Here is a 57,671-nt window from a genome sequence, read left to right on the forward strand (position 1 = left end):
GGTATTTAAAACCAACCATATTAATCAGATATTTATTATTATATTCAGAGTATATTACTCAGGTTTAATATAAAGTATATTTTAAATATATTTTATATTATAAAATTGAAATATAAAATATATTAACCCGAATCCTGCTTAAGCCGATATTTCCATAATACGAATCATCGGTTTATTTTGATGACATATTTGATAAGCACATAAAGATGCATAAATACCAGCTAAATAGCCTGCAACACTTCTAGCTCTAGTTGTCACTAGATTGTACGTCCCTTTCAGCAAACTGAATAAAGTTTCTATTTTATTGCGTTGTTTTAGATGGTATTCATCTGCTTTTAATAACTGTATAGATTTCATGTTCTTTCGGTGATAAGTAATTAAATCAACACCTTGTACTCTTAATCTACTCTTTAATTCTTGACTAATATAGCCACGATCAGCATACAATTTTGCAGTCATTCCTTTGACTAGTTGTTCCACCATTTTGATATCTGCTGTATGTCCATTGGATAAAACCGTATTTACTATTCCACCTGATTGATTCATCAACAAATGCAGCTTACAGCCAAAGAACCATCCCATTGAGCTTTTACCTCGTGTTGCAATCGTAGACAGGGCTTTATGCCGTTGTATTCTCTGGTTTTTACAGACAGGTAATATGGTTGAATCAATCCATAAATAATTGCTTTGCTGATCTTTCATCAAAGCAAAATGTAGGGCATGTAAAGCCAGTTGATGTGTATTCATCAGATGAATCATGCGTTGATAACATGGTAGATGTTTAAATAGATGGCTATTGTTATATTTTAACGCTGTGAAGAATGCTTTGAAATTATTGAAATGAGAGCACTTATACCAAATTGCAATAAAGGTAATTTCAGAAATACTGAGCTGAGCAGGGCGAACTCTTGAGCATCGAAGGTTCTGCTTTAAGAAATTCCAATAGATTGATTCAAATTTTAGAAAGAAATCATCAATTATGCAGAATAATTCGGTACTATTGAACATCAGGACTAGAGCTTTAAGTTTGGTGTGGTAACTCAACTGATGGCTCTAGTCCTTCTCTTTTTCAAGTCAATTTCTTATCCGCGATTCAGGTTATATTAAAACACTCAAAATTATATTAAAGGACCATGGCCGCAATCCAACCAAAGACCAATAAGGGAATATTAAAATGAATAAATGTTGGTACAACCGTATCCCATATATGATCGTGCTGTCCATCTACACCCAAACCAGCAGTTGGACCCAAAGTTGAATCTGATGCAGGTGAACCTGCGTCACCAAGTGCAGCAGCCGTACCAATTAAAGCCACTGTCGCCAAAGGAGAAAAGCCGAACTGTACACAAAGCGGAACATAAATAACGGCCAAAACAGGCACACTTGAAAAAGATGAACCAATTCCAATCGTTACAAATAGACCAATAAACAACATCAAGAATGCTGCCAATGCGCGGTTGTCACCGATCAGATGCACTACACCATTCACTAACTGATTAATATCACCTGTATGTGTCATCACCGAAGCAAAACCTGCCGCCGAAATCATAATGAATCCAACTAAAGCCATCATGCGCATGCCTTGTACAAAAACATCATCTGCTTCTTGCCATTTGAAAATACCTGCTGCGGATAACACGGAGAAACCAACCAAACCACCCAAGATCATCGAACCCGAATATAATTGTGCAATGAGGGTCAAAATAATCGCTAAAAGTGCCATAAAGATAGTCTTTTTCGCAATTACAGGTACATTCTCCGCTTCACGTTTCAGCTCTTCGGCATCTTGCTCGAAATTCACTTCACCTGCACGAATTGGTTTATCCAAATCAATCGTGGTGACACGTACCACTTCACGATCAACATAATGACGTGGCTTGCGGTAGCTGACAAAGACGGCTACTAATGTCCCAAGCACCATCCCTACCACTGGAATAGCCATACCGACTGGCATCATCCAACGATCAACATGTAAATGATATGCAGCACCAATCTTGTTGATATTACCCATCAAAATTTGTTCTAAGAAAATTGCACCAAAACCCACAGGCAAGAAAATATATGTTCCCACCAAACCTAAAGTTAGGACACAAGCCGCAGCACGGCGGTCCAAATTTAAGTGATTCATGACTTTTAATAAAGGTGGAACCAAAACAGGAATAAATGCGATATGAACTGGAATTAGGTTTTGTGAACAAATTGCCGCGACCAGTAAAATACTCAACAGCAAATATTTCACCTTACGTGCTCGCTGATGTGAAACTTCGGCTCCTAATAAACCAATCAGTTTATGTGCCAATAGGTCTGGTAAACCGGACTTAGACAGTGCTAATGCAAAAGCTCCCAACACCGCATAGGCTAAGGCAACTTCAGCCCCATCCCCTAAACCTGCATTAAATGCACTTACGGTATCGGACAAACTGAGCCCTGCAACCAAGCCACCAATAATTGCTGAAATGACCAAAGTCAGAACAACAGAAACTCGTGCCAGTGACAAAAGAAACATCACGGCAATCGCAATTACTACTGCATTCATGAAAAACTGAAGATGATAAAAAAAGCGCTATCTTAGCAGATTCGATACATTGAAACTGTAATTTGATCGGGTTTCTCAGGACTCAATTCTCGATTGAAAGGAACTACAAACATCGAACTCGTTGTCTGTCTTCTTGTCACAACCAACGAGTTCTCTAGCCTGTTCTATGTGCGAGCAAAATTCGCGATTAACTGCGCAATGGCCTCAGGCTGACTTAATATTGCCCAATGGTTTGCTTCTAAATCGACCCGCTGAAAATCAGGACTCCATTTTGGTATTTCATCAATCAATGCAGGACTGACAAAATTATCTTTCTTCAACACAATGGCTTGTACTGCACATTGGGCAAAACGTTGTCGTGGCTGAGTCAGTCTAGGCAGAAAGTTCGCCCGATACAGCCCCACACCATACTGACCATCTTTAGCAATATGCGTATTTAAAGGTAAATCTTGCGCCTGTTCCAACTTTTGTAGCACGCGTCCCCAATACTGAGGCTTAAAGAAACGCCAAACCGTAGGCGCCACGAGTGGTAGATGAAATGCCATGATGTACCATGACTTACCAAGCTGTTTCAAAAACTGTTGTGGTTGTGTCTTAAATTGCTCACGCATCCAAAATGCAGCGTGATCTAAACACGGACCAGAAATGGTGGTATAGGACAAAATCCGCTGCCCAAAGTGCTGATCCGTAACCGACTCCCAAGATTGTATAGATCCCCAATCATGCGCAGCCAGATGAAATTCACGTTCTGGAAGTACCGCATCGACCACCGCCTGCAAATCTGCTGAAAGTTGTGACAATGCGTAAGCTTGAATGGATTTCGGTACAGAAGATTGACCTGCTCCACGGACATCATAGGTAATGATATAAAACTGGTTGGCTAATAAACGAATTACAGGTTCCCAGACTTCCTGATTATCTGGATAACCATGCACCAAGACTAAGGCAGGATTCTGCACCTCTCCCCACACTTTGACATAAAGGTGCTGCTGATCGGTGGTGGTCACCCATTGAGTTTGGACTTGCATATTATGTTTCCTTTTTGTTTTATCGTATTTTTTCTACAATCAGACGAACTACCGTCGCTTGATTTGCATTTTTTGAGTGTCAGGTTAAGATGAGATCAAGCTCTTATAAAAATATTTTGCATCATGAGTATTCTCAAAAGATTACAAAGCGTTCCTACCATTACCAAATTTATTCTAAATCGTTATGCTCCATACCGTGGTGCAGGCATTCAGGTCGAAAAGATTGACTTTCCCAACTACCATATTCGGGTCAAAATGCCCCTGACACGCAAGAACCAAAATATTGTTGGAGTACATTTTGGCGGCAGTCTCTATTCGATGATCGATCCATTCTACATGTTATTACTGATGCATCACCTTGGCTCAAAATACATCGTCTGGGACAAAGCTGCCAAGATTCAGTTTTTATCTCCTGGGCGTGGCACTGTCTATGCAGATATTCGAATTGATGCAGCAGAAATTAAACAAATTAAAACCTTGGCAGAGGACTATTCTCCAGTAAATCGTATTTATCAGTTAAGTATTTATGATGAGGCTGGGGTGCGCATTGCTGAAGTAGAAAAAACAGTCTACATTCGACGTAAAAAAGCCAAACCCGATTTAAAATAAAAAAGGCGCTATATTCAGCGCCTTTTTCCAATCTTTAAATCTCAGATGTGATACAACAGAGATTTAACGATTATTGTTTTCTATTGCAGCCCCAGCACCACCACCAATTGCCCCACCAATTGCAGCACCTGCATCGCCACCAAATACCGACTTACCAATAACAGCACCTACACCTGCACCTACACCACTATACGTTGCATTCTTGGTCGAACCACTTTGAGATTTACTTCCTACCGCGGCACCTGCACCTGCACCAAGAGCAGCACCCGTACTGCCACCTACACGGCTACCAACGCTACCACCGACTGCACCACCCAAGGCTGCTGCGCCCACACGCTGCTCTGATGCAGACATATTGCTACATCCAGTGAAAACGAGTGCAGAAACTGTCGCAATAATGGCTAAATTCATTAACTTTTTCATGAGTGTATCTCCATTTCCCATTGTCCCAGTAGCAACTCTATAAAAGTATTAAGGAGCGAAGATGAAGTTTTATGTAAAAATCCCAATAAAATTACGAGGATTTTGTAACCTGAAAGACTACATTAACTAACTACATCTCACTCATCTTTAATCACCACCACATCTTTAGTTGTTTTACCATCATTTTGAATGACAGCATGGGTTGCACTTTTACTATGTTCATGATTTTGAATTTGATTAATCTTCAAATTTTTCTGTACAGGATCCTGCCCTTTCTTAAACTCAACTCCAGAAGCGTCTAATTGCTTTCCTTCAGCAACGACTTCACCATCTCTGGTCACTTTTGAATTTACTTCAATTTTTGAAGTCGGCACAATTACACTACCCTTTTGCACCATAGGTGCTTTCATTTTTTCATCAGAAAATTGGGCTTTGTCATCCACAACCACGACATCACGTGCAACGACATCCTTACCTTTGTTGGTCATTTCAAAAATGGTGGCATTCACGGTGCGAACAGGCTCTCTACCCGGCATAGTTCGAATCACTTGAGTTTTTACAATAGGTACCACTGCTTTATCTTCAATCACGATAGCATTGGGCATGGGCGCTGCGAATACAGAACCTGCTGCCAGCATCCCCAATACACTTAAAATTAATTTATTGTTAAAATTCATATTCTTAATACCTTATATTTAATTATGGATTTACGTTTAAGCATAGAACTTTATCCATTTAATTATGTGATTTTTTTTAGTCGTTCTGCTTCAGAATGTAAAAAAGCCACCCGAAGGTGGCTTTTCATCATGATTTAAGGACTAATTAAAGACCATTAAACTCATCGCTAAATGCTTGGCTAAGCGCTTGGTCTACATCAGAGAAGTCATTGTGAAGCTCAAGCTCTGCAGCTTCTGCTTCTTGACGACGACGTTCTAAATGGTAAGCCAAACCTGTACCTGCAGGAATCAAACGACCTACTACTACGTTCTCTTTCAAGCCACGTAAATCATCTTCTTTACCTGTTACAGCCGCTTCAGTTAACACACGTGTTGTTTCCTGGAACGATGCAGCAGAGATGAACGAGTCAGTAGAAAGTGACGCTTTGGTAATACCCATCAACTGGCGTTCAAACTTCGCAGGGAACTTGTTCTGAGCAAGTACGGCTTGGTTTTCACCTACAACGCGGATGTAGTCCACTTGTTCGCCTTTGATGAAGCTGGTATCACCACCATCAGTAATGTCTACTTTACGTAGCATCTGACGTACAATCACTTCAATGTGTTTGTCGTTGATTTTTACACCTTGGAGACGGTAAACGTCTTGAACTTCGTTCACGATGTAGTTGGTTAATGCAACTTCACCTTTCAAGCGTAAAATGTCATGTGGGTTTTGTGGACCATCAGAAATGGTTTCACCACGGTTCACATGTTCACCTTCAAACACGTTGATTTGACGCCATTTTGGAATCAATTCTTCGTAAATTTCAGAACCATCATCAGGCGTGATTACCAGACGGTTCTTACCTTTGGTCTCTTTACCGAAGCTCACGATACCTGACACTTCAGCCAAGATTGCATGTTCTTTCGGTTTACGAGCTTCGAACAAGTCCGCAACGCGTGGAAGACCACCGGTAATATCACGAGTACGTGAAGATTCTTGTGGTACACGACCAATAACATCACCCACACCAATTGTTTCGCCATCACGGACAGAAAGAATTGTGTTTTGTGGCAAGAAGTAGAACTGTTCGCCGCCATCAGCTGTATCTAATACCACCGCAGGACGTAAATCTTTACCAGAAGCAGGACGTGCTGTTACAGGTAAGATTTCAACAGTTGTCATCCCTGTTGCATCATCAGTTTTAGAAGTTGCCGTCACACCGTCAGCGATTTGGCTGAAACGGATTTTACCTGCAACTTCGGTAACGAGTGGATGTGTATGCGGATCCCAAGTCGCTACGATACCGCCTGCTTCTACAGCTTCGCCATCTTTCAATAAGATTGACGCACCGTATGGCAGTTTATAACGTTCACGCTCACGACCTAAGTCATCTGCAATACCGATTTCACCTGAACGTGAAACAGAAACTAAGTGACCTTTGGCATGTTGTACAGTTTTCACGTTGTGGAAACGTACAGTACCTTTGTTGCGTACTTGTACACTGTTTGCAGCAGAAGTTCGGCTCGCAGCACCACCCACGTGGAAGGTACGCATCGTTAACTGTGTACCTGGCTCACCAATCGATTGAGCAGCCATTACACCCACAGATTCACCTGGGTTCACCAAGTGACCACGTGCCAAGTCACGGCCGTAACATTTCGCACACACACCAAATGTAGATTCACAGTTTACAACTGAACGAACTTTAACTTCATCGACACCTGCTTCTTCAAGGAAGTTTGCAAGTTTTTCGTCAATTAAAGTGTTACGTGGAAGAATAACTTCGTCAGAACCTGCTTTTTTCACGTCTTCTGCAACTACACGACCCAGTACTCGAGTACCTAAGTTCTCGATTACATCACCGCCTTGAATGAACGGAGTCATGACTAAGCCACCTAAAGTGCCACAATCAGGCTCAGTGATCACCAAGTCTTGTGCTACATCTACCAGACGACGTGTTAAGTAACCAGAGTTCGCTGTTTTCAATGCAGTATCGGCCAAACCTTTACGTGCACCGTGCGTCGAAATAAAGTACTGAAGTACCGTTAAGCCTTCACGGAAGTTCGCCTTAATTGGCGTTTCAATGATCGAGCCATCTGGCTTTGCCATCAAACCACGCATACCTGCAAGCTGACGAATCTGTGCCGCACTACCACGGGCACCAGAGTCAGACATCATGTAGATACTGTTGAATGATTTTTGCTTCTCATCTTCACCCTGTTTGTTTTTCACAGTGGTGTAAGACAAGTTGTCCATCATCGCTTTCGCAACTTGGTCATTGGTACGTGCCCAGATATCGACAACTTTGTTATAACGCTCGCCCGCAGTTACAAAGCCTTGTTCGAACTGTTGTTCAATTTCACGAACTTCAGTTTCTGCTTTGTCAATAATCACTTGCTTAGTCGGCGGAATAACCATGTCTTCCATACCTACCGATACGCCTGAACGTGTCGCTTGACGGAAACCAAGGTACATCAATTGGTCAGCAAAGATAACTGTATCTTTTAGACCTAATTTACGGTAGCAAGAGTTGATTAACTTCGAGATGTTTTTCTTGGTCATCTCAACGTTAATTTGTTGGAAATCCATACCTTCAGGAACAACTTCCCAAAGTAAGCAACGACCTGGTGTTGTATCTACAACGATGGTTTGCTGCTCACGATTACCATTTTCATCAATTACAGTTTGATGTACACGTGCTTTAACGCGAGCGTGTAATGCAACCTGACCTGTCGCCAATGCACGGTTAACTTCATGCGTATCCGCAAATACCATGCCTTCACCTTTGGCATTGATTGCATCACGCGTGATGTAATACAAGCCCAATACAACGTCCTGAGAAGGAACGATGATTGGTTCACCGTTTGCAGGTGACAGGATGTTGTTGGTCGACATCATTAACGCACGAGCTTCTAATTGAGCTTCAAGTGTTAATGGTACGTGAACCGCCATTTGGTCACCGTCGAAGTCGGCGTTAAACGCAGCACAGACGAGCGGGTGTAAACGGATTGCCTTACCTTCAATCAGGATCGGTTCAAATGCTTGAAGACCCAAACGGTGAAGTGTTGGCGCACGGTTCAACATCACTGGATGTTGACGAATTACCGATGCAAGAACGTCCCAAACTTCTGGAGTTTCACGCTCAACCATTTTCTTCGCAGCTTTAATGGTTGTTGCCTGACCAGATGCTTGTAATTTCGCGAAAATAAACGGCTTGAATAATTCAAGTGCCATTTTCTTCGGAAGACCACATTGATGTAAACGTAAGTTAGGACCTACCGTAATTACCGAACGACCCGAGTAGTCAACACGCTTACCAAGTAAGTTTTGACGGAAACGACCTTGTTTACCTTTGATCATGTCTGCCAAAGATTTTAATGGACGTTTGTTCGAACCAGTAATTGCACGACCACGACGACCATTATCAAGCAACGCATCTACAGACTCTTGTAACATACGTTTTTCGTTACGTACGATAATGTCTGGCGCAGCAAGATCAAGAAGACGCTTCAAACGGTTGTTACGGTTGATTACACGACGATAAAGATCGTTCAAGTCAGAAGTCGCGAAACGACCACCTTCAAGTGGAACCAACGGACGAAGATCTGGTGGAAGTACTGGAAGTACATTCATCACCATCCATTCTGGCTTGTTGTTCGACTCTTTGAATGCTTCCATCAATTTCAAACGTTTAGACGCTTTTTTCAACTTCGTTTCAGACGTTGTTTGTGGAATTTCTTCACGAAGTCGAGAAATCTCAGCTTCAAGATCGATATCTTTCAGCAAGTCTTGAACCGCTTCCGCACCCATTTTCGCAGTGAATTCATCACCGTGTTCTTCTAACGCATTGAAGTATTCTTCATCGTTAAGAAGTTGGTATTTCTCAAATGGAGTCATACCTGGGTCAGTTACTACATAAGATTCGAAATACAATACGCGTTCGATATCACGTAGCGTCATATCAAGAAGCAAACCGATACGGCTTGGTAATGATTTCAAAAACCAGATGTGTGCAACTGGAGAAGCCAATTCGATGTGACCCATACGCTCACGACGAACTTTCGCAGTTGTTACTTCAACGCCACATTTTTCACAAATGACGCCTTTGTATTTCATACGCTTGTATTTGCCACACAAGCATTCGTAATCTTTGACTGGACCAAAAATTTTGGCACAGAATAAACCATCACGTTCTGGCTTGAACGTACGATAGTTAATTGTCTCAGGCTTTTTAACTTCACCGTGAGACCATGACTTAATCATTTCTGGTGACGCAAGACCAATACGGATGCGATCAAACTCAACTGGAGCATGACCGTCTGAGTCCGTCTTTTTGCGCATGATATCGAGCAAGTCTTTCAATTTTTTTCTCCGTGTGTCGAGGAGATTTTCACTTCTCGACTGGGTCACAAATATTGTTTTTTCACTGAATAGGGAATCTCAAAAAATCCCCCTAAATCCCCCTTTACTAAGGGGGACTTCTCCCCTCTTTCTTAAAGAGGGATCGGGGGAGATTTCTTAGTCACCATTTTTCAGTTCAATGTTGATACCTAAAGAACGGATCTCTTTGGTCAATACGTTGAACGATTCAGGCATACCTGGGTCCATATAATGGTTACCATCTACAATATTCTTATAGATACGAGTACGACCTTCAACGTCATCCGACTTCACAGTGAGCATTTCTTGAAGTGTATAAGCTGCGCCATAAGCCTCAAGTGCCCAGACCTCCATCTCACCGAAACGCTGACCACCGAACTGAGCTTTACCACCCAATGGTTGTTGCGTTACTAATGAGTAAGAACCTGTAGAACGGGCATGCATCTTGTCGTCAACCAAGTGGTTCAACTTAAGCATGTACATATAGCCTACAGTTACAGGACGGTCGAAACGTTCACCTGTACGTCCATCATACAATACGGTTTGACCCGAACGTGGAATTTCAGCCAGCTCTAGTAACTCTTTGATTTGGCTTTCTTCAGCACCATCAAATACAGGAGTTGCTAAAGGTACACCTGCACGTAAGTTACCTGCCAACACCAAGATTTCATCATCTGTTAAGCTGTCTAAATCTTCTTGCTGACCGCCCACTTTGTTGTAGATTTTGTCTAGGAAAACACGTAGTTCAGCAATTTCACGCTGTTGTTTGAGCATCTTATCAATTTGCTCACCCAAACCTTTCGCAGCCATACCCAAGTGAGTTTCAAGAATCTGCCCCACGTTCATACGTGACGGTACACCCAACGGGTTCAATACGATATCGACTGGAACACCATTGGCATCATGCGGCATGTCTTCGACTGGTAGGATGTTAGACACAACACCTTTGTTACCGTGACGACCCGCCATCTTATCACCAGGCTGGATACGACGTTTAACTGCAAGGTAAACCTTCACAACTTTCAATACGCCAGTTGTTAGTTCATCACCTGTAGAAAGTTTGCGTTTTTTCTCAGCAAATTTCTCGTCAATTTCAAAGCTCTTCTCTTTCAAGAACACTTGAATTTGGGTTAAACGTTCAGCAATCGCTTCATCACTTGGCTGGATTTCAAGTAAATCAACCAACTCTAAGCCAGACAACATATCTTCTGAAAGTTTGTCACCACGCTTCGTGCCGCCACCGCCATTCGATTCTTGACCGCTCAACAAGCGAACAATACGTTCACGTGCTGCTTCTTCGAAGATTTTATATTCTTCTTTCAAGTCTTTACGGTAAGCATCTAATTGCGCTTTTTCAATTGCTTGCGCACGTTCGTCTTTTTCAAGACCATCACGTGTAAACACTTGAACGTCAATTACTGTACCTTTCGTACCAGATGGAACACGTAAAGAAGAATCTTTAACGTCAGCTGCTTTTTCACCAAAAATTGCACGAAGCAGTTTTTCTTCTGGTGTTAATTGCGTTTCACCTTTAGGCGTTACTTTACCAACAAGGATGTCGCCCGCTGCAACTTCAGCACCGATATAAACAATACCTGATTCATCAAGCTTAGAAAGTGCAGCTTCACCCACGTTCGGGATATCCGCAGTAATTTCTTCAGCACCCAATTTAGTATCACGTGCAACACACGATAACTCTTGGATATGGATCGAAGTTAAACGGTCTTCTTGAAGAACACGCTCAGAAAGTAAGATCGAGTCTTCATAGTTATAACCGTTCCAAGTCATGAACGCGACGCGCATGTTTTGACCAAGCGCAAGTTCACCACCATCAGTCGATGGACCATCAGCCAATACATCACCACGAGCAACTTTGTCACCCATGCGAACTACGACGTTTTGGTTGATACATGTATTTTGGTTAGAACGTGTATATTTGATCAGGTTGTAGATATCTACACCCGCTTCACCCGCTACCATCTCTTCTTCGTTTACACGAATCACGATACGAGAAGCGTCTACGTATTCAATCGCACCACCACGGTTTGCAATGACACACACACCAGAATCACGTGCTACATTTGCTTCCATCCCTGTACCAACAAGCGGTTTATCCGCCAATAATGTCGGAACAGCCTGACGTTGCATGTTCGAACCCATTAATGCACGGTTCGCATCATCGTGTTCAAGGAACGGAATCAATGATGCTGCAACAGATACAACCTGTTGAGCAGATACATCCATATGCGTCACTTTTTCAGGTGGCATACGCACGAAATCACCTTGGTGACGTACAGAAACAAACTCTTCCGTCAAGTGATTGTCTGCATCGACTGCAGAGTCGGCTTGTGCAATGACAGTGCCTACTTCTTCAATCGCAGATAAGTATTCAACTTCATCCGTTACACGTCCATCAACAACTTTACGGTATGGAGTTTCCAAGAAACCGAAGTTATTACATTTTGCATAAACAGATAGCGAGTTGATCAAACCAATGTTTGGACCTTCAGGCGTTTCAATCGGACATACACGACCATAGTGAGTTTGATGTACGTCACGTACTTCAAAGCCCGCACGTTCACGTGTTAAACCACCAGGACCAAGTGCAGATACACGACGTTTGTGTGTAATCTCAGACAATGGGTTGTTTTGATCCATGAACTGAGATAACTGGCTTGAACCAAAGAATTCTTTGATTGCCGCTGCAACTGGTTTCGCATTGATTAAATCTTGCGGAGACAAGTTATCTGCTTCTGCTTGGCTTAAACGCTCTTTTACAGCACGCTCAACACGAACCAAACCAACACGGAATTGGTTTTCTGTCATTTCACCAACAGAACGAACACGACGGTTACCCAAGTGGTCAATATCATCCACTTCGCCTTTACCGTTACGAATTTCAACCAATGTTTTTAATACATCAGTGATATCGCTGTTCGAAAGGATACCTTCAACTTCACGTGACTTCTGATCAGTACCGACTTCGTAAGGACGACCCAAACGACGGTTAAACTTCATACGACCAACTGGCGATAAATCGTAACGCTCAGAAGAGAAGAATAAGTTATTAAATAAGTTTTCAGCTGCTTCTTTTGTTGGTGGCTCACCTGGACGCATTACTTTGTAGATTTCAACAAGCGCTTCTTCACGACCTGTTGTTGTATCTGCACGTAGAGAATCCGCAATGAACGAACCACGATCGATGTCATTCGTAAACAGAATATTAAACTGCTTCACGCCACCTTCAGCCAGCTTCACCATCACTTCATGGCTTAGCAAGGTATTCGCAGGAATCACTTCGCCATCACGTAAAGTGATATCTTGGGCAGTAATACGCTCATATAAATATTCGTCTGGAACAGAAAGCTTCGTTAAGCCTGAAGCTTCCATTTGACGTACATGACGCGCGTTAATACGCTTACCTTGTTCAACAATCACTTTACCGTCATTATCGGTAATGTCGAATTGAGCCATTTCGCCACGCAGGCGTTCTGGTACAAGGTCAATTTGGTAGCTACCCATGTCTAAATAGACAGGTACTTTCTCGTAGAATAAATCTAGAATTTGTTCGTTGCTGTAATCCAATGCACGTAAAACCACAGTCGCAAGCAATTTACGACGACGGTCAATACGGACATAGACTAAATCTTTTGCATCAAATTCAAAGTCTAACCATGAACCACGGTAAGGAATAATACGTGCCGAATAAAGCACTTTACCGCTTGAGTGAGTTTTACCCTTATCATGATCAAAGAACACGCCTGGCGAACGGTGTAACTGAGATACGATTACACGCTCAGTACCATTAATAACGAATGTCCCGTTATCCGTCATGAGTGGCATTTCACCCATGTACACTTCTTGCTCACGCACGTCTTTGATTGATTTCGTTTCACGATCTTTAATGATCAAACGAATTTTTACACGCATTGGTGCCGCATAAGTTGAGCCACGAAGAATACATTCGCGAACATCAAACTCCGGCTTACCAAGGCTATACTCAACAAATTCTAGAGCAGCATTGCCAGAATAACTTTCTATAGGAAAAACTGAACGAAATGCGGCTTGGAGACCGATATCTTCGCGGTTTTTTGGTGATTTGCCATCTTGCAAGAACGTTCTGTACGAGTCGACTTGAATCGCGAGCAAGTACGGAGCATCCATAACACTAGGCAATTTACCAAAATTCTTACGGATCCGTTTCTTTTCGGTATATGAGTATGCCATCTGGAGTCCTCGGAAAGTAAACTAAACCCGCCTGCAGAACGGGTTTAGAAGGAATTACGCAGGCCGATATGGCCACCACTGTTTACAAATGCTGCAATTTTTAGTGGTATTAAAACGCTTAACAATATTTTTTGAATAGAAAAATATTGGTAAGCGTTTAAAGTTTGTCTTTATTGTTTAAATTTGATGATTTTTAAATCAGTCAAATTGGAGTCGAGCCGATTATTGTAACGCAAAAAGGCTGATGACCCAAGAGCCATCAGCCATTTTGTGGAGCCGATTATAAAAAATCGACTCCTCTTAAGATTACTTAAGAGTAACTGTAGCACCAGCTTCTTCAAGTTTCTTCTTAAGTTCTTCGCCTTCTTCTTTAGACACGCCTTCTTTAAGAACAGCAGGAGCGCCTTCAACCATATCTTTAGCTTCTTTAAGACCAAGACCAGTAGCTTCACGAACTGCTTTAATTACAGCAACTTTGTTAGCACCAAAAGAAGTCAACTCTACGTTGAATTCAGTTTGTTCTTCAGCAGCAGCAGCAGCGCCAGGAGCAGCAGCAACAGCTACAGCAGCAGCAGATACGTTAAATTTTTCTTCGAAAGCAGAAATTAATTCAACAAGTTCAAGAACTGTTTTTTCAGCAACTGCGTTTAAGATTTCTTCGTTTGTTAAAGCCATGAGAATAACTCCAAATGGATATTGAATGGTGTGGAAATAGGATTAAGCGGCTTCTGACTCGTTTTTCTCTTTGAGCGCTGTAATAAGGCGACCCAATTTCGAAATAGGAGCTTGAAGAACAGACGCAAGCATAGTAAGCGCTTTTTCTTGGTTCGGAAGGTTTGCGATAACGCTAACTTCAGCACCTTGATAAACTTTGCCATCAAAGGCAGCAGCTTTAAGTTCAAATGCTTTGTTAGTTTTTGCAAATTCTTCGAACAAGCGTGCAGCTGCACCCATGTCGTCTTCAGAAGTTGAGAAACCGAGAATGGTTGGGCCAACAAGGTCGTCGTTCAAGATGTCGAATTGAGTGTCTTGAAGAGCGCGTTTAGCCAAAGTATTACGCACGATACGTGTAGTAACACCCAACTTACGAGCTTCAACACGAAGTTGTGTTAATTGCTCTACGCTTGAACCTTGATAGTTAGCCACAACAACAGAAAACGCTTTAGCAGCAACTTCGCTTACTTCAGCAACAATCTGTTTTTTGTCTTCGATAAGAAGAGCCATTGTAAAACCTCCTAACGGTGATTTATGCACCTAACAGGTACACCCCAATTCGTAAGCCCTTTCAAGCTTACACGCGGAGGAGGAAATAAATCACACCACCGCGTCTACTCAGACTGGGTTATTAAGAGAGAAGCATAAAACTCCCCTCGCCTGAGGTCTTTGACGCTGATAAATATACATTTATCAATTCAAAGTTTGCCTAAGTTCGTAAGTAGTCCGAAACCGGTCTCTCTTACGTAATATTTAAAGCAGTGCTTCAAATATTACTCAGGGCTTTAAAATTCTGTCTAAGTAAAACTTAGTTAGAAACGTTGTTTACATCAATAGTAAGACCAGGACCCATAGTTGAGCTCAAAGTGATTTTTTTGATGTATACACCTTTAGAAGTTGCAGGCTTTAACTTTTTCAAGTCTGCAATCAAAGTTTCAACGTTTTGACGAACAGCTTCAGCAGAGAAGTCTACTTGACCGATCGCAGCGTGGATAATACCTGCTTTGTCAACACGGTAACGTGCTTGACCAGCTTTCGCATTTTTAACTGCACCAGCAACGTCTGGAGTTACAGTACCCACTTTCGGGTTTGGCATCAAACCACGTGGACCAAGGATTGTACCTAACTTACCTACAACGCGCATTGCATCTGGAGCAGCAATTACTACGTCAAAGTCAAGGTTACCTTGTTGGATGCTTTCAGCTAAGTCATCAAAACCAACAATGTCAGCGCCTTCAGCTTTAGCAGCTTCAGCAGCCGCGCCTTGAGCAAACACAGCAACACGTACTGTTTTACCAGTACCTGCAGGAAGTGTAGTCGCACCACGAACAACTTGGTCAGATTTACGAGGGTCAACACCTAGGTTTACCGCAACATCCAAAGATTCTTTGAATTTCGCAGCAGGAAGACCAGCTAGAACAGCAACTGCTTCTTCCAAAGTGTAAACTTTGTTAGCTTCAATAGCAGCAGCGATGGCTTTTTGACGTTTAGTTAACTTTGCCATGTCTTATAGCTCCACTTCCAAGCCCATAGAACGTGCAGAACCAGCAATGGTACGAACACGTGCGTCTAAATCAGCACCAGTTAAATCTGGTTCTTTAGTAGTCGCAATTTCTTCTAATTGAGCACGAGTCAACTTACCAACTTTAGTTTTGTTAGGTACAGATGAACCCTTTTGAATACCAGCAGCTTTCTTAAGAAGAATAGATGCAGGTGGAGTTTTCATGATGAATGTGAACGACTTGTCGTTGTACACAGTGATCACTACAGGAATTGGAAGACCTGGTTCAACTTTTTGTGTAGCAGCATTGAATTCTTTACAGAATGCCATGATGTTAACACCACGTTGACCTAGTGCTGGACCAATCGGTGGAGATGGATTCGCTTTACCAGCTGGAACTTGCAGCTTGATATAGCCGTCAATCTTCTTAGCCATTTCAAATTACCTCTGGGTACAAACGCCTTTTACAGCTCCCCAATATTTCATGCAGTGACAATCACTACAACAACAATGCCCGATTGAATAAATCGGGCGTTTTTAACCAATCCAGATTAAATTGTTTTTTCGACTTGGCGAAATTCCAATTCAACTTGAGTTGGTCGATTAAATACATTAATCGTCAACGTTAAACGTGACTTATCGTATAGAACTTCTTCCACCACGCCTTTAAAGTCGGTGAATGGACCGTCAATTACGAGTAATTCTTCGCCTGGTTCAAACATCGTCTTCGGACGAGGTGCTTCACCAGTATTGCGTACACGAGCAAGAATCGCATCTGCTTCTTTTTGCGTAATCGGTGCAGGTTTTTCTGCTGTACCACCGATAAAACCTAAAACTTTAGGACACTCTTTTACAATGTGCCAAGTTTCATCATTCATTTCCATTTCAACTAACACATAGCCAGGAAAGAACTTACGCTCAGACTTACGTTTCTTACCATCCTTCATTTCTACCACTTCTTCGGTAGGAACAAGGACTTCACCAAAGCTATCGGCTACAGCGCTACGCTGGATTCGATCATTAAGTGAACGCATCACCTGTTTTTCATAGCCTGAGTAGGCATGAATAATGTACCAACGTTTCATAGCTCTCTTACCCGATAATAAACTTCATAAACCAGCCTAAAATATAGTCAAAACACCACAATAAAATAGATGCTACAACGACTACAGCAAGAACCTGCCACGAGGTGGTCACAGTCTCTTGCTTGGTTGGCCATGTGACACGACGCAATTCAATACGCGCATCTTTTAGCAAACGAACAAAGCCTTTGCCTTGATGGGTGGCGTATAATAAACCTAAAGCCACAATGATACAAGACAAAATTACACCAACACGCACCCAAATATCATTTGCTGGTGCCCAGTATGCTGGCAAGTGCTGATTTACCATGGTTGCACCAATGATCAAAATCAATGCAATAATCCATAGCACAACATCTAATGGTGAGCCAGAACTGACAACTTCAGCAGAGTTATTTCTTTGAGGGATAGGCGCGTCGCTTAATGCGTCACGCGATTTATCATTCGACATTTTTTTACTCGTCGTAGAATTCGCGATTTATTATATGACTAGTTTAGCCAGCATCAAGCTCTTTTACGAAAAAAGTGGCAGGCCAGGAGGGACTCGAACCCCCAACATTCGGTTTTGGAGACCGACGCTCTACCAATTGAACTACTAGCCTGCAGAGTAAGTCGAGAATCGAAATTCTCGACTTAAATTTTGTATACTTAATTATGCAGTTACTTTCGCAACGACACCAGCACCTACTGTACGACCACCTTCACGGATCGCAAAACGTAGACCTGGGTCCATTGCGATTGGGTGGATTAATTCTACTGACATTTCAACGTTGTCACCTGGCATTACCATTTCAACGCCTTCTTGTAATTGGATTGCGCCAGTTACGTCAGTCGTACGGAAATAGAATTGTGGACGGTAACCGTTAAGGAATGGAGTATGACGACCACCTTCTTCTTTAGAAAGTACGTATACTTCTGCGTCGAATTTAGTGTGCGGCTTGATTGTACCTGGTTTAGCAAGTACTTGACCACGTTGTACGTCTTCACGCTTAGTACCACGTAGAAGAATACCACAGTTCTCGCCCGCACGGCCTTCATCAAGAAGTTTACGGAACATTTCAACGCCAGTTACAGTTGTTTTAACTGTATCTTTGATACCAACGATTTCAACTTCTTCGCCTACTTTCACGATACCAGCTTCTACACGACCTGTTACTACTGTACCACGGCCTGAGATAGAGAATACGTCTTCGATTGGCATCAAGAATGCTTTGTCGATAGCACGTTCTGGTTCTGGAATGTAAGTGTCAAGCGCTTCAACAAGAGCAAGAACTGAAGACTCACCGTACTGACCAGCGTCGCCATTAAGCGCAGCAAGAGCAGAACCACGGATAACTGGAGTGTCATCACCTGGGAAGTCATAAGTAGAAAGAAGTTCACGAACTTCCATTTCTACTAATTCAAGTAATTCTTCGTCGTCAACAAGGTCGCATTTGTTTAAGAATACGATGATGTAAGGTACACCAACCTGACGTGAAAGAAGGATGTGTTCACGAGTTTGTGGCATTGGACCATCAGTCGCAGCACATACAAGGATCGCGCCGTCCATCTGAGCAGCACCAGTAATCATGTTTTTAACATAATCGGCGTGGCCCGGGCAGTCTACGTGAGCGTAGTGACGGATTGGAGAATCGTATTCTACGTGTGAAGTATTAATTGTAATACCACGTGCTTTTTCTTCAGGAGCAGAGTCGATTTGTGAGTAATCTTTCGCTTCACCGCCGTAAGTTTTTGCACAAATAGTTGCAATCGCAGCAGTTAAAGTAGTTTTACCATGGTCAACGTGACCGATTGTGCCCACGTTTACGTGTGGCTTATTACGTTCAAACTTAGCCTTAGCCATGTTTATATTCCTCGTTTACGTCGAACACAATTCTGAGAAAAGCTCAGCATCGACATATCGCCTAAAAAAGCAGACACCCAATACTTGAAAAGCAGACTAATAAGCCTGCTTTTTAAAATCTTTGTAGAACATCTACTAAACTGTATCTGGAGCTCTTATCGAGATTTGAACTCGAGACCTCTCCCTTACCAAGGGAGTGCTCTACCACTGAGCTATAAGAGCAATCATCTTCGATGGAGCGGGAGACGAGGGTCGAACTCGCGACATGTAGCTTGGAAGGCTACCGCTCTACCAACTGAGCTACTCCCGCTTAATGTTGGTAATTAACCACTTCAATCGAAGTTAATGGTGGTGAGAGAAGGATTCGAACCTTCGAAACTTTCGTAGCGGAGTTACAGTCCGCCCCCTTTGACCGCTCGGGAATCTCACCATTTCACACTTATTTCAGTGTTGTTCTTTACTTCACTACTACACACCTTTAAGATGGTGCCGGCACACGGATTCGAACTGTGGACCTACTGATTACAAGTCAGTTGCTCTACCAACTGAGCTATGCCGGCTCTTTCTTAGTGTTTCGTACGTTTCGTATCGGAACGGTGTGCAGTTTAGCAAAACTTGAAATCCATGCAAGTGTTTTTTTCAAAAAAAACGCTAAAAACTCATAAAATCAATCCATTTGATGATAATTCAACCGCTTTGATCACTGCGCGAGCTTTTATTTGGGTTTCATTCCACTCAGATTCAGGATTTGAGTCCACAACGAGACCCGCACCAGCCTGAACAAAGACCTTATTTTCACGAATAACACAGGTTCGAATCGCAATCGACATGTCCATTTCGCCATGCCAGCCTAAATAACCAACAGCACCACCAAAAACACCACGTTTTACAGGCTCTACCTCATCAATAATTTCCATAGCGCGGATTTTTGGGGCTCCAGATAAAGTACCTGCTGGAAAAGTTGCTTTAAAAACATCCAAAGCATCTACATCATCACGAACTTCGCCTTGCACATTGGAGACGATATGCATCACATGCGAATAACGTTCGATCACCATTTGATCAGTCACTTGCACTTTACCAATTTTAGAAACGCGCCCCACATCATTGCGTCCTAAATCAATCAACATTAAATGCTCAGCAATTTCTTTTTCATCTGAAAGTAAATCTTTTTCTAAGGCCAAATCTTCTTCTTTAGTTTTACCACGAGGACGTGTGCCCGCCAAAGGGCGCACCGTAGCAATGCCATTTTCTAAACGCGACAAGATTTCTGGAGATGATCCCACAATATGAAATGGCTTTTGATCTTGCAAAGTTTGACCTTGTACCAAGAATAAATACGGCGATGGATTTAAATGACGTAAGGCACGATAAACCTGTAACGCTTCTCCATCAAAATCAGAAACCATACGATGCCCAGGAACCACCTGCATCACATCCCCTGCACGGATATATTCTTTAACCGTTTCAATTGACTCTAGGAATTTCTGCTTGCCCGTGAGTGACTCAAAATGCGGTGCACTGTGTTTTTTCGCTTGCAGACTCACAGGAGTAGCAAGCAATTGCTCCAAAGCATCTAACTGGAGCTGTGCGTTAAAATACGCCTCTGCATCATTGACATCGGCGTGCACAATCAAGAATAAAGTATCTTTTAAATTGTCAAATACAATCACTGTCTTAGATAACATCATCCAGATATCGGGCAACCCGACTGGATCTGCTTCTGGCACATTATTTAAACGTGGTTCAATATAACGCACAGCATCATAACCAAAATAACCCACCAATCCGCCAGTAAAGCTAGGCAAGTCTGGTAAATCTGCTTGTGTCGGAACTTTAAACTGCGCCAAAAAGGTTCGAATATATTCAAAAGGATCGGCACAATCTTTCTGTTCATACGTGCCATCTACATGCTGAATGGTGAGCTTACCTGCATTACAAGAAAATACGGTAGATTCACCCAAACCAATGATGGAATAGCGCGCCCAATTTTCACCACCTTCTACCGATTCAAATAAATAGGCTTGTTGATGGTCTTTTAATCGTGCAAAAACTGAAAGTGGCGTTTCTGTATCTGCCAGACGTTGTCGATAAACAGGAATCAGGTTATAGCCTTGGGCTTTTAATTGCTCGTATTGCACTTGAGTCGTCATGAGGTTCTCTCTAAATTTTCGATTGGGGTCAATTCAATTTTTCGTTACATCAGACTGAGCGACGCCATCGAAAAGCTTTACAACGACTCATGTGTCATGATTCCTTATCTGCAAATTATGTTTTGATTAATTCTCTTAAATCATCAACCACTTGCTGTGGTTGGCAATCCTGTATGTCTTCACCATGATTATAACCATAGCTAACGACAATACAATCAATACCCGCACGTCGTGCTGCCTCCACATCATTACTCGAATCACCAAACATTAAGGTCTGGGATTTTTCAATCTGATATTCCTCAACACAGTGCAGTAACTGACGCGGATGTGGTTTGCGTTCTTCGAAACGGTCACCTCCAATCACATCAATAAAGTATTTAGACATATCCAAGGCTTCAACAATTAAGCGAGCAGGCTGTTCAGGCTTATTGGTGACACACACCATTTTCTTGTTGTGCTGCAAACCCCATTCTAGAAACTCAAGAATGCCATGAAATGGTCGGGTTTCAATACAAGGTTCCGCATTGTATATTTCTAAAAAAGTATCGAGCAGTTGTTTGTGCTGCGCAGGGTCAACCTCACCTGTAAGATATTGCAAGGTACTATGACAAAAGATAGATGTTCCCTTGCCCACCCAAACACGTACTTGCTGTTCAGTCACCAAAGGGAGTTGCAAGACATTAAGACTCATATTCATGGCACGATATAAATCAGTCGCTGAATCGACCAAAGTTCCATCCAAATCAAACAGCATTAATTCACGGCGATCTAATTGTGCAATATTCATAAGCAACTCGCATTATTCAGATATAAAAAAGGCATGCCAGAGCATGCCCTTATTCTAGGCAACTCCCAGATTATTTAAACATCACCCAAGCAAAGATAGACAAAATAACCAAGACTATAATGGTGATTAAACCCAGTGAAGCATTCTTCTGTTGAGTTCGTTCTTCTTCAACACGAGAAACAGGTTGCTCAACTGGAATCGGGGCTGGGTTTGGCGTAGCTTTAGATACATCTACACCTTCAGGAATTGGCGCGGGCTTGGGAACAGATACATTCTGTGGCATCCCATCACGACTTAACTGAACACTGCTATCACGCTCAGTCAGGCTTGGCATCCCCTGTTCATTCATATGATGCGCTGCCGATTTCTCTGCTTCTGTTTCAGACGGAGCAACGGCTTCAGCAGGCTGTTGAACTTCAACTACATCTTCCTCAACTGTATTTGCCAAAGGAGCTGGAGCAAAGACTGTAAATTTAAAGCTTGCAAACTGAACAATATCGCCATCCTTCAGTTGGCTTTCATCTACAATTTTCAAGTCGTTCACAAAAGTGCCATTCGATGAATTTAAATCTTGCACCCATAACGCTTGCTCTTTTAACAACAGCGCTGCGTGTTTACGTGACACTTCTGCAGATTGCAACAATACATCTGCATCTTGATGGCGCCCAACCAACATATCACGGTCAACACTGATCTCTTGCCCCGTAAATTCGCCTGTAATTGCCTGTATCTTCCAAGTCATCACATTATCTCTTTATGATTTTGCTTCATCATACCATGCAACTTATAGATTTCAATTTGGCTACTTTGGCATTACGAAGCTGGACGCACACGAATGGTGGTTACTGTATTTTTGGTTTTTTCCACTTCTGATTTTGGAAATGGTGTACTGCTGATTGGTGGCTCAATCGCTACAGGCGTAGTCACAACCGCAGCATTGGATGGCTGCGCCGCAGAAGGTACAGCTTGATAAGGGCTAGTCCGTGGCGCACCAGGTTGCACAGGCAACCGCTGCATGTAGACATCATCCACCTGCTCAGGTAATTTAGCAAAACCGCCATCTTTATCGAGCGCCAATTGCAAACTATATAACTGACTATAACGCTGTTGAGATAAACGACGAACATCATCGCCACCACCCACAATCGTTGGATGAATAAAGACCAATAAATTGCGCTTCTGATTCGACTTTGCATCCGATCTAAATAAGCGCCCAACACCAGGAATTGCCCCCAGACCCGGAACCGATTGACGACTATAAATAGAGTTATCTGAAATTAAGCCACCGAGAACTACAGTTTGTCCATGCTCTGCCAAAATGGCTGTTTTAATGGCACGTTTACTGGTGACCAGATCTGACGCCTGGCCTTTACTATTTTTAACCCCAGAAACTTCCTGCTCAACCTCCAAGCGAACCGTACCATTTTCACCAATGTGCGGAATCACCTTTAGCGTCACACCGACATCTTTGCGTTCAATGGTGGTATAAGGATTTACTGTGCCATTGTTGGTACTCACTGATCCTGTGACAAAAGGAACGTTTTCACCTACCACAATGTAGGCCTCTTCATTGTCCATCGTGACAATCGAAGGTGTTGAAAGCAAATTAGATTTGGTGTTTTCTTTGAGTGCCTGAATCAATGCACCATAAAGTCGACGTGAACCATCACTGCCCTCTTTATAATCACCCAACACCACTGAGCTACCCGCACCCGTCAAGGCCTGCCCCAGACCTGAAGCCCCGCCACTCAAATAACCCGCAGCGAGGCTGGCTAGGCTTGAACCTACGTTATCAAAACTGATTAAACCGACACCACTGCTAATATCACCCAAAGCCCATTGCACACCCAATTGATCTGCATCAGAGCCTTCAACTTCAATAATTGCAGCCTCGATTAACACTTGTTCGCGGCGAATATCAAGTTGCTGAATCGCAGACTCAATTTCTCGCATCAGTTGTGGATCTGCTTTGACCACCAATGCATTTTGTGAACTATCGGCAATGATACTAATCCCGTTGGCATTAAAACTGGTGATATTGTTCTGATTATTCCCAGTAGAACTGCCCCCTAAATTAATAGCTGGTGTCGAAATACTTGAGGATGAGCCATTGCTTGTCGTCGTATTCGCACTTCCCATCATATTATTGTTGGCATTGGATGTACTGTTCGCGCGACCATCAGCCCCTGAAACTGCCTGCCCTGTGACCAGGCCTTGTAAAATTTCGGCCAAGTTTTTTGCACTGGCATACTTTAAACGGAAGACCTTCAAACCACCCAGACGGTCTGCCGCAGGCACATCCAACATTTCAATCAATTGACGCAACCGTTTACGTGTTGCCGTATCGCCTTTAATTAAAATGCGATTGGTACGATTGTCCGCAATCACTCGCACTCGCGCGCCTTTTAAATCTTTGGCTGCCCCAGTCGCCGTCATAGAATCTAATAAGCCAATCATTTCTTCGGCTTGACTAGATTGCAACGTAATTGCCTCAATATCGTGCTGATCAGTACCATCTAAATTACGAATGATGGTTTCCAGTTGATAAATATTACTAGCACGATCTGACACAATCAGCGCATTAGCCCCAGGTACTGCCGACAAATTTGCAAACTGCGGCATGAGTGGGCGTAAGGCTGGAATTAGATCATTGGCATTGGTATTTTCCAGCCAAATCACGCGCGTAACAATTTGATCACCTGTAGCACGATTTTTAGCATCATAGGGAATGCCTGAACTTTTTACATTGCTGTCTGGAACGATTTTCACGGTATTGCCCGAAGGAATCGCCACCACACCATTCACATTGAGCACGCCTAAAAATAAATCGTAAACTTCACTTTTATTGAGCGGCTTATTGGAAATAACCGTCACATTGCCACGTACGCGCGGATCAACTGCAAAATTTTTCCCTGTAATATCGGCCACTTCATTAATAAACGCCGTTAAGTCCGCATCACGTAAGTTGATTTTCCATGTTTGCGCATAGGCACTGCTACTCACGGCAGCAATCAGAGGTGCACTTGCGAGCAAAGCCCAAACTGGACGATTATTATGAAATAAAGCCATATACTTCTGTGTTTCCTAACCCTACGGGCGATTTCTCATCATTTAAAAATTTTGTTGTATGGTCATCACCTGATCACCACGTTTTATTTCAAGTTTGACTTGGCCTGCTTGTTTGGCTTGTTCAAGTAATTGTGCATCATTTTGTCCCTGCCCCACACCTTGACCATTTAAGGACAAAATTCGGTCTCCAGGTTGTAATCCAAGTGTATTCCGTAAAGCTGAAGGTGTTTTACTGGTGACTTCATACCCTTCACCTGTCGCAGCACCAACCCCCATATCGGCCAAAAACTGGTCACGATTTTGATGCATTTGTTGTACTGCCTGCCCCAAAGCATTTTGAGTCGATTGCGATATATTCCCTGTTGGTAATGAAGCCGCATCCGCAGGTGGAACCATCGGTTGATTTAGACCATTGGCAATTCGATTAAATGCAACTTGCTGGCTTTGTCCCGTAGAGTCTCGCAACACCACATGATCCCAATACACCTCGGCCAATTGATAAGCTGTACCTGCCAATGTTTCTCCAACCTTATAACGGTCAGCGACTTCATTAACTTTAATCACTGCTGAGGAATATTGACTCGGATAGGACACCACTACCCCTTGCAAAACAAAATTGGCGAGATTCGCACCACTCGACGCATTATTTTCCTGAAATAAAGAAAATGCCGATATATTGGGAACTTGAGGTTGCTGTGAACCTAACTCTACACGTTCTAATTGCATAGGCATTGGCGGAGCAACCCACAACCAAAATATACTGGCCAATTTCCAACTTAAATAGGCCACTAATACAGCCAACAGCCACGGTGAAAAACGGTTGAACTGAGCGCCGTTCAAATGCTGTAACTTATCTTTGACCAATCTCATTACATACCACCTCGTAACAGGGGCTGACGAGAGCTGACGACATAAGTATCTAAACCCGCTTTACCTTGATACGAAGGCACATTCATCAACATACGCTGAGTAATCTGTACATCAAGCATCAGGTTTTTATCCAAAAGCAGATTAATCATTTTCTGGTCGCGCTGATCCCGCACATCAATCATCAATACTTGATCTCGATCACTTAAACTCCCTTTTAAGGAAGGGATACTCATTTGCTCTTGACGTTGTGCAAAGCGATATATCAGTTCACCACCTAACCACTGCACAGTACCTTCTGCTTGTTGAAAACCTTGTTCTTTTTGATATTTAAACTGTAAATCTTGGACTTGAATCGGATTACTTGGCCATTGCCAATCAGCAACCCGCTTTAATGTTTCTGGGGCAATTTCCCCAGATAATGCTTTAACAGTCCAACGCTGCCCCAAACCATAGCCCACGGTACCTTGTAATTGGGTCCGCCCACTATGGATATCTACCTCAGCACCTAAACGAAGCAACAATAAATCTAAGGGACGTACCTTCCAATTCAATGAGCCTTTTAAAGCTCCCTGATGCCAGTCCGCCTGCCCTTGCCAGATATTGCCACTGACATTCTGTAAAACTTGGTTATTTTTATAAAATTTAGAAATAAGCCATGCTGCTGGAATTTGCAGCACTACAAAAAATAAAAATGTACTTAACGCAAAAATCCACCATGCAAGGTGCTTATTCTTTTTCGTCATCCCAACACAACCAACATCACTATTTTTCTTCCTTGGATATATATTTTATCTTTGCCACCCATTATGCACACTTTTTTCACATCGCCAATTCATCACTATAAAAAAACCAAGCAGTTTTGCTTGGTTTAAATAATTTAATCAGATTGGATGACAATCTAATGAAGATTAGATAAGAAAATCTTCAAGTTTTGCACCTTTTTCCAATTCAGCCACTAGCCAGCGAGGTTGTTTACCACGGCCTGTCCAAGTTTCTGATGCATCTGATTTATTGCGATAACGTGGTTCTACAGATTTACGAGTCGTTTTCTTACGTTTAGTTGCGCCAAACTCTAAGATTTGCTCAATACTCAAACCCACTTTATCAGCAATATCCATAATCTGAGTATATGCATCTTCAATTGCCTGATCTTTTTTAGAAACGATTAAGGCTTCCGCTTCTACTTGTAAACGCTTTAACTCTTCTACAGATAAATTACTAATGTCTGGCATCATATTAACTCCATTAAATACGATTTAATTTCTTACACAGGATTATCATATTTTTATTAACTCGATTATTCAACACTTATATTTAAAATTGCTACAAGATTCGAACAGTTAATATATGTTTTAATAATCCAACATTAAAATAATGATCAAAAATTAAATTAAATGTCCAACATCTCGTTCCATTTTGAGAATCTTCTCACGAATATCATCAGGGATTGCAGTTTTTTGCATATTGTCTTTATCAACACAAACTATCACCGCCTCTGCCATTGCAACCACCGCATTTTGTGCAGTACTGAATAATAGGTAACTCATACGTATTGCACTATTACGTAATTCATCAACACGAACAGCTACTTTTAATTGATCGGGATAAAATACAGGTCGTAAATATTTGCACTGATTTGATGCAACAACCGTCAATACACTTTGCTCAAATATATTTAACGCATCAAAATATTGAATACGTGCGCTTTCAATATATCGATAATACATGACATTATTTACATGTCCAAAAGCATCCATATCTCCCCATGCTACATTTTGCTCATGTACAATTGGATATTCATTAAATAATGACATATATTCCCTTAAATCTTGATTTTCATAAAATTCGCATTATTTTCAAAGATCAAATTTAACTGCTGAATCAAATCTTCACGATTTTTCAGCGTTGCTTTAACCCTTAAATAACTCATGAGCACATTATCTGGATATAAAGTTAATAATGCATCTGCTTTATTTAACCGATCAGTCGCTTCGTAGACATGCCATTTAGCAAAAGTCAAAACAGGTAAAGATGGATATTTCACCTCCCAATCCTGAATATGTTGCTCTACATCACTATAATTTGGAACCTGTTTCAACAATTGTTGCTGAAACCACAAATGAAATACTTCCGCATTAAACTGTTGATCAAGTAAATGTAAGGCCAAATTTTCATGTTGCTGACTTAAATCAGGTAAACGTGACAATAGTTTTAACCACAACATTTTGATGTGATAGCTGCGAGTTTCAATTTCAGTCGATAAATCTAGATAACGTTGTTGCAAATCTTGTAGATTTTCAGCACTAGCATGATCAAACTGTTGCAAAAGTTGCTCTAACCATGCCTGCTTGGTGGCTTCATCTAAATGTCCATATTGCATAGAACGCAAATATAACCAAGGAAATTGCACAGCAAACTCACCCCACAGTTCGGTTAAACGTTGCTCATAGGCGACTTGTACATCCTTTAGCCAAGGTGATAATTCATGCTGAGTTAAAAACTCAAGATGCGTCAGGGCTTGCTCACCATCTTGCTGCGCCAGATAAACCTGAATACGTTGAATTTCTGCCAATTCAAATGCCATAGCATGGCTATGATTTAAAACAGATAACGCTTGTGGATATTCCTGTTGCATCAAATACAGTCTTGAGTCAATTACACCACGTAATAACCCAGACTGAGCAAATGCATTTTGAATAAATTGTTGTTGCTCCCGACCCGCGTCCAATAACCAAATGACAGCCAACTGCTCATAAGGATGCAAGGTCTTGAAGTCGTAGATTTCGATTTGTTTTCGTTGTGCACGCGTAAAATAGCGTTTCAGTAACAACCAAACTAACTGAAAAATAAAGCCCAGCACTGCCAAAAGAACGAATATGAACCAGACATTACTCTGTAACTGCCATTCACGCCAATACACATAAACATAGCCTGCACCAAAACCGTAACTCAACACACTAATCACAGCAATCACAAGCAGGCATATAAAAGCATAGGCTAAAAGAATCTGTTTCATATTAAGACCCTAGCAATGTACGGGTATTTAAAACAGGCATCGGAATAATACTAAATCCTTTAATCTTCTCCACTTGCTTACGCAGTTTTTGTGCTTGTGCATCAGGCAAAGTCGATAATATCTGCATAATCTCGGCCAAATCCTTTTGATATTCGACATACTGACCATGATTCAATGCTTCTCGAGCAACCAATAGACGCAACTGTACTTCTTTCAAAATGATTGCACGCTGCATCAGTTGTGTAGCAGGTTGCTTAGCAGGCTGCAACTCAAACCAACGCTGCCAGAAAGGACGATCTTCTGCTCGGACAGGTTTCCTTTGAGCCTGTTTAATTTCTTGTGTTAATACCACATCTACTTGTTGTAATAGTTGTTGAATTTGTTGCTGCTGCTCGGTACGCGCTTGTACAGTTTGCTGTATCAATTGTTGATCTTTACCCATCGCCTGATGCAAGCTTTGTTTCAAACTCGGTGCCAAAGCATATTGCTCAATATTGATATTCAGTTGTGCTAACTTTTCCAAAGCAAAATGGTATTGCTGTTGCTGCAAAGCAAAATCGACTAAGTCAAGTTGCTGACGGATCAAGACCATAGGGTTAATCTGTACTGGGGTAGTCGTTGCCTGCACACTTGTGCCCGTAGCTGCCACATTCGATGTGCTTGGCTCAGATGCTGTTGAGGTTTGACGCTGCAAAGCAACAATTTGATCATTCAAATTGGCACTATTGGCTTCAAGCCGTTGTAACGTATCCTGCATTGCAACTTGCTTTTGATTGAACTGAAAAATGTCATAACTTAATTTGGCAATCCATGCCACACAGACCAAAATTAAAACAATTAAAAACTTTTTCATGCATTTCTCGGCATCGCTCGAAGGCATTGCAATATTGTTGCTGTATTTAAATCAGGTAATTGATAGAGATGAAATGATAAACGCTGTTGTCGCTGTGTATTTAACAGCAATTGATAAAGCCGCTCACCCAATACCATAAAATGTCCTCGTGTAAGCAACCCCTTATGGGCTCGCATCAATTCCAACCAGTTTAGCCAACTGGCTTCACTGCTAATCAGCACACTATAGTGCTGATGTTGTTGCAACTGTACGACAACTTGATCAAAATTTTGAATCGTCTGTACTGGGCAATGTCGTTGGTACAAAATAAAATTTAAAACAGAGATCCCCTGCTGCTGCAAAGTCTCCATCATAAATTGGCGTCCACCCTGACCACGCCAAAAAGCCACACAAGCGGAAGAGGTCAGGTCTTGCAACAAGGGAATCTGCAACATCCCCTCTGATGTTTCAACCTTAGGCACATAGCTAGATATGCCATATTGAGCCAATGCTTGTGCGGTTTTTTCACCTACCGCAACCCATTGCACCTTGCTCAAGGCTTGTAGCGACACACCACTTTGCTTTAAGCCCTGCATTCCAAATTCAACAGCCGAAGGACTGACCACCACAATACAGGTCGCCCGCGGCAACTGCTGATACAAATCCTGCAACTCAGATGACCATGCACACGGCTCCAACACCAACAATGGAAGATCCAAAACTGGAAAACCAGCTTGTTGAATGTTTAAACTAAGTTCGCTCGCACGAGTATTCGGGCGGGTATTAATAAATAACATGAATTAATGCAAGGCTTGGAGCAGCTCTCCTGCACCTAATTCGAGTAGTTGTTGTGCCAACGCTTCACCTAGCTGTTCTGCTTGCACCACTGGTCCACGCAATTCAGCGACCAATAAAGTTGCTCCATCGACACTGCCTACACGTCCTTCAATGTGTAACTCATCTGCATGTAAAGTGGCATAACCTGCTATCGGCACCTGACAACCACCTTCCAAATAAGCATTAAAGGCACGTTCAGCACGAACACAAGCCGAAGTTTCCATATGCAACAAAGGTTGGATTAAATCTAAAACCTGCTGATCATTTTCACGGCATTCCAGCCCCAATGCCCCTTGTCCAACTGCTGGCAAACTAACACTGGCTGGTAAGGTATGACGAATACGCTCTGAAAGTCCTAAACGCTTAAGTCCTGCACTCGCTAGAATAATGGCATCATATAAACCTGCATCTAATTTTGACAGGCGGGTTCCGACGTTACCGCGTAAATCAATAATTTCAAGATCTGGGCGTTGCTTCAGAATTTGGCATTTACGACGCAAGCTTGATGTTCCCACTTTAGCACCCTGTGGCAAATCGTTAAAATTTGCATAGTGGTTTGAAACAAAAGCATCAAATGGATCTTCACGCTCACAAATCACCGCTAAGCTTAAACCCTCTGGAAGTGCCATAGGGACATCCTTCATAGAATGTACAGCCAGATCAGCTCGACCATCCAACAACGCAGCTTCCAGCTCTTTGACAAACAAACCTTTACCGCCAATTTTCGCCAACGGTGTATCTAAAATTTTATCTCCTTGAGTGACAAACGTAACCAACTCCACCTTTAAATCAGCATTGCGTTCTTCCAGACAGGAACGAATAAATTCTGCCTGCCATAAAGCGAGGGGACTTTGGCGTGTTGCGATCTTCAAAGTTTTCATAAATTTTAAATACATTGAATAAGGTCAGTTATTCTAAACTTAACTGGCTGACTTTAAAATGCAAGTAGAATTCACACCGCACCACATGAAATCATACATTTGACTTCAAAGTTTCTGAATTCGCTCGCGTAAATTGGGTAAATGTCGTCGGCTCACAGATAAACGTTCATCCAGTTCACGGCAACGCACTTGATATTGCCCAGAGTTAATCACCTCTAACCCTTCAAGATAATCCACTGAAACCAAAGCATTGCGATGAATACGAATAAACCGCTCACCAAATTCTAATTCTAAGTCCTTTAAAGTTTCATCAATGAGTACACTGCCATTTTTATGACGTACCGTGACATATTTTTGATCCGCTAAAAAATAATAAATATTTTCTACAGGGACCAGTTCTACCCCACGATAGGTCTTCGCAGCAATTTGATGACGTTGTGTTTGATTATCCATATCTTCTTTTTGTTTTAAGTTACTCATTTGCGCTTGCGTGAGTTTGGTCAGTTGGTCTAAAACCTGTTGCAATTCCTGTTGCATAATCGGTTTTAGCAAGTAGCCCTCGGCATGCGATTTAAACGCATCCAAGGCATGCTGGTCGTAAGCCGTACAAAATACGATAGCTGGGGATGGTTCCAACTGACGCAAATATTGCGCGCAGGTTAAACCATCCATTTCTGGCATTTGTATATCTAAAAGCACCACATCGGGTTGATAAAATTGCACCATTTCAATTGCTTGCTGACCATAAGCCGCCGTTGCAATAACCTGATGCCCCATTTGCGTGACCAATCTGGATAAACGCTCTACTGCAAGAGGCTCATCATCACAAATCAGGATGTCCATTATTCCTCCTTCGTTCAGTTAACGTGGATTATTTTTATAAGTTAACCGCCACTGTTTTATTTATACGGGTATTGCACCACAGTGGTATACATCCCATCTCCAGCAAAAGTTCGGAAGATGACTGCGCGCCCATAATACGCCATGAGACGCTGTTTTACATTATCAATGGCAATACCGTGTCCTTGTCGTAAATTTATTTTATCCTGTGTGTACGGGTTTGTAATGACGATATTGACTTGATGTTGTGTAATTTCGACCAATACGCTCACTATACTGGTTGATAAATTTTTCTCAACCCCATGAAAAATACTATTTTCTAGTAAAGGTTGCAAAGTGAGCAACGGAATTTGCGCCTGTGAAAATAATTCAGGATGCACAAATTTCCATTCAACCTGTAACCGATTTCCTAGGCGAATCTGCTCAATCGCCAAATAACGTTGGCACAATTCAATTTCATCTTGCAATTTCACCAACTTTAACTCTTGGAAACTGGCACGAAATAAACGCGATAAATCTAATAGCATTTGTTCAGCTTTATCAGGATCAACAACAATTAAACTGATGGCACTATTTAAACTATTGAATAAAAAATGTGGATGAATTCGGGCTTGCATCGCCTGAATACGTGCATTCAGTTCACTGTGTTGCTGCCGCATCCATTGTTCTCGGATATAGAGATATCGAAAACAAAATGCCCCCAGTAGACCACCATAACTTAAATGCAATACCACACCCTGCAAGGCAGTCGTAAGATCTAAACCTTTAAAGCTAAAGTTTTGCCCAAAAAAGACAAAAATATTGAGAATCAAGCTGGTAAAAAAAATGATGCTTTGTAAGATCACAAAGCCCAACAGCAGCATCGAAACCAACCCCCAATGTTCTAGGCGTGGCTGTAGGCGCTCAACAATTGCCGTAAAACACAACAAGACCCAATTGATATACAGCATAAACAACAGCACTTGTGTTCCACTCAGGGCTTGCCATGAATGTGCTTCTGCCAAAGCCAACAAAATGGCTAAAATATTGCCCGCAATACACAACTCGACTAAATTTTGCCACCGTCCCACAGTACTAAAAAAATAAGAATAGGATGCTGGGGCTTCGGCAACTGCTTTTGAATTTGCTATACTCTGTTTAATTTGCCGATTTTTTATTTTACTGAGCCGACATGACCACATCTTCTAATTCCTCTAATCCGTCACAAGCCCAGACTTCTGGCATGTGGGGCGGTCGTTTTACTGAAGCGACTGACGCTTTTGTTGCAGAATTTACCGCATCTGTGCAATTTGACCAACGCTTTTATAAACAAGATATTGCAGGCTCAATTGCCCATGCAACTATGTTAGCAAAAGTTGGCGTACTAACCGAATCTGAACGTGATGCTATTACCGAAGGTCTCCGCACCATTCAGGCTGAAATTGAAGCAGGTAATTTCGAATGGCGTATCGACTTAGAAGATGTGCATATGAACATTGAGTCGCGTTTGACTCAACGTATCGGCATTGCAGGTAAAAAATTACATACGGGTCGTAGCCGTAATGACCAAGTCGCAACGGACATTCGTCTCTATGTACGTGATGAAATTGATGCCATTTTAGAACTCTTGGCGAAACTGCAAAAAGGCATTTTATCGTTAGCAGCAAAGAATACTGGCACAATTATGCCGGGCTTTACTCACCTACAAACAGCTCAACCTGTAACCTTTGGTCACCACTTATTGGCATGGTTTGAAATGCTGGTGCGTGACTCTGAACGTTTAATTGACTGTCGTAAACGTGTGAATCGTATGCCGTTGGGTTCTGCTGCCCTTGCAGGGACAACTTACCCAATCGACCGTGCTTATACAGCTGAGCTTCTTGGTTTTGAAGCTGTTTCTGAAAACTCACTCGATGCAGTATCGGATCGTGATTTCGGCATTGAATTCAATGCCGCAGCATCACTGATTATGATGCACCTATCTCGTATGTCTGAAGAACTCATTCTATGGACATCTGCACAGTTTAAATTCGTCAATATTCCTGACCGCTTCTGTACAGGCTCGTCCATTATGCCGCAGAAGAAAAACCCAGATGTGCCTGAATTGGTTCGTGGTAAAACAGGTCGTGTTTATGGTGACTTAATGAGTTTACTAACCCTCATGAAAGGTCAACCCTTGGCATACAACAAGGACAATCAAGAAGATAAAGAACCTTTATTTGACGCGATTGATACTGTACGTGGTTCGCTTATGGCATTTGCCGACATGATTCCTGCGTTGGTTCCAAACATTGAAATTATGCGCGAAGCAGCACTTCGTGGTTTCTCAACCGCGACTGACTTGGCAGATTACCTTGTGAAGAATGGTGTGGCATTCCGTGATGCACACGAAATTGTTGGTAAAGCCGTTGCACTCGGGGTTCAAGAAGGAAAAGATTTATCTGAACTAACACTTGAGCAACTTCAACAGTTCTCTGACTTGATTCAAGCCGATGTTTTTGAAAAAGCACTCACTTTAGAAGCATCTGTAAATGCACGTAACCACATTGGTGGTACTGCACCTGCACAAGTCGAAGCGGCTATTGCACGTGCCTATGTTCGTTTAGAAAAACTTTACGCTTAAGGGGTTTCACCATGTCTCGACAAGTTTTCTGCCGTAAATATCAAAAAGAGATGGAAGGCTTAGACTTTGCTCCATTCCCTGGTGCCAAAGGCGAAGAGTTCTTCAACAACATTTCTAAGCAAGCTTGGCAAGAATGGTTAAAACACCAAACTACACTGATCAATGAAAAGCGTTTAAATGTGTTTGAACCTGAATCAAAAAAATTTTTAGAAGAGCAACGTGAGAAGTTCTTTAGCAATGACAGCAGCATTGAAACTGCCGAAGGTTGGAAACCAGAAGCTTAAGTTTTTTGAATGCTAAAAATGAAAAGACCAGTCAAACAGGCTGGTCTTTTTTTATGTATGTTTTTGAATTTTATTCAGCTAAATCTGGCTTAAGGCAAGCATTGGGGTAGTGAATTCAATTTCAAGGCTGGATATATAAAAAGCTACATATCCATAAATAAGGCTACATTTGCACACAATATCCTACATGAGTCATGTGCAGCACCTCACTATAATGACAATTAAGGAGATGGAGACATCTCTGAATACTAAAATAATATCCCCCTATTTATTTTATTCCCAGATTTCCCCCAAAATCTGGGATTTTTTTTAACTTGCTCTACAACTTCGGTCACTCTCAATACAATAAAAAAGACTTATGTAGGTTCTACATAAGTCTTTAACAACATTTAATCAAATCATTTGAATTGTTCTAATATGAAGTAATTCTTAACGCTCTTGAACTTTTTCTTCAATTTCAGCCACGCTGGTATGTCGAACATCCAAACCTTTTACCATATAGATGACTTGTTCGGAAATATTGCGGGCATGATCACCTATACGCTCCAATGAACGCAAAACCCACATCACATTAATGACACGAGAAATATGACGTGGATCTTCAATCATATAAGTCATTAAAGTACGGGTTGCCGACTGGTATTCACGGTCAATATCCGCATCTGCCAACATAACTCGTAGCGCCTGATCCACATCTAAACGTGCAAAGGCATCCAAAGCATCATGAATCATGACACGGACTTGATTGCCGATATGACGGGTTTCCATGTAACCACGCGGGGAACCACCTTCTTCACAAAGACTTTGTGCAATGCGAGCAATTTTAGCAGCTTCATCACCAATACGTTCTAAATCGGTATTGGCTTTACTCATGGCAATCACCATACGTAAATCAATCGCTGCAGGATGACGACGCGCTAAAATTAACGTGAGCGCTTCATCAATTTCACGCTCATAACGATTGACAGTATTGTCCTGATATTGCACATCAATGGCTAAGTTGGCATCAGTATCGAGTAAAGCGTGGATTGCATTCGCCACTTGTTGTTCAACCAAACCACCCATGGTCATAAATTTGGTATTTACAGCCTGTAAATCTTCATTAAATTGCGAAGAAATATGATGGTTTAAAACAGGGTTACTTGGACTCAAAATCAACACTCCACAACAGCGGTTAAAGACAAACGCTTTCGCTCAATATTAAAGCATACCTATTATGAATATTTGATGACAACAGAAAATCAATACCAGTATTTCACTTTATTTTTCGACCAACCAAACATTCATTTGCTGTAACTCTTGTTCATTCAATTGACCAACGGCTGCTTTTAAACGCAACACATTCAAAACATAGTCATATTTGGCATTTACATAATCTTGCTTGGTTGAAAATGCATTGCGCTGTGCCAGCAACACGTCGACCATGGTTTTTAAACCTTCCTGATATTGTGCCTGAGAAGCCTCTGACACCACTTGGGAAGATTGCATGGCAGCCTGACGGGCTTCGAGTTTGGCTTGATCAGTTTCCACCTGATAAAACGCTTTCTTCACCTCGGTTTGCGCTTTACGAATGGTAGCATCGAGTTGTGCTTCAGATTTACGCACATTCACCGCTGCTTTTTGAATAGAACGCTGTGTTCGTCCACCCGTAAAAGCATTCCAATTCATTTCAATGCCAATCTGGTCAAATTGACCATCATTTGATAGCACACTTGAAGGCTGCTGTTGATTATAACCATAGGTCCCGACAGCTTCGAGCTGCGGATAGAGCGCAGCTTTCTCCACCCGTTTTTGATCTTCGGCATAGCGTTGTTGTAAGCGTGCTTGCTGTATTTCTAAATTATGGTTGCGGGCCAAATCTTCCCATGCTGTCAATTGGGCGGGTTGAGGCTTTTGATAGACAAAATCATCCCGAATGACCGCAAGCTTATCCCGATAAGGACCAATCAACTGCTGTAGTTGTTCTTGTGCCAATAACAATTGCACTTGGGTTGCAATGCGGTTTGCTCGTGCATTCTGATACTGCGCTTGTGCTTCACTGACATCACTTTTAGCCACCAAACCTTCTCGTAACTTGGCATTCATCATATTCAATTGCTGCAAAAGGGCTTGTTCTTCCTGTAAATAAGCTTGCGTTAAACTTTGCTGACGCAACACATCAAAATAACTTTCTGCCACCGTTAAAATATGCTGCTGTTGCTGTAATTTTAAGGTCACTTCACTTAGGTTGACTGAAGTCTCTACCTGTTTAAAACCTTCCCACGCATCCCAACGAAACAAGGGCTGTCGGGCAGTGACTGCAACCTGATGAGTCGTGGTAGCTGAAGGAATCTCTAAGGAAGATTGTGATGCATCTGAATTCTGCTGTGATTTTCGGGTGCTACTGGCTGAAACCGTGATCGTTGGCAATAAGTTCCCTTTAGCAATACCTAAATTGAGTTGATCTGCTTCGTATTGCAGCTTATTTGCTTGCCAATTTGGATCGGTCTGTTGGGCCCTCGCATAGGCTTGTACCAAATCCAAAGCATGTGCTTCAGCCATGTGAAAACTTAAAGACAAACCGAGCAACCAAAGTTTCTTCATTCTTATCCCTGATTCAAACCGTTTCATATTGTATGTAACGTCATAAGGCCCTACAAACTCTGCTAAATTAACGTGATCAGTGTAATTTTGCACGGGTTTTAACCACAATCACCTACTAAAACAGCTCAAGTTTAGTAACCAAACTCCCTCACAATAGTACAAACCTACTGCAAGATTTCAGCTTAAAATAAAGCCTTACTCCCTGCTCTTGCTTATCTTTTAGGTTTACATTCTTAACGGCTGTGAAATTCAAGTTTATGCTTTCATTAAAACCCTGTTTTGTCTTGTTGTGTGGCATCTTGCTGAGTGCTTGCCAGCAACCAGAATCTCAAGTTGCTCAGGAACAACCTCCCAAACAGCAACAACAAGAAATTACAGTTGATTTAACTGAAATGTGCAAAAACCTAAAAAAGAATATGTTGGAAATTAATAACCAACGAACCACCTTTGCCCTTGAAGAAATTAATCAAGATCTCAAAGTCTGTCTTCCGCTCGTAAAACTGGCTGAACAGAAAGATTTACTAAAACTTTCTGGCATCATGTACGATAATTTTTTACAAGTAGAACGCACCCCACAGCAACAATTGGCTTTTGAGCAATATGCGTTTGACATGGCGCAGCATCCCACCATTCAACAAAGTCATTTTGAACAATTTTCCCTGCGTGACCAATATCTGATTAAGCATCAGGGACAGGCCTATATTGAACTGATCGACCAAGGCGAAGGAATGCTCGCTTACCGCCGTAGCCCACAGTATCTCGCGATTGTGTTTGCACCCTACATGCCTGAAGCTGAAAAAGTCTTTATTACTGAATTGGCACAGCAAAACATGCAAGCCCCGTTTCTGGATGGTGCCTTGACCATTGACCCGCAAGTCATTGTGGCACGTGCCTTATTCTGGGAAAATTATTTACAGCAATATCCACGCAGTAGCTATCGACATGACGCAGAGTATCTCTTAGAAATGTATACGCATTTCTTATTTAAAGGCATGAATAACTCTCCAGTCTCAGAAAGTTATAACGATCAAAATGCCATTAACAGTAGCAGTCTCTTTGAGATTGAAAAACTGGCAAAATTGCAACATTCCCATCTGGCGTGGCAAGCACGACGTTTTTTGCAATTCTTAGAATTATCAGAACAACAACGTAACACCCAAATTCCTGTACAACTCAGTCCTCAGCAAAAACAATCTGGGCAAAGTAATCTACTGACTTTAAAACAATTAGATCAATTTTTAGGTCTACCTGAGCTGAATACACGTTCGCCTCGTGACTGTTTCAGTGATGCGATTTGTCTTCCATCAGCAAAATAATCTGCGCTATTTTTCATTCTTTTTCATACAACCCACAGCAACAATAAGTCCTTTTTCTTCGCTGACGAATGTCATGAAATATGCATGGGCATTTCCCAGATTGCATGCTACCATTTGTCCTAGCTTGACGGAGCGCGAGTAATCCCTCGCTGAGATTGTGTAGTTCTAAACATGAGCACAAGTACCGTTGAACCTGATCAGGTTAACACCTGCGTAGGAATCAAGCGCTCCCTAAAAACTGCCGCCCTCCGTCTATCTGGTGAATTTATTACTAGAATTTAAACCAGAAGACCAGCCAAGTTTTGGTCGTGCTTGATTCGTTGATGTCATTCATAAGGATCATGCTATGAACCAATTAACGAATCTTTCCCCTGCTGAAGTTTCAGCTCAACATGAGCAAGATGCAAAAGATTTAACTCGAATTTTACCTGCTTCAAACAAAGTCTATATTGAAGGCTCACGCCCTGATATTCGTGTACCCTTCCGTGAAATTAGCCTCACTGATACCCCAACAGGTTTAGGTGGCGAACAAAATCTGCCTTTACGTGTCTATGACACCTCTGGGGTTTATACTGACCCGAATGTTTCGATTGATCTGAACAAAGGTTTACCTTGGATACGCCAAACTTGGATTGAAGAACGTGACGACACAGAAGTCCTTACAGGTCTGACTTCAAAATTTGGGCAAGAACGCCTGAAAGACATTCGCACGGCTGACATTCGTTTTGCACATATTCAAAACCCACGTCGCGCTAAAGCGGGTAAAAATGTCACGCAAATGCATTATGCCAAGCAAGGCATTATTACCCCAGAAATGGAATATATTGCGATTCGTGAAAACCAACGCCAACGTGAAGGCGTGGATATGCGTCAACATGCAGGTCAAAATTTCGGGGCACAAAATTTACGTGAAATTACCCCTGAGTTTGTCCGTCAAGAAATTGCTGCGGGCCGTGCCATTATTCCTGCCAATATTAACCATCCTGAAATTGAACCCATGATTATTGGCCGTAATTTCTTGGTGAAAATTAATGCCAATATTGGGAACTCGGCACTAGGTTCTAGCATTCATGAAGAAGTGGCAAAAATGACATGGGCAACCCGTTGGGGTGCTGACACCATCATGGACTTATCAACGGGTAAAAATATTCATGAAACACGTGAATGGATTATTCGTAACTCACCCGTTCCTATCGGCACCGTACCAATTTATCAAGCACTGGAAAAAGTTGATGGTGTCGCTGAAGATCTCACTTGGGAAATCTTCAAAGACACACTGATTGAACAAGCTGAACAAGGCGTTGACTACTTCACGATTCACGCAGGTGTATTGCTTCGTTATGTACCAATGACTGCCAATCGTTTAACGGGTATTGTGTCGCGCGGTGGTTCAATCATGGCGCAGTGGTGTCTAGCCCATCATCAAGAAAATTTCTTGTACACGCATTTTGATGAAATCTGCGAAATCATGAAAGCCTATGATGTTTCATTCAGTTTAGGCGATGGTTTACGTCCAGGTTGTGTGCAAGATGCCAATGACGAAGCACAGTTCAGTGAACTGAAAACTTTAGGTGAACTGACACACCGCGCTTGGGAGCATGATGTTCAAGTCATGATTGAAGGCCCAGGTCACGTACCAATGCACATGATTAAAGAGAACATGGACTTGCAGTTAGAAGTATGTAAAGAAGCGCCATTCTATACGCTTGGACCACTCACGACTGACATCGCACCGGGTTATGACCATATTACTTCTGCAATTGGTGCGGCTATGATTGGTTGGTATGGTACAGCCATGCTTTGTTATGTGACACCAAAAGAACATTTGGGTCTACCAAACAAAAAAGATGTTAAAGACGGCATTATCACGTATAAGATTGCTGCACATGCTGCGGATTTGGCTAAGGGTCATCCTGGTGCCCAAGCCCGTGATAATGCTTTGTCTAAAGCACGTTTTGAATTCCGCTGGGAAGATCAATTCAACTTGGCCTTAGACCCTGACACAGCACGTAGCATGCATGACGAAACCATGCCAAAAGAAGCACATAAATCTGCCCATTTCTGCTCAATGTGCGGACCAAAATTCTGCTCCATGAAAATTACTCAGAATGTTCGAGATTATGCGCAAAATCAGAAAAATGCGTCAGCATCAGAAGAAGTCGATTCAGAAGTAGAATCAGGTCTACAAGCAATGAAAAATGCCTACCACGAACATGGTCAAAAATTGTACCATAAAGTGTAATTAGCTAAAAAAATATTGGTGTTCAGAAAAAACTCCGTTAGGATGAAATAGTCATTTTCATCCTGACCGAGCTTTATGAATATTATTAAACGAGCAACGTATAACAGCGACGAAGTAGACGTTCTTTCTCGAGAATATTTATTTCGTGGCTTTATTCAGGTTGAAAAAGTCAGCCTCAAACATCGTTTATTTCAGCAAAGCGAATATACCTCTGTTATTCATCGGGAATTAGTTCAGCGTCCCGAAGCGGCAGGGGTTTTAATTTATAATGACCATCAACAAAAATTCGCTTTAATTGAACAGTTTCGTATTGGCGCAATGGATGATCAAGACTCGCCATGGCAACTGGAAGTCATTGCTGGCGTACTCGATGGTGATGAGTCACCTGAAAGCTGTATCCGCCGAGAAAGCCTAGAAGAGTCAGGTTGTGAGTTGCAAGATTTGCAGCATCTATTCAGTTTTTATCCTTCTGCCGGAGCATGTGCAGAGCTTTTTCATCTATATAGTGCAGAAGCAGTACTCCCTGAACAAGGCGGAATATTCGGAGTTGCTGACGAAGGCGAGAATATTCAATTGCATATTCTTGATTATGCCGACATACGTAATCTACTGACCAATGGTCGGCTCAGAAATGCGCCTGTCATCATGGCATTGCAATGGCTAGAACAACACATTAAAACTATAAGGAATGTCTAAGGGGAAGGACATGACTTTAAAACAACCACATGAACAGCCACAAAGCTGGACCATTATACAAATTTCAGATACACATTTAATGAATCAGGATGATTTAGAATTTGTGCATATGAATCCTGAGCAAAGTTTTCATCGGGTGATGGCGCAAATTCAACATGAATATCCACATGCCCACGCGCTGATTCATACGGGTGATTTGGCGCAGGTTCCTGTGTCTGAAACCTATCAGCGCTACCTCGCTTTTATGCAAACCACAGGTTTTCAATACTACCAAGTGCCTGGCAATCATGATAGTGAGGAATTCTTTCCATTTCATGACCAGCAAAATAAAGTCCATGCCATTCCTATAGGAAATTGGTGTTTAGTGCTGCTCAATAGTGCCGTCAAAGGCAAAATTGATGGCTGGATTAATACCGAACAACTCAAACAACTGGATCAAATTCTTAACCTACATGCTGAGCAATCCATTTTAATTGCCTGCCACCACCACCCTTTTGAAATGCAGTCCCGTTGGATTGATCAACATATTCTGAAAAACACTGAGCATCTGACCGATGTTTTGGCTAAACACTCGAATGTCAAATTGGTATTGTGTGGCCATGTGCATCAAGCCTCGGAAAATCAATGGCATGGCATACATTTCCTATCTACCCCATCAACCTGCGTACAATTTAAACCACATAGTGATGATTTTGCGCTGGATGATGAAGCACCTGGCTATCGCGTCGTACAATTAAAAGCCAATGGTGAGTTTACAACTCAAGTGCATCGCACACAGCCCATACAAAAAAAAATAAATATTGAAATTACAGGCTACTAACTTTTCATTTCATTTTATTTCCATTATGTTATGGCTGCTAAATAAAAGGTGATAGCTTAAATCGAAACATCAAAGACTATCCAGAACTGAAAAAAGTCTATATGATGACGACCCCTGTGGAACAATCTCCGCATGGGCGGTAGATAAAAACACTTGCATATCACCATATTTTTTGCGTATAGATGTACGTATATGATGAGGAATGCCCTATATGGCGAATGATAACCAAACCCAAGTCTTGGATGAACATACAGATGTTGTAGATGACAAATCTACCAAGCGCGTACGTAAAGCAAAGCCGAAGGCAACAGAAGGTGGTTCTACTGCGAGCTTATTTGGTATTGAACCTTATCAGCCAAAAAAGAATGAAGAATACATGTCTGAAGGACAGCTTGAGCACTTCCGTCAGATTTTACTGGCATGGAAAGCAGAGCTCATGTCTGAAGTGGATCGTACCCTCAACACCATGCAAGACGAAAATACTGCATTGCCTGACGTAAATGACCGTGCAACGCAAGAAGAAGAATTTGCAATTGAATTAAGAACACGTGACCGTGAACGTAAGTTGATTCGTAAAATTGAACAATCGATTGAAGCCATCAAAAATGATGATTACGGTTTCTGTGAAACTTGTGGTATCGAAATTGGTTTACGCCGTTTAGAAGCACGTCCAACTGCGACTCTATGTATTGATTGCAAAACCTTGGCGGAAATCAAAGAGAAACAAAATAACGGTTAAGCATGTTATTCAATAATCCTCCCCTAACCCTTGCCTTACAGAAGGAAGGGGACAATAGGATGGCTTATGTGGGTCGGTTTGCGCCATCGCCAACCGGCCCTTTGCATTTTGGCTCCTTACTCACCGCCGTTGCGAGTTATTGCGATGCCAAAGCACAACAAGGGCAATGGCTGGTTCGTGTAGAAGATACCGATATTCCGCGTATTTATCCTGGCAGTGAACAGCATATTCTACAATGTCTAGAAGCCTTTCAACTTTATCCCGATGCTGAGATTATCTTCCAGAAAGATCGTCTAGCCCTTTATGAAACAGTCATTGAGCAGTTACATGCTATAGGTCAAGTCTATGCCTGTGCCTGTACCCGTAAAATGCTGGGCTCTAATCATATCTATGCAGGAACTTGTCGTGATTTAGGTCTGGCGTTTGAACATCAAGCCATTCGCGTTAAGGTGCAAGATCAACGTATTTGCTTTCAAGATCGCTTGCAAGGGCTACACTGTTGCAATTTAAAACAGGATTTGGGGGACTTCGTACTCAAACGTCGTGACGGCATTATCAATTATCAACTCGCTGTTGTTGTAGATGATTATTTACAAGGCATCACCCATGTAGTACGTGGTGCAGACCTGCTGGATAATACTGAACGTCAAATTTGGCTGGCGCAACTTTTGGGCTACCCTACCCTGAGTTACATGCATTTACCACTCGCCATGAATGATCAGGGACAAAAACTTTCGAAACAAAACCTTGCAAAAGCCTTAGACCCGAAGCAAGCACCTGAACTATTACAACAGGCGCTACATGCTCTGCATCAACCCGAAGTAGATATAGACCGACCTGAAATCATGCTGCAACAGGCTGTGGCGCAGTGGAATACCGATCTCATTCCTCACTGTATCGAATTGGAAGGACACTATCTCTAATGCTAGAGAAAATAAAAAACCTCTCATCTGATTAGACAAGAGGTTTTCAAATTAAAATATATGCTGCTGAATTAGACACACACCCAATAGGCTTAGAAGCTTGATTCTTCCTTACTTGGGTTAATGTCTTGCGTGGTTGCATCAATTTTCAGAATTAAGCTGATCATCACTGCACACATAATTAAAGATGAACCACCATAACTAATAAAAGGCAAAGTTAAACCTTTGGTCGGTAACATCCCCATATTCATACCCGCATTGACCAGAATTTGCAGCAAGAAAATAATGCTGATGCCATAAGCCAGATAACCTGCGCGCAAGTATTGATTGCGGAGCGCACGATGACCAATTTTAATACAGCAGACCAACATCCCAAAAGACAAAAGCAATACCACAGTAATACCTAAAAAGCCGAATTCCTCTCCTAACACTGCCAACATAAAGTCGGTATGTGCTTCAGGTAAATACGACATTTTTTGGATACTGTGACCCAGACCTACACCGACCCACTCACCACGACCAAAGGCCATCAATGCGTTCGACAACTGATAACCTGCCCCCAAAGGATCGTTCCAAGGGTTAGAGAACGACATCAGACGCTCAAAACGGTAAGGCTCAAATACAATCAGGAAAAAGAATGCAGTTAGAATCGCACCAAGCGCAATACCAAACTGAATTACGGGTGCGCCTGCTAAAAAGAACACACCCAACATCATCAACACAATCACCACTGTTGCACCTAAATCGGGTTCAGCAATAATCAAACCAACCGTTAAAATCATGATTGCAGCAAGCCGTACCAAACCTTTAACGTTGTTTCGGACTTCCGCAGCACGGCGCACAACATAATCGGCTGTAAAGATGGCCATCATGACCTTAGCAACTTCCGTGGCTTGCAAGGTAAAGCCAGCTATACGAATCCATCGTGTGGAACCATTCACCTCTGTCCCGATCACCAAGACGGCAGCGAGTAAGGCAATGGTGATGAGCCACAAGGAAAAAGTATTATTGAACCATACGTTCAGCGAAACCCGATAAGCCAAAAATGCGGCAATGCCAGCCACTACAATGGAAATAGCATGGCGTACAACATAATGGAATGGATTCTCCAACATTCGATCTGCATAAGGCATGGAAGCCGAAGCCACCATGATAGAACCTAAACACAGCAAAGCAATCACACAAAAAATCAGCACATTTCTTGCCGTAAATTCCGCTGGAATTCGCGGACTGACACGGTCATAAAATTGTTGAAATTTATTGATCGTTGTCTGAGCTAAACCTGCCATACAACTCTCTCCTTATCATTCTTTTAAGTTAGAGCATTCACACAATCGACAAACTGATGACCACGATCACCATAACTTTTAAACATATCAAAACTTGCACATGCTGGAGACAATAGCACCACATCATGTGGCTGGGTATGTGCTTGGCACAATGCTACTGCTTCTTTTAATGTTGCAGCATGCAAGATAGTCGTAGTTCCTGCAATCGCGTGTTCGATCAGGTTAGCATCTTCACCAATCAACACCGCAAGTTTAGCGTATTTTGCCAGTGAATCTTTCAAAGCAGTAAAATCTTGTCCTTTCCCTTGTCCACCCAAGATAATCGCTACTTTACCTTGCTGAGCTTCAATCGAAGCTCCTAATCCATCAATTGCAGCCAAAGTTGCACCAATATTGGTGCCTTTAGAATCATTATAATATCGGACTTGGCTCACCTCTTTCACAAATTCACAGCGATGTTCTAAACCTTTAAAATGCTTCAAAGTATTCAACATCGACTCAAGTGGTAAGCCAATCGCCTCACCTAAAGCCAAACATGCTAAGGCATTTGCGACATTGTGCGTACCTTGAATGTACATGTCCGAACTTCTCAATAAACGCTCACGACCACGTGCCAACCAGATGGTACCATCATCATCTTTTAAAATGCCGTATTGATTCAGATCTGGTGCATTTAAGCCAAAACTTTGCAATGGCGTCACATCGGGTACCAAAGGACGAGTTAACGAATCATCACGGTTGTACACCACTTTTTTCACACCTTGGAAAATACGGTGTTTGGCTTGGTGATAGCCCCACATATCGCCATGACGGTCTAAATGGTCTTCACTCATATTCAAGACTACTGCAACCTCAGCATTCAAGTTCGAAGTCGTTTCAAGCTGAAAGCTCGATAATTCAAGAATATACAGTTCTGGATCATCCTTGGTTAAATCCAACGCTGGTCGTCCTAAATTACCACCTACAGCAACTTTCTTACCTGCTTCTTGAGCCATGAGACCAAATAACGTGGTCACGGTACTTTTTGCATTTGAACCTGTAATTGCCACAATCGGTTTGTCCGTGGCACGGCGTAATACCTGAATTTCGCTGACAACTGGAATTTGATGTGCAATCGCAGCTTGTAATTCGGGTAATTTCAAATCCAAACCTGGACTGACAATAATTTCTTCAGCTTGTAATAAAAGTTCTCGATCTAATTGACCAAAACTGGTTTGTACCTCGGCAGGAATTTGATCATGCCCTGGCGGAGTTGCTCGTGAATCTGTTACTGCAACGCGGTAGCCCTTCTCATGTAAGAAATTTACTGCTGCAATACCTGAAATTCCAAGTCCTGCAACGACTTTTAATCCACCACGCTGTATTAACATTTTTGCCCCATGTTTTGGTTGATTGGTAAAACTGACAAAATGTTAGCACTTTGCTGTTTTGAATGCTTTTTCTGTTTTGACTTTCTCTCTGTTTTTTTGTGTCAGCGCGTAAAAAAGCCGTCAAATTTGACGGCTTTTTTGTGAATTAAGCAAAATGGATTATTTCCACTTCACTGCTTGAATCTCAGCAGTTTTATTCGCGTTGGGTGCATCCTCTTGGCTACAGCCACAACCGCCACCACAACCTGCAACAGGCACAGGCTTCAGCCATTTAGATAGCGTGTTCCAACCCTGCTTTTGCGTAAATTCTGCCAATACGCCAAAGGTTTTATTGGACGTTTTCGGAAACACTTTCTTAAACACTACCAGTGTACTCCACAGCACCAAGGCTGCAACAATCAGAATTTCAACCATGTTCAGAGTCTCCTTGCAGATTAACCTAAATAGTGCGACGCAATTTGAAAAGTCAGGAATGACATCAAATACGCTAAACCAAATAAATACGCGGTCATAAAGCTCACGGTTTTCCATGAACCTGTTTCACGACGTACAGTTGCTAAAGTCGCTAAACAATGTGGCGCATAAACAAACCAGACCAATAAAGACAAACCTGTTGCCAAAGACCACCCTAAGTCACTATTACCACCAATGATTGCCGCCAATCCTTGCGACATAGCATCATCATCCACCGCAGATAAAGCATAGACTGTGCCCAAAGCCGCAACGACAACCTCACGTGCCGCCATAGCTGGAATCAAGGCAATACAAATCTGCCAGTTAAAACCCAAGGGGGCAAAGATAGGCTGCATGATATGCCCCAACATTCCTGCGAAGGAATAATCGATATCCGGCAGAGTTGCGCCCGCAGGCGGCTGAGGGAAAGTACACAAGAACCACAGCAAAATAGAAAGCGCGAAAATAATGCCACCAACACGTTTCATAAAGATTTTGGTACGATCCAACAAACCAATACCGACACTTTTTAGGTCAGGAAAACGGTAACTTGGCAGCTCCATCAGCAACGCATGTTGCGATTTATCTTTTTGGAAAAATTTCAATACAAATGAAACAATTAACGCACTGAAAATGCCTGCCATATACAAAGCAAATAGCACCAAGCCTTGCAAATTAAAAATTCCCCACACGGTTTGCGCAGGAATAAATGCCGCAATTAATAAAGCATATACAGGTAGACGTGCCGAACAGGTCATTAGTGGGGCCACAAAAATTGTGGTTAAACGATCACGTGGGTCACTGATACTACGGGTTGCCATAATTCCAGGAACCGCACAGGCAAAGCTAGACAGCAATGGAATAAATGCACGTCCACTCAAGCCTGCTTTAAACATTAATTTATCCAGTAAAAATGCAGCACGCGGTAGATAGCCCGATTCTTCCAAGACCAAAATAAAGAAGAACAGAATAATAATCTGAGGCAAAAACACTACAACACCGCCAGCACCCGCAATAATTCCGTCAACCACTAAACTATGCAATAAAGGTTGCGAGATGGATGCCCCAATCACTTCACCTAGCCAGCCAAATAAACTTTCAATCCCATCCATAAACGGAGCGGCCCAAGCAAAAACCGCTTGGAAAACCACAAACATCATCACCGCAAGTGTGACTAAGCCAAGTACGGGATGTAAAAAAATACGATCAAGGAAATCAGAACGTTTATCTTCTTGGTCCGCATACTGAACGACGTCATGCAAAATTGTGGCGATTTTTTGGTGATGTGAACCTTTTAGACCACTCAATTCTGTATGAGGTACGGCATATTTGGCCTGATCTAAAGCATTCAATAAGTTTTCGATGCCTGCATTACGCACCGCAACGGTTTCAGCAACAGGAATCCCCAAACGTTCAGACAATTTCTGGGTATTGATCTGCATGCCACGACGGCGTGCTTCATCCATCATGTTTAGAACTAGTAGAATTGGACGGCCCAATTCAATCATTTCTAGAACTAGACCTAAATGCAGTTTTAAGTTGGTGGCATCTACCACACATAAAAATGCATCCTGATGCCCTTCTTCTACAATTTTACCTTGTACTACATCACGGGTGATGGCTTCGTCGGGGCTAGTTGCATCTAAGCTGTAAGTTCCAGGCAAGTCCAAGACTCGAACGGCTTTCCCTGAAGGTAAAGAGAACTGACCCATTTTACGTTCAACCGTCACGCCCGCATAGTTCGCGACCTTTTGACGAGTTCCTGTTAAATGGTTAAATAATGAGGTTTTACCACAGTTAGGATTCCCGACAAGGGCAATACGCAACGCATCACTCATGCAGGTGCTCCTTCCATTTCAACTTCAATTTTTGCAGCTTCAACTTTTCTTAGTGCGAAACGGGTAAATCCAACCTGAATTAAAATCGGATCGCCACCAAAAATACCTTTTGTCACCACCTGAACGGAAGTACCAGGCACAAAACCTAAAGTCTCTAAACGACTTGCTATCAGGTCAGTCTGAACTGCATCGCCATCCACATGACGTTTAACATTCCGGATGATGGCCGTTTGCTTGACTTTCAAATCAGATAAAAGCACCGCACTAAACCCTAAAATATTTTACTGTAGTATACACGCAAATGAGAATAATTACCAAATAAGGTTAGATTCCTATTCGCATTCACTTTATACCACAAGGTCCACTCAGAAAAATGTTGTAAAATTAGTTAAGATAAACAATCTAAATCGGTTTCCTGAATTCTAAGCACGAATGTTAAATAAAAAACCTAGAATACCTACACCTATCCAAATTCCAGAAAAACTCAGCTTTCTTCAGGGTTTCCGTGACTATTTAATTGCACAAACCGTTAGCCCCCATACACGCAATGCCTATCTTTCCGACCTGATTCAATGCAGCGAATGCCACAACAAAGCCTTGATTGATTGGCAAAGTGAAGACATTGCAGATGTATTGCTGAGCCTCACTCAACAAGGAAAAAGCCCGCGTTCTATCGCCCGTTGCCTTTCAGCCCTACGTTCTTTTTTTAAATTTTTAAGAGAACAAAAACTACGAAGTGACAACCCTGTTGCTAGTCATCGCACCCCGAAAATTGGACGTGCCTTACCTAAAGATCTTTCAGAACAAGACGTAGAAGCCCTAATTCTTGCACCAGATACCAGTACTGCATTGGGCTTACGCGACCGTGCTATGTTTGAAGTCTTATACGCCTGTGGCTTACGTGTATCAGAATTGTTAAATTTACGTTTAGAACTGATCAATTTAAAACAAGGTTATCTACGGATTGTCGGTAAAGGCAACAAAGAACGTTTGGTGCCTTTAGGACAAGTGGCTTCTGAATGGATTGAACGCTATCTGGCACAAGCCCGACCAAGTCTGTATAAATCGGCAACTGACTATGTGTTCCTCACCCAACAAGGTGGGATTATGAGTCGGCAAAATTTCTGGTATGCCATTAAGCGCTATGCCCTACAGGCTGGCATTCAAGCAGAACTTTCACCGCATACCATGCGTCATGCATTTGCCACCCATTTACTCAACCATGGTGCGGATTTACGTGTGGTACAAGTATTATTGGGACATAGTGATTTATCGACCACACAAATTTATACTCATGTGGCACAAGTTCGTATGCAGCAACTACATGCCGAGTTCCATCCACGAGCCTAGACCATAAATTAAATACGCTCACAGAGTCCACACCAAGAAATACCACGCTACAAAGATTTTTTTGTTATGCTAGCTTCCTGTTTTTATACCTAAAAGAAAGGGTTTTATATGTCATTTACCCGCACAAAATTATTTATTGCATGTACCTTGGCAGGCAGTTTAGCTCTCACGGCATGTTCAAATTCAAATAATGATGACAAAAAGCAAAATACGCTCACAGCGAGTGCACCTGCCACTGGAGAAGCATCAAATCTCTCTGAACGCAATGCACAACAACGCCTGATTAAAACTTTAGAGCAACATTTTAAAACTGCGGGTATTCAGGCCAAAATTATTGATATCAAACCCACCGAAGTCCCTAATCTGTATTGGGTGAACTTGGAAGGCATGAGTTCAGTCTATGCCACCAGTGACGGTAAATTCTTAATTCAAGGCGATGTCATTCGCTTAGGTGATAAAAAGCTACATAATGTCAGTGAGAACTTGCAAGCTGCAGCCAATAAAAAGCATTTAGCCAACTTAAAAACAGAAGATCTCTTGGTTTATCCAGCGCAAGGTAAAACGAAACATGTGGTTTATGTGTTTACCGATGCAAGCTGCCCGTATTGCCACAAATTGCACGAACATATTCCTGAAATTACCGCTAAGGGTATCGAAGTTCGTTACATTGCTTGGCCACGTGGCGAACAGTTTATGCCTGCCATGGAAAGCGTATGGTGTAGTGCAGATCGTCGTGCGGCATTTGACCAAGCGATTGCAGGTGCTCAATTACCTGCTGCTACCTGTAAAAACCCTGTCCGCGATCAATATCAACTGGGCCTGAATATGGGCGTGAATGGTACACCTGCGATCTATAATACTGAAGGTGTTTATTTAGGCGGATACCTCAGCCCTGAAGAATTAGAGCAGCGCTTAAATAACTAATTTTTATTTGTTATTTTACTATTAGTTATAGGTGGAGATTATCTTCTCTCCACCCTAGAGTCTGAGCGTTTTTTTAGCTATGATCTAGATTCGCGTAAAATTGAAGAAATAAATGGAGTGTGACGTGAAACCAGTTCGTCTGGCAATCCTCGGTCTTGGAACTGTGGGTGGTGGTGCCCTTAAACTACTAAAAGAAAACGCTGCTGAAATTAAACGTCGCACCGGTCGAGGAATTGAAATTACCCATGTCGGTACTCGTCGTCCGCGTCCAGACCTTGATCTTCCAGCTTCTGTAAAACAAAGTGCAGACCTGATGGACATCGTACGTCAACCCGATGTCGATGTTGTTGTAGAGGTTATGGGCGGGATTCATCCTGCCTATGAAGTCATCATGGAAGCCATCAAGCATGGCAAACAAGTCGTAACCGCCAACAAGGCTTTATTGGCTGAACATGGCAATGAATTATTTAAAGCGGCAGAAGACAATGCCGTACAAATCGCCTATGAAGCTGCCGTTGCAGGCGGTATTCCAATTATCAAAGTTATTCGTGAAGGTTTGGCTGCCAATAAAATTGATTGGTTGGCAGGCATCATTAACGGTACAGGCAACTTCATCCTGACTGAAATGCGTGACAAAGGTCGTGCCTTTGAAGATGTATTACAAGAAGCGCAAGAATTAGGTTATGCAGAAGCTGATCCAACCTTCGACGTTGAAGGGATTGATGCTGCACATAAATTGACTATTTTAGCTTCTTGTGCATTTGGTATTCCTTTACAGTTTGACAAGGTCTATACCGAAGGCATCAGTAAAGTCACAGCACAAGATGTCAAATATGCTGAAGAACTCGGTTTCCGCATCAAACATTTGGGGATTGCACGTCGTGCAGAAAAAGGCATTGAACTACGCGTTCATCCGACCCTTATTCCAGCCGAAGAACTGATTGCCAATGTGAATGGTGTAAAAAATGCCGTTCTGGTTCAAGCCAATGCCGTAGGTCCAACCTTGTATTACGGTGCGGGTGCAGGTGCAGGTCCAACAGCGTCTGCTGTTGTTGCCGATGTAGTAGATATCGTTCGCGATATTTCCTATACCGAAGATGGTGCAGGAACTATTCCTCAATTGGCATTTGAAGCATTAACCGATATGCCAATCTTAAGCCGTGAAGAAATGACCACAGGATACTACATTCGTTTGAATGCCGAAGATCAAACTGGTGTGCTCGCTGACGTCACCACCATTTTAAGTCGTGCAGGTATCAGCATTGATGCCATCATGCAGCAATCACGCTTAAAAGACCTGATTCCAATCGTGATTCTGACCGATCCAGTGGTTGAATCGAAGATGGATGAAGCATTAAAGCAAATCCAAGCCTTGCCAGCTATTCATGGCGAAATTGTGCGAATTCGTTTAGAATCGCTTGATAATTAATCGGGTCAAGGGGGCGATTCCCCCTTGCCAAGCTCTACCCATAATTGGAACATCATCATGTCGAATGCCAATCGTTATACTGGTTTAGTTGACCGTTATCGTGACCGTTTACCAGTGTCTGCTACTACTCGTGGAATCTCTTTAGGCGAAGGTAATACCCCGCTCATTAAGTTGGAGAATATTCCACGTATTATTGGTAAAGATGTTGAAATTTATGTGAAGTACGAAGGCTTGAACCCGACAGGCTCATTCAAAGACCGCGGCATGACTATGGCTGTGACCAAAGCGGTTGAAGACGGTTCAAAAGCAATTATCTGTGCATCTACAGGTAATACTTCTGCTGCGGCGGCTGCCTATGCAGCGCGTGCTGGCATTAAAGCATTTGTGTTAATTCCTGAAGGCAAAATTGCCATGGGTAAAATGGCGCAAGCAATGATGTATGGTGCAATCACCATGCAAATTCGCGGAAACTTTGACGATGGTATGCGCCTAGTGAAAGAAGTTGCGGATCAAGCACCTGTGACGATTGTTAACTCAATCAACCCGTATCGTTTACAAGGTCAAAAAACTATTGCTTACGAAATCGTTGAAGCTTTAGGCCGTGCGCCAGACTATCACTGCTTACCTGTAGGTAACGCGGGCAACATTACTGCACACTGGATGGGTTATACCGAAGCCGTAGCAAACCAACCTGCTGATCAGTTTGAACAGGTCGTTTATGATGCTGCCACAGATCAATTCACAGGTCCAAAACCTGAAGGCCTACCAACCATGGTGGGTTATCAAGCTGCGGGGGCTGCTCCATTCTTGCGTGGTGCGCCAGTTGAACATCCTGAAACAGTTGCAACCGCAATTCGTATTGGTAACCCACAAAGCTGGAACCATGCGAAAGCTGTAGTACGTGACTCTAAAGGCTGGTTCGATGAGCTACAAGATGCTGAAATTCTAGAAGCACAACGTTTGCTTTCTATGTATGAGGGCGTATTTGTAGAGCCTGCTTCTGCTGCTTCTATCGGTGGTGCAATTCGTGATATTAAAGCGGGTAAAATTGCTGAAGGTTCAGTCATTGTATGTACAGTAACGGGTAATGGTCTAAAAGACCCAGATACAGCCATCAAACAATGTGCTGATGCAGTTATGTTGTCAATTGATGCAACAATGAGCCAAGTAAAAGATTCGATTCTTTCAAATATGTAAGTTTCCACTTGCACTAAAAAAACCAGTTGCGAGCAACTGGTTTTTTTATTTCATGTCAAAGATTATTCTTCATCATATTCATAATCTTCATCATAACTATGCATTTTTGCGAGTTCTTTTTCCAAACGCTGAATTTCTTCTAACTCAATTTGCTTAACCTCAAATAAAGGTTGTTTGAGCAATGCATTCACTGCATATAAAGCTTCATTCTGCCACAGGCCAATATTTAAAATTTGTTTATCTTCATCATAGCTTAAAGCATAATCTGTCCGAATGAGTGCTTTTAACAAAATAGGCTGATCCGATAAGGACTCCAATGAACCTTCTAATTCAATATCTGAATAATCGTAATCCTTAAAGATAGATTCAATTTTATCCTTGAGTAATTCTGGGCTTTCAGCATAAATGAGCCCTGCAAAAAACTCGTCATGCTCTTCAAGCCATTGCTGTTTCTTGGTCGACCACAAACCATAAAACTTCACTTCATGATCAAAATGAACCAATTGAAATTTTTGCATTTCAGCCATTTGTACAAAGCTAATAGTATCAGCATCACTCAAACTGCTTGGTAGCACATCTCGAGAAATCTCTCCATCTTGGTAAATGTGCTCACCACAACGTGAAAAAACAAATTCATCCAATTTTTTTAACGTGGCTTCATCTGCATCAAATAAAGATTCTACTTCGTATAGCGCAAAATCTCGTGCACCCTCAACCTCCAGCTTCTGATAAGCCGCTTCGGCTTCAGCCTGATCTTGAAAAACATTGCTAATACGATTGCCTGCAACATAAAAAACTTCATCGTTATAGCCGAAGTATTTTGCACGAATAACGTAGGTGGTCATAGCCATCTCCTGATTTTTAGCTACGCTTAAACGAAGCTTTGTTGTTTTCTTTGATGTAATGCTTGCGCACTTTGCGGAATTGCCATGCCATTATCCATCCACAGTTCAAAGTGCATCGCGTGGAAGATGTCATCTGGACTATAGACAATATTCTGTAAATTCGGTAATACGCCTATTCGCGGTAAAATATCGTAAATAAACCAACTGTTATGGGTAAAAAGTAAAGAATGCAACTTCCCTGTTTGTGCCAAAGGTGAAAGCATTAATTGGGATGCAATTGGGTTTTGGGCGTAGACTTGATGTAATTGTTCTAAATGTCGTTCTAAATTTTGAGGTAATCGGCTTGTATCAATGGCGTGAACAAAGTCACTTAAAGTAGGAATAAAGCGCTGCTGATAATCTACCAATAAATGATCACGTTCACATAGGTCTTTTATATCAATCGATTTGCCAGCACTGTTCTGAACACTATGACCAAATATCGGGATCACAACTGAATTTATTCCCCACAGGGTATGTAAAATTCGATGTCGAGCATCACTGCACAAGCTTTTGGTACTATCAATAAATGCATGTAATTCATAATAATCTTCTGGCTCGCCTCCCCAACGTTTCGCTGAAATTCGAGCATGTTGCATCGCATTCATAGTCAGACTCAGTCATGATCTTGTTATTTCGCTATCATACGTATTCTACACACAAAAAATAGTCAAAAACTCATCTTTAAGACAAGCTGTGTCGCAGTTCATAGGCATAAAAAAACTCTTCATTAAGAAGAGTTTTATAAGATAGAAATTAAATTCGTTTTGGTAACTGACTTGCCCACGTCATTAAACGGGTCGCATCTTCAGTTCGACTTTGAGATGTACTTGCGCCTAAAATCACCACAACTGCTGGACGAGAATTCAAGGTGGTATGCATCACGACACAACGCCCTGCCTCATTGATATAACCTGTTTTGGACAGGTTGATATTCCAACCACCGTTACGCACTAAAGCATTGGTATTGTTTGATTTTAATACTCGATACCCCAAGTTAAAATCGTAACTTGCCGTGGTTGAAAATTGACGAATTAAACCATATTGCGATGCAGTACTCACCAAAATTCCCAAATCACGTGCTGATGCGACATTGTGTGGATCAAGTCCTGTAGATTCAACATAATGGGTTGAATTCATGCCCAATGCACGCGCTTTGGCATTCATTGCCGCAATGAAAGCACTACGTCCTCCTGGATACGTTCGCGCTAACGCTGCTGCCGCTGGATTTTCCGATTTCATTAAAGCAAAAAGCAACGCTTCTGCACGGTTCATGCTATCCCCTGCACGTAGCGTTGAACTCGAATTTTTACCACCTGCTCCTGCAAAATCGACCGACTGTAAGGTAATTTCCTCAGACATGTCTAAACGTGCATCAGCAATAACAACTGCTGTCATTAATTTAGTAATTGAAGCAATTGGTAATGCAGCATTGGTATTTTTACTATAAAGCACCTCACCTGTTTGTGCATCCATGACCAGCGCTGCACGGGCACTTACAGAAGGTTGACTACTATAACCCGCAGAGGTATCAATAATATGAACCGTTTTCGGCGCAGAATAGGTTGGTACCCCTTTTGAGCTGCGAACCGTCGTGGTGACTTTGGTTGATCCTTGCGGAGACACTTCCTCAGCAAGTGAAGAAACATCACTATTTAATAATTGACTCGCTTCCTCTGAAGACCAGTTCATTGAAGCCTGACCAACACTCCCCGAGGAAGGATTAATGACGAGTTCAGCAAAGCTGGTTGAACTCAGGCTGAGTAGAATAGACATACTCAACACATGCATGAATGACTTCTTAGAATTTTTCACAATCGTTTACTCAACTCAGGGAGGTAAGATACATTTGCGTATTACCTCAAATATGCCTTACATTTACACAGCAACGGGAATTTTCTGTTCGCGCTATTGTGCAAAACTTTTAATTTCGGAATAAGAATAGGATTGCTAATTTTGTCGTTTCATTGCAAGCTTATTTTGCTTTATGTAACAAAAATGATGTAATTTTTTTAGCCAGAGGGAGAAATCGGTGATTACAGTTTTAGTGGTGGATGACCATGAATTAGTCCGTACTGGTATTTGCCGTATGCTAGAAGATCATGCTGATGTACAAGTGATTGGTCAGGCGGAATCTGGTGAAGAAGCTATTAATCTCGTTCGCCAACATCACCCCAACGTTGTCTTACTCGATGTTAATATGCCTGGCATTGGTGGCGTAGAAACTACTCGCCGTTTGTTACAAACTGCGCCTGAGACCAAAGTTTTGGCCGTGAGCGGTCTAGCCGAAGAACCTTATCCTTCTTTACTCCTTAAAGCTGGTGCTAAAGGCTATATCACCAAAGGTGCTCCTGTCAGTGAAATGGTTCGTGCCATTAATAAAGTCATGCAAGGTGGCAAATACTTCAGCGCCGATATTGCAGAGCAACTCGCAAGCTCTTATT

General features: G+C 42.1%; 52 protein-coding genes, 5 tRNA genes and 1 riboswitch (1 of these 58 only partly in view). Of the genes, 14 read left to right on the forward strand and 43 right to left on the reverse strand.

The window, feature by feature from the left end; all coding sequences use genetic code 11:
- Positions 1-138: 138 nt before the first annotated feature.
- From I593_RS15025 to I593_RS15035, 3 genes are all read right to left on the reverse strand, one after another.
- Positions 139-1,008 carry an IS982 family transposase gene (locus I593_RS15025; protein ID WP_035309652.1) on the reverse strand — a complete coding sequence of 290 codons (870 nt, stop codon included), beginning with the start codon at positions 1,006-1,008 and terminating at the stop codon, positions 139-141.
- 115 nt (positions 1,009-1,123) lie between these two features.
- Positions 1,124-2,536, reverse strand: coding sequence for a Na+/H+ antiporter family protein (locus tag I593_RS15030; RefSeq protein WP_016168437.1), 1,413 nt, complete (start codon positions 2,534-2,536; stop codon positions 1,124-1,126).
- A gap of 164 nt (positions 2,537-2,700) precedes the next feature.
- Positions 2,701-3,564 (reverse strand): alpha/beta fold hydrolase, encoded by an 864-nt coding sequence (locus I593_RS15035; protein WP_016168438.1) that lies wholly within the window; start codon positions 3,562-3,564, stop codon positions 2,701-2,703.
- Between the two features lie 123 nt (positions 3,565-3,687).
- On the opposite strand from I593_RS15035, the gene I593_RS15040 reads away from it, so the two are divergent.
- Positions 3,688-4,173: a DUF4442 domain-containing protein gene (locus tag I593_RS15040; RefSeq protein WP_016168439.1), complete on the forward strand. Its 486-nt coding sequence runs from the start codon at positions 3,688-3,690 to the stop codon at positions 4,171-4,173.
- Positions 4,174-4,236: 63 nt separating this feature from the next.
- Here the strand turns inward: I593_RS15040 and I593_RS15045 are convergent, their stop codons facing one another.
- The 30 genes from I593_RS15045 to I593_RS15190 all read right to left on the reverse strand — a co-directional run bounded on the left by I593_RS15045 (position 4,237) and on the right by I593_RS15190 (position 33,469).
- The gene (locus tag I593_RS15045; protein WP_016168440.1) at positions 4,237-4,596 is read right to left on the reverse strand and encodes a hypothetical protein; all 360 of its coding nucleotides are present in this window, start codon (positions 4,594-4,596) and stop codon (positions 4,237-4,239) included.
- A gap of 137 nt (positions 4,597-4,733) precedes the next feature.
- Positions 4,734-5,273, reverse strand: coding sequence for a hypothetical protein (locus tag I593_RS15050; protein ID WP_016168441.1), 540 nt, complete (start codon positions 5,271-5,273; stop codon positions 4,734-4,736).
- Positions 5,274-5,418: 145 nt separating this feature from the next.
- A complete protein-coding gene (gene rpoC, locus I593_RS15055) occupies positions 5,419-9,618 on the reverse strand; it encodes a DNA-directed RNA polymerase subunit beta' (protein WP_016168442.1) in 4,200 nt (1,399 codons plus the stop codon).
- 156 nt (positions 9,619-9,774) lie between these two features.
- Complete coding sequence (gene rpoB, locus I593_RS15060) at positions 9,775-13,863, reverse strand: DNA-directed RNA polymerase subunit beta (protein WP_016168443.1); 4,089 nt, start codon at positions 13,861-13,863, stop codon at positions 9,775-9,777.
- A 306-nt stretch (positions 13,864-14,169) separates the two neighbouring features.
- Positions 14,170-14,538 (reverse strand): 50S ribosomal protein L7/L12, encoded by a 369-nt coding sequence (gene rplL / locus I593_RS15065; RefSeq protein WP_016168444.1) that lies wholly within the window; start codon positions 14,536-14,538, stop codon positions 14,170-14,172.
- A 42-nt stretch (positions 14,539-14,580) separates the two neighbouring features.
- Entirely contained in the window at positions 14,581-15,087 is a 507-nt protein-coding gene (gene rplJ / locus I593_RS15070; RefSeq protein WP_016168445.1) for a 50S ribosomal protein L10, read from the reverse strand.
- Positions 15,088-15,385: 298 nt separating this feature from the next.
- Entirely contained in the window at positions 15,386-16,081 is a 696-nt protein-coding gene (gene rplA / locus I593_RS15075; protein WP_016168446.1) for a 50S ribosomal protein L1, read from the reverse strand.
- A gap of 3 nt (positions 16,082-16,084) precedes the next feature.
- Positions 16,085-16,513, reverse strand: coding sequence for a 50S ribosomal protein L11 (rplK, locus tag I593_RS15080; protein ID WP_001074682.1), 429 nt, complete (start codon positions 16,511-16,513; stop codon positions 16,085-16,087).
- A 116-nt stretch (positions 16,514-16,629) separates the two neighbouring features.
- Complete coding sequence (gene nusG / locus I593_RS15085; protein ID WP_016168447.1) at positions 16,630-17,163, reverse strand: transcription termination/antitermination protein NusG; 534 nt, start codon at positions 17,161-17,163, stop codon at positions 16,630-16,632.
- Positions 17,164-17,170: 7 nt separating this feature from the next.
- Positions 17,171-17,611: a preprotein translocase subunit SecE gene (secE, locus tag I593_RS15090; RefSeq protein ID WP_016168448.1), complete on the reverse strand. Its 441-nt coding sequence runs from the start codon at positions 17,609-17,611 to the stop codon at positions 17,171-17,173.
- A gap of 75 nt (positions 17,612-17,686) precedes the next feature.
- Positions 17,687-17,762: transfer RNA gene (locus tag I593_RS15095), tRNA-Trp, on the reverse strand.
- Positions 17,763-17,812: 50 nt separating this feature from the next.
- Complete coding sequence (gene tuf, locus I593_RS15100; RefSeq protein ID WP_016167280.1) at positions 17,813-19,003, reverse strand: elongation factor Tu; 1,191 nt, start codon at positions 19,001-19,003, stop codon at positions 17,813-17,815.
- A 147-nt stretch (positions 19,004-19,150) separates the two neighbouring features.
- A tRNA-Thr gene (locus I593_RS15105) sits at positions 19,151-19,225 on the reverse strand.
- 12 nt (positions 19,226-19,237) lie between these two features.
- A tRNA-Gly gene (locus I593_RS15110) sits at positions 19,238-19,313 on the reverse strand.
- A 36-nt stretch (positions 19,314-19,349) separates the two neighbouring features.
- Positions 19,350-19,433: transfer RNA gene (locus I593_RS15115), tRNA-Tyr, on the reverse strand.
- Between the two features lie 54 nt (positions 19,434-19,487).
- Positions 19,488-19,563 (reverse strand) — tRNA-Thr (locus I593_RS15120).
- Positions 19,564-19,662: 99 nt separating this feature from the next.
- Positions 19,663-21,156: an anthranilate synthase component I gene (gene trpE / locus I593_RS15125; RefSeq protein ID WP_016168449.1), complete on the reverse strand. Its 1,494-nt coding sequence runs from the start codon at positions 21,154-21,156 to the stop codon at positions 19,663-19,665.
- 115 nt (positions 21,157-21,271) lie between these two features.
- A complete protein-coding gene (locus I593_RS15130; RefSeq protein ID WP_016168450.1) occupies positions 21,272-21,943 on the reverse strand; it encodes a phosphoglycolate phosphatase in 672 nt (223 codons plus the stop codon).
- Positions 21,944-22,013: 70 nt separating this feature from the next.
- A complete protein-coding gene (locus I593_RS15135) occupies positions 22,014-22,685 on the reverse strand; it encodes an FHA domain-containing protein (protein ID WP_016168451.1) in 672 nt (223 codons plus the stop codon).
- Positions 22,686-22,756: 71 nt separating this feature from the next.
- Positions 22,757-25,012 carry a type II secretion system secretin GspD gene (gene gspD / locus I593_RS15140; protein ID WP_016168452.1) on the reverse strand — a complete coding sequence of 752 codons (2,256 nt, stop codon included), beginning with the start codon at positions 25,010-25,012 and terminating at the stop codon, positions 22,757-22,759.
- A 42-nt stretch (positions 25,013-25,054) separates the two neighbouring features.
- On the reverse strand, positions 25,055-25,882 hold the full coding sequence (locus tag I593_RS15145) for a type II secretion system protein N (RefSeq protein ID WP_016168453.1): 828 nt from the start codon (positions 25,880-25,882) through the stop codon (positions 25,055-25,057).
- Positions 25,882-26,625 carry a type II secretion system protein N gene (gene gspN, locus I593_RS15150; RefSeq protein WP_016168454.1) on the reverse strand — a complete coding sequence of 248 codons (744 nt, stop codon included), beginning with the start codon at positions 26,623-26,625 and terminating at the stop codon, positions 25,882-25,884. The genes I593_RS15145 and gspN overlap by 1 nt, the downstream gene beginning before the upstream one ends.
- Positions 26,626-26,790: 165 nt before the next feature.
- A complete protein-coding gene (locus I593_RS15155) occupies positions 26,791-27,117 on the reverse strand; it encodes an H-NS histone family protein (protein WP_016168455.1) in 327 nt (108 codons plus the stop codon).
- Positions 27,118-27,267: 150 nt separating this feature from the next.
- Entirely contained in the window at positions 27,268-27,696 is a 429-nt protein-coding gene (locus I593_RS15160) for an acyl-CoA thioesterase (protein WP_016168456.1), read from the reverse strand.
- An 8-nt stretch (positions 27,697-27,704) separates the two neighbouring features.
- Positions 27,705-28,898: a hypothetical protein gene (locus I593_RS15165; RefSeq protein ID WP_016168457.1), complete on the reverse strand. Its 1,194-nt coding sequence runs from the start codon at positions 28,896-28,898 to the stop codon at positions 27,705-27,707.
- Position 28,899: 1 nt separating this feature from the next.
- Complete coding sequence (locus I593_RS15170; RefSeq protein ID WP_016168458.1) at positions 28,900-29,751, reverse strand: hypothetical protein; 852 nt, start codon at positions 29,749-29,751, stop codon at positions 28,900-28,902.
- A complete protein-coding gene (locus I593_RS15175; RefSeq protein WP_016168459.1) occupies positions 29,748-30,527 on the reverse strand; it encodes a uroporphyrinogen-III synthase in 780 nt (259 codons plus the stop codon). Before I593_RS15175 ends, I593_RS15170 begins: the two co-directional genes overlap by 4 nt.
- A 3-nt stretch (positions 30,528-30,530) precedes the next feature.
- Positions 30,531-31,448, reverse strand: coding sequence for a hydroxymethylbilane synthase (gene hemC / locus I593_RS15180; protein WP_026441111.1), 918 nt, complete (start codon positions 31,446-31,448; stop codon positions 30,531-30,533).
- A gap of 105 nt (positions 31,449-31,553) precedes the next feature.
- Positions 31,554-32,291 (reverse strand): LytR/AlgR family response regulator transcription factor, encoded by a 738-nt coding sequence (locus tag I593_RS15185; protein ID WP_016168461.1) that lies wholly within the window; start codon positions 32,289-32,291, stop codon positions 31,554-31,556.
- A 56-nt stretch (positions 32,292-32,347) separates the two neighbouring features.
- Entirely contained in the window at positions 32,348-33,469 is a 1,122-nt protein-coding gene (locus tag I593_RS15190) for a sensor histidine kinase (RefSeq protein ID WP_016168462.1), read from the reverse strand.
- On the opposite strand from I593_RS15190, the gene argH reads away from it, so the two are divergent.
- A complete protein-coding gene (gene argH, locus I593_RS15195; protein ID WP_026441110.1) occupies positions 33,460-34,890 on the forward strand; it encodes an argininosuccinate lyase in 1,431 nt (476 codons plus the stop codon). The genes I593_RS15190 and argH overlap by 10 nt on opposite strands.
- Positions 34,891-34,901: 11 nt before the next feature.
- Positions 34,902-35,174: an oxidative damage protection protein gene (locus I593_RS15200; protein WP_016168464.1), complete on the forward strand. Its 273-nt coding sequence runs from the start codon at positions 34,902-34,904 to the stop codon at positions 35,172-35,174.
- A gap of 429 nt (positions 35,175-35,603) precedes the next feature.
- Here I593_RS15200 and phoU read toward each other — a convergent pair whose 3' ends face one another.
- Entirely contained in the window at positions 35,604-36,326 is a 723-nt protein-coding gene (gene phoU, locus I593_RS15205) for a phosphate signaling complex protein PhoU (protein WP_016168465.1), read from the reverse strand.
- Between the two features lie 108 nt (positions 36,327-36,434).
- Complete coding sequence (gene abuO / locus I593_RS15210) at positions 36,435-37,757, reverse strand: multidrug efflux outer membrane protein AbuO (protein ID WP_016168466.1); 1,323 nt, start codon at positions 37,755-37,757, stop codon at positions 36,435-36,437.
- Between the two features lie 257 nt (positions 37,758-38,014).
- Between abuO and I593_RS15215 the strand changes: the two genes are divergently transcribed.
- The 6 genes from I593_RS15215 to gluQRS all read left to right on the forward strand — a co-directional run bounded on the left by I593_RS15215 (position 38,015) and on the right by gluQRS (position 44,493).
- Positions 38,015-39,073, forward strand: coding sequence for a hypothetical protein (locus I593_RS15215; protein WP_016168467.1), 1,059 nt, complete (start codon positions 38,015-38,017; stop codon positions 39,071-39,073).
- 118 nt (positions 39,074-39,191) lie between these two features.
- A riboswitch (TPP riboswitch) is annotated at positions 39,192-39,310 on the forward strand.
- Positions 39,311-39,419: 109 nt separating this feature from the next.
- Positions 39,420-41,315 (forward strand): phosphomethylpyrimidine synthase ThiC, encoded by a 1,896-nt coding sequence (gene thiC / locus I593_RS15220; RefSeq protein ID WP_016168468.1) that lies wholly within the window; start codon positions 39,420-39,422, stop codon positions 41,313-41,315.
- 75 nt (positions 41,316-41,390) lie between these two features.
- A complete protein-coding gene (locus I593_RS15225) occupies positions 41,391-42,011 on the forward strand; it encodes an NUDIX domain-containing protein (RefSeq protein WP_016168469.1) in 621 nt (206 codons plus the stop codon).
- Between the two features lie 10 nt (positions 42,012-42,021).
- Positions 42,022-42,831: a 3',5'-cyclic-AMP phosphodiesterase gene (gene cpdA, locus I593_RS15230; RefSeq protein WP_016168470.1), complete on the forward strand. Its 810-nt coding sequence runs from the start codon at positions 42,022-42,024 to the stop codon at positions 42,829-42,831.
- A gap of 211 nt (positions 42,832-43,042) precedes the next feature.
- A complete protein-coding gene (gene dksA / locus I593_RS15235; protein WP_016168471.1) occupies positions 43,043-43,570 on the forward strand; it encodes an RNA polymerase-binding protein DksA in 528 nt (175 codons plus the stop codon).
- Positions 43,571-43,572: 2 nt separating this feature from the next.
- Positions 43,573-44,493 carry a tRNA glutamyl-Q(34) synthetase GluQRS gene (gene gluQRS / locus I593_RS15240; RefSeq protein ID WP_016168472.1) on the forward strand — a complete coding sequence of 307 codons (921 nt, stop codon included), beginning with the start codon at positions 43,573-43,575 and terminating at the stop codon, positions 44,491-44,493.
- A gap of 92 nt (positions 44,494-44,585) precedes the next feature.
- On the opposite strand, the gene ftsW is transcribed toward gluQRS, so the two are convergent.
- The 5 genes from ftsW to I593_RS15265 all read right to left on the reverse strand — a co-directional run bounded on the left by ftsW (position 44,586) and on the right by I593_RS15265 (position 49,703).
- Positions 44,586-45,782 carry a putative lipid II flippase FtsW gene (ftsW, locus tag I593_RS15245; protein WP_016168473.1) on the reverse strand — a complete coding sequence of 399 codons (1,197 nt, stop codon included), beginning with the start codon at positions 45,780-45,782 and terminating at the stop codon, positions 44,586-44,588.
- A 23-nt stretch (positions 45,783-45,805) separates the two neighbouring features.
- Positions 45,806-47,152: a UDP-N-acetylmuramoyl-L-alanine--D-glutamate ligase gene (gene murD, locus I593_RS15250; protein WP_016168474.1), complete on the reverse strand. Its 1,347-nt coding sequence runs from the start codon at positions 47,150-47,152 to the stop codon at positions 45,806-45,808.
- 159 nt (positions 47,153-47,311) lie between these two features.
- A complete protein-coding gene (locus I593_RS15255) occupies positions 47,312-47,566 on the reverse strand; it encodes a DUF6587 family protein (protein ID WP_016168475.1) in 255 nt (84 codons plus the stop codon).
- Positions 47,567-47,586: 20 nt separating this feature from the next.
- Positions 47,587-49,443, reverse strand: coding sequence for a ferrous iron transporter B (gene feoB, locus I593_RS15260; RefSeq protein ID WP_016168476.1), 1,857 nt, complete (start codon positions 49,441-49,443; stop codon positions 47,587-47,589).
- Entirely contained in the window at positions 49,440-49,703 is a 264-nt protein-coding gene (locus tag I593_RS15265) for a FeoA family protein (protein WP_016168477.1), read from the reverse strand. The genes feoB and I593_RS15265 overlap by 4 nt, the downstream gene beginning before the upstream one ends.
- Before the next feature lie 172 nt (positions 49,704-49,875).
- On the opposite strand from I593_RS15265, the gene xerD reads away from it, so the two are divergent.
- The 4 genes from xerD to thrC all read left to right on the forward strand — a co-directional run bounded on the left by xerD (position 49,876) and on the right by thrC (position 54,343).
- Positions 49,876-50,793: a site-specific tyrosine recombinase XerD gene (xerD, locus tag I593_RS15270; RefSeq protein ID WP_016168478.1), complete on the forward strand. Its 918-nt coding sequence runs from the start codon at positions 49,876-49,878 to the stop codon at positions 50,791-50,793.
- A 108-nt stretch (positions 50,794-50,901) separates the two neighbouring features.
- Positions 50,902-51,717, forward strand: coding sequence for a DsbC family protein (locus I593_RS15275; protein ID WP_016168479.1), 816 nt, complete (start codon positions 50,902-50,904; stop codon positions 51,715-51,717).
- Between the two features lie 124 nt (positions 51,718-51,841).
- Positions 51,842-53,146: a homoserine dehydrogenase gene (locus tag I593_RS15280; protein WP_016168480.1), complete on the forward strand. Its 1,305-nt coding sequence runs from the start codon at positions 51,842-51,844 to the stop codon at positions 53,144-53,146.
- 57 nt (positions 53,147-53,203) lie between these two features.
- Complete coding sequence (gene thrC, locus I593_RS15285) at positions 53,204-54,343, forward strand: threonine synthase (RefSeq protein WP_016168481.1); 1,140 nt, start codon at positions 53,204-53,206, stop codon at positions 54,341-54,343.
- A gap of 62 nt (positions 54,344-54,405) precedes the next feature.
- Here the strand turns inward: thrC and I593_RS15290 are convergent, their stop codons facing one another.
- From I593_RS15290 to pbpG, 3 genes are all read right to left on the reverse strand, one after another.
- Positions 54,406-55,188 carry a hypothetical protein gene (locus I593_RS15290; RefSeq protein WP_016168482.1) on the reverse strand — a complete coding sequence of 261 codons (783 nt, stop codon included), beginning with the start codon at positions 55,186-55,188 and terminating at the stop codon, positions 54,406-54,408.
- A gap of 26 nt (positions 55,189-55,214) precedes the next feature.
- Positions 55,215-55,835, reverse strand: coding sequence for a DUF6915 family protein (locus I593_RS15295; RefSeq protein WP_016168483.1), 621 nt, complete (start codon positions 55,833-55,835; stop codon positions 55,215-55,217).
- A gap of 148 nt (positions 55,836-55,983) precedes the next feature.
- Complete coding sequence (gene pbpG, locus I593_RS15300; RefSeq protein WP_026441107.1) at positions 55,984-57,042, reverse strand: D-alanyl-D-alanine endopeptidase PBP7/8; 1,059 nt, start codon at positions 57,040-57,042, stop codon at positions 55,984-55,986.
- Between the two features lie 217 nt (positions 57,043-57,259).
- On the opposite strand from pbpG, the gene gacA reads away from it, so the two are divergent.
- Positions 57,260-57,671, forward strand: partial view of a response regulator transcription factor GacA gene (gacA, locus tag I593_RS15305; RefSeq protein WP_016168485.1) — the 5' portion only. The gene runs 224 nt beyond the window's last position; only the first 412 of its 636 coding nucleotides appear in the window; the start codon lies at positions 57,260-57,262; its stop codon lies off the right edge, out of view.

Source organism: Acinetobacter tandoii DSM 14970 = CIP 107469 (genome assembly GCF_000400735.1).
Classification (GTDB): domain Bacteria; phylum Pseudomonadota; class Gammaproteobacteria; order Pseudomonadales; family Moraxellaceae; genus Acinetobacter; species Acinetobacter tandoii.

Coding starts and splice junctions, on each gene's coding strand:
- ftsW (WP_016168473.1), bottom strand. CDS start 45,782: ATGGCAGGTTTAGCTCAGACAACGATCAATAAATTTCAACAATTTTAT.
- I593_RS15130 (WP_016168450.1), bottom strand. CDS start 21,943: ATGAATATTGCACAATTAGATCGCCGTGAATTAATGCTGTTTGATTTG.
- I593_RS15175 (WP_016168459.1), bottom strand. CDS start 30,527: ATGTTATTTATTAATACCCGCCCGAATACTCGTGCGAGCGAACTTAGT.
- nusG (WP_016168447.1), bottom strand. CDS start 17,163: ATGAAACGTTGGTACATTATTCATGCCTACTCAGGCTATGAAAAACAG.
- I593_RS15225 (WP_016168469.1), top strand. CDS start 41,391: ATGAATATTATTAAACGAGCAACGTATAACAGCGACGAAGTAGACGTT.
- thiC (WP_016168468.1), top strand. CDS start 39,420: ATGAACCAATTAACGAATCTTTCCCCTGCTGAAGTTTCAGCTCAACAT.
- I593_RS15035 (WP_016168438.1), bottom strand. CDS start 3,564: ATGCAAGTCCAAACTCAATGGGTGACCACCACCGATCAGCAGCACCTT.
- gspD (WP_016168452.1), bottom strand. CDS start 25,012: ATGGCTTTATTTCATAATAATCGTCCAGTTTGGGCTTTGCTCGCAAGT.
- gluQRS (WP_016168472.1), top strand. CDS start 43,573: ATGTTATTCAATAATCCTCCCCTAACCCTTGCCTTACAGAAGGAAGGG.
- I593_RS15030 (WP_016168437.1), bottom strand. CDS start 2,536: ATGAATGCAGTAGTAATTGCGATTGCCGTGATGTTTCTTTTGTCACTG.
- cpdA (WP_016168470.1), top strand. CDS start 42,022: ATGACTTTAAAACAACCACATGAACAGCCACAAAGCTGGACCATTATA.
- I593_RS15200 (WP_016168464.1), top strand. CDS start 34,902: ATGTCTCGACAAGTTTTCTGCCGTAAATATCAAAAAGAGATGGAAGGC.
- rpoB (WP_016168443.1), bottom strand. CDS start 13,863: ATGGCATACTCATATACCGAAAAGAAACGGATCCGTAAGAATTTTGGT.
- rplA (WP_016168446.1), bottom strand. CDS start 16,081: ATGGCAAAGTTAACTAAACGTCAAAAAGCCATCGCTGCTGCTATTGAA.
- I593_RS15190 (WP_016168462.1), bottom strand. CDS start 33,469: ATGTGGTCATGTCGGCTCAGTAAAATAAAAAATCGGCAAATTAAACAG.
- I593_RS15215 (WP_016168467.1), top strand. CDS start 38,015: ATGCTTTCATTAAAACCCTGTTTTGTCTTGTTGTGTGGCATCTTGCTG.
- argH (WP_026441110.1), top strand. CDS start 33,460: ATGACCACATCTTCTAATTCCTCTAATCCGTCACAAGCCCAGACTTCT.
- I593_RS15255 (WP_016168475.1), bottom strand. CDS start 47,566: ATGGTTGAAATTCTGATTGTTGCAGCCTTGGTGCTGTGGAGTACACTG.
- I593_RS15185 (WP_016168461.1), bottom strand. CDS start 32,291: ATGGACATCCTGATTTGTGATGATGAGCCTCTTGCAGTAGAGCGTTTA.
- I593_RS15165 (WP_016168457.1), bottom strand. CDS start 28,898: ATGAAACAGATTCTTTTAGCCTATGCTTTTATATGCCTGCTTGTGATT.
- I593_RS15295 (WP_016168483.1), bottom strand. CDS start 55,835: ATGAATGCGATGCAACATGCTCGAATTTCAGCGAAACGTTGGGGAGGC.
- secE (WP_016168448.1), bottom strand. CDS start 17,611: ATGTCGAATGATAAATCGCGTGACGCATTAAGCGACGCGCCTATCCCT.
- abuO (WP_016168466.1), bottom strand. CDS start 37,757: ATGAAGAAACTTTGGTTGCTCGGTTTGTCTTTAAGTTTTCACATGGCT.
- rplK (WP_001074682.1), bottom strand. CDS start 16,513: ATGGCTAAGAAGATTGACGGCTATATCAAGCTGCAAGTTCCAGCTGGT.
- hemC (WP_026441111.1), bottom strand. CDS start 31,448: ATGAAAACTTTGAAGATCGCAACACGCCAAAGTCCCCTCGCTTTATGG.
- I593_RS15135 (WP_016168451.1), bottom strand. CDS start 22,685: ATGACTTGGAAGATACAGGCAATTACAGGCGAATTTACGGGGCAAGAG.
- I593_RS15025 (WP_035309652.1), bottom strand. CDS start 1,008: ATGTTCAATAGTACCGAATTATTCTGCATAATTGATGATTTCTTTCTA.
- I593_RS15040 (WP_016168439.1), top strand. CDS start 3,688: ATGAGTATTCTCAAAAGATTACAAAGCGTTCCTACCATTACCAAATTT.
- rplJ (WP_016168445.1), bottom strand. CDS start 15,087: ATGGCTCTTCTTATCGAAGACAAAAAACAGATTGTTGCTGAAGTAAGC.
- I593_RS15155 (WP_016168455.1), bottom strand. CDS start 27,117: ATGATGCCAGACATTAGTAATTTATCTGTAGAAGAGTTAAAGCGTTTA.
- murD (WP_016168474.1), bottom strand. CDS start 47,152: ATGTTAATACAGCGTGGTGGATTAAAAGTCGTTGCAGGACTTGGAATT.
- feoB (WP_016168476.1), bottom strand. CDS start 49,443: ATGAGTGATGCGTTGCGTATTGCCCTTGTCGGGAATCCTAACTGTGGT.
- thrC (WP_016168481.1), top strand. CDS start 53,204: ATGTCGAATGCCAATCGTTATACTGGTTTAGTTGACCGTTATCGTGAC.
- I593_RS15050 (WP_016168441.1), bottom strand. CDS start 5,273: ATGAATTTTAACAATAAATTAATTTTAAGTGTATTGGGGATGCTGGCA.
- rplL (WP_016168444.1), bottom strand. CDS start 14,538: ATGGCTTTAACAAACGAAGAAATCTTAAACGCAGTTGCTGAAAAAACA.
- dksA (WP_016168471.1), top strand. CDS start 43,043: ATGGCGAATGATAACCAAACCCAAGTCTTGGATGAACATACAGATGTT.
- tuf (WP_016167280.1), bottom strand. CDS start 19,003: ATGGCTAAGGCTAAGTTTGAACGTAATAAGCCACACGTAAACGTGGGC.
- I593_RS15160 (WP_016168456.1), bottom strand. CDS start 27,696: ATGTCATTATTTAATGAATATCCAATTGTACATGAGCAAAATGTAGCA.
- I593_RS15170 (WP_016168458.1), bottom strand. CDS start 29,751: ATGAAAAAGTTTTTAATTGTTTTAATTTTGGTCTGTGTGGCATGGATT.
- I593_RS15145 (WP_016168453.1), bottom strand. CDS start 25,882: ATGAGATTGGTCAAAGATAAGTTACAGCATTTGAACGGCGCTCAGTTC.
- xerD (WP_016168478.1), top strand. CDS start 49,876: ATGTTAAATAAAAAACCTAGAATACCTACACCTATCCAAATTCCAGAA.
- I593_RS15275 (WP_016168479.1), top strand. CDS start 50,902: ATGTCATTTACCCGCACAAAATTATTTATTGCATGTACCTTGGCAGGC.
- gspN (WP_016168454.1), bottom strand. CDS start 26,625: ATGACGAAAAAGAATAAGCACCTTGCATGGTGGATTTTTGCGTTAAGT.
- I593_RS15290 (WP_016168482.1), bottom strand. CDS start 55,188: ATGACCACCTACGTTATTCGTGCAAAATACTTCGGCTATAACGATGAA.
- trpE (WP_016168449.1), bottom strand. CDS start 21,156: ATGACGACTCAAGTGCAATACGAGCAATTAAAAGCCCAAGGCTATAAC.
- I593_RS15045 (WP_016168440.1), bottom strand. CDS start 4,596: ATGAAAAAGTTAATGAATTTAGCCATTATTGCGACAGTTTCTGCACTC.